Consider the following 56,209-nt stretch of genomic DNA (forward strand, 5'->3'; position numbering starts at 1 on the left):
CGATCAGATGGATATGCTGGAAGGTAAGTACCAAGATATCTGCGAATGGCAGGGATCGTGGGGTAGGAAGGAGAATGAGCAAAAGCTTATTGAGCTTCAGAATCTTGGAGTTAATTAAGACCGGCTTTTGAAGGCGACTCCGCTAAAGGAGTACGGCTCTATCTGCGCATGCCCAGCTGTGCTGCATGACCTGGCAAAGCCTATAAATAAACAGATCGGTTTGATTTAGTCATCACCCTTCCAACCATCAGGCCGATATTTTTACTGCATCCCCATTAAGGATGGCTGATGAGCACAATTTCTACGGATTTAATTGCACGGATCTACGCAGCCTCCGAATTGCCGTTGAGCAACGACGAGCTTTATCGCGAAGTGCAGCGTGAAACTGGCATGTCGGATGCCGAATTGCACGAACTGAAAGAGTTTGGGTCTGATAAAACCAGAACCAGCGGCGTCAAACACAAAGTACGCTGGTTTCAGCAGACTCTTCGGCAGGCCGGAGTCATCGAACGCGTTCCAGAAAAACGGGGCGTCTGGAGATACGCCTCTAAGACGAAAACAAACCTGCACGAGTCATGGGAAAAGCTCTGTGTTGTCGGTTTCTCAACTTCTCTTGGGGCATCGGTTTTTGGAAACGCCTATGCCTTCTTCAGCAATATCACAGAGCAAATTCATCTTTGCCTGACCTCGCCACCTTACCTCCTTCGAAATTCAAGAGACTACGGGCACGGCGGGGGGCGGGGCGAGCAGGCTTATATTGACTGGCTTCTGCGTATCCTCGAACCGATCGTGAAACAGCTTGTACCCGGCGCAAGTGTGGCACTGAATATCACTCAAGATAGCTTTAATAGGGGCAGGCCTTCACGTTCTCTGTATCTGGAGCGTCTGACACTGGCATTATGTGACAAGCTGGGGCTTGAGCTCATGGACAGGCTTCAGTGGGTGAATCGCAGTAAGCCCCCATCGCCAACGCACTGGGCATGTAAGCAACGGGTGCAGCTCTGCTCATCGTATGAGCCTGTGCTGTGGTTTACCAATGATGCGAGTAAGGTTCGTTCAAACAACTTACGTGTACTGCAACCGCATTCAGAGCAGCATCTAAAATTGCAGGCAGCAGGCGGTGAAAATCGCACGACCTTTTATGGTGATGGGGCGTACCAGCTTAAAAGCGGATCCTTTGGAAATAAAACAGAAGGAACGATCCCCAAGAATACTTTGTTTTACGGCAATAGCTGCGCTGATACGAGATTTTGCCATTCTATTGCCCGCGAGCTCGGTTTTCCGCTGCATGGTGCAACGTTTCCTACCAGGCTTGCAGCGTTTCTGATTGAGTTTTTGACAGAGCCGGGAGATCTTGTTGTAGATCCCTTCGCTGGCTTGCATAAAGTCCCCATCGCAGCCGAGCGACTTGGCAGACGTTGGCTGGCGACGGACAAAATCATGGAATGGCTGGCGATTTCCCGAAACCTTTTTACGGCCGCACCGGGATATAAGAGTAACCCCATTCTGGACGAGCTCGCCGAACTGTATCGGGCTTAATGCAAGTTAACGGTTTTGATAAAGTGGTTTGAAGCGACAAGCGGTTTATCCATTTTGCAGTGTTTCTACCATAAAATGACAATATTAACGGCTTAGCATACACCGCAGAGATAATCAGGTTTCCATTTATTTCCGGTTGTCTGTATTAACGATTGTATTCAATATTCATTTGTTTCTACGATATAGTCTCAACAAAACAAACTGATGGTTGTGACACAGATCGTGTTGAATTAACATCCGGTACATTAACTATATTGGTAATTTTGACGGTTTCTAAATTAAAGGTGGACAGATATGAAGTTAGATACAGAAATGGTTTCTCCTATCGAGTTGCACATTGGCGATCATGTCCAGCGGCATGATGCTTTATTTGAGGTCATGCATATTGTTGAATCCGAATGCGATATTCCCGGCGGCATCCGGGTAGCAGCATGCATTTCACGGGTTATCGGTGACGTTACGGGTAATATTCCTCGTGGTTGGCTGGAAACACCGCAGCGTATGGCTGAGCGAGGTGCTAAGTGGGCTACGAGTCTGCCTGAAGGGCTTTACTTTAACATCCAGGGTAACGCACATGCGAAAGTAAGCCGGGTTATTCGTAATGTGACTAACTGAAGCTTTTTCCTGGATTGCGGTGTAAAAGTTACTTTTCACCGCATCGTTTTCCGTCACTACTAATTCAGAGCTTCTCTGAAATAAGCAGAGTTAAAGCTAACGATTTATTCAGGCCATTTTATTCTAATAATTATCGTACACTTCAAAAATATTTAATATTTTTTCTTCTGACCTATTAGCCAGAAGTCTCGATTCGGTATCATTTACTTATGTTAATTCTTTTGAAAACGAGGTAAATGGCATGCATTCACAGGATCCTATCACGAAATTAACCCAGACGTTGCAACGCGACGATGGTTCTCAGGTTCGTATTGTAGCGCAGCGGGGATATGGTAGTGGGCTTACAGCCTCGCTTGATGTGTACGTTCTCCGTCGTGATTCCTCTGAAAGCAACTGGTCACTGTGCGGAAAAAATCCTCACCCAGAGTGGAGGAAGATGTCAGTTGATGAGTATCAGAAATTTGGACGCTCTGAAATGCTTCGCTATGCCACACCAGGTGAAATTCTCAGGGTGGCATCCGCTATTGGCCAGCCAATGAGCTTCCTCGATGGCAACCCTGCGTTTTAGCCCGAACCTGGCGACGCCTTTTAAACCGGCGTCATTCTTTTTACGAGCAACAGACGGAGAAAAAATGAATCTGAACGAACGAAGCACGAGCGCAGCAACGCCAGATTTGAGCCGACTTTATCTCATTTCCGGGCGCATTATGTTTGATGATGATGATCAGGCCTACCTGGTCGAAGCCGACTCCCCTGGTGATGCAGAGGAGGCTTTCCGGCATCATATTGCTGACAGTGCCGACGACTTAGAAAAGGTGATTATAGTTTCCTCTACAAGTTTCGCTTCAGCTCACAGCAGTCGCGTAATTTGTCGGCCTGCCGTGAAGTAATTTCAACTTCCAATGATATTTCCCTCTTTATAAAAGCCGCCGTCTGGCGGTTTTTATTTGCAAAAATGAATATTAATCCTGAATAATATTAATTTAAGATGAGGTAGTGTTCATATTCTTCTTCTTAATATTTTTTCTAAAAAAACGCCTTCAGGTTATTAGTTGGTATTAGTGTATTTGTTATGATCTTCTCATCAAATACATTAATTAAATAATCAAGGAGTCAACTGTGGCAGATAATTATACTCAGGCGTCGTTTATTATTCCCTGCACTCAGGAGCAGGCAAAAATGGCACAAGAAGCAATCACATTCGTTACCGAAGCAGAAATTGCAGAAGGTGAGCGTTTGCTTGATAAGCCACTGGCAGATTGTTCTCTGACTGAGAAGCTGATCCTCAGTATTATCGAGAGCCACCCTGAGTATGACCCTTCTGAGCCGAGCTTTGGGCAACCATCCTGCCCAGACTGCAATTATGAACTGTTGTTCGCAACAGAAGTTACCAGCAGTGGGCTGGCAGTTTTTCATGGAGAGACCATTGATCTTGACCATGCAATTTGCCTCACAACTGCCGTGCTGTCGGTATTCGACCTCCCGGAAATGGTAACAATTACTGCTGCATTTACATGCAGTAAAAGCCGGACAGATGAATTTGGGGGTATGACTATTCTGGTCACAAAGGATACCCACTATTACCAGGATGGCTGTCAGTTTTCTCGTCTCATGAATGAGGCTCACAAAGCCGGTATCCAGTATGCTCTGTGTAAAGTTACGCATTACCACGGTGAGAGCAGCTATGTGGCAAGCTATGTCCTGAGCTGCGACGTAGCGGATTCAGCCCAGGAGGTCGTTTACAGACGACTTAAGTCATGTGCCGGAAAAGAGCCAGAAGACGGAATCTATATTCTGAGTGAAGAAGACAACACCAGTCTTTCGGTCGATCTCGTTACAGAACTGTCTCCGCTCGATTACGACAAGCTGAGCAAGCTTCTCCCTTCCCTTGACACCCTTTGCGGCGCTTAAGCCTGCCTGTTAACCGTAGCCACCGGTTTCCCCGGTGGCCTGGAGCCTGCCATGACCAATAAATTCATAGTTTCTACCGTTGATTGTATCAATGAATTTGCAAGTGACGTTCCGCAAAGTGTTTCCTTACGGATAGATACAATGCTTGAACAGCGTATCCGCAAATTGGCGGCATACGTGAAAGAAAACGATCTTCATTTAACTGAGTTTTACTTCTATGACGCTAACTGGTCATTTTGTGGTGAAGATGAAATTCAAGAAATAACAGACATGGATGTATATAAGCATAGCGACAGTATAAAGCAGGAAGCGATGCTGCGGGAAGTAATGCTATCAGCACGTACGGAATGCCCGGTTATTAGGGTGATGAAAGATTCATTTCAGCTTTCAGCTCTACCACGCCATTGTAGTGATGACATGACTCTTAACACTCCTTCTATTGCGCTGTCTGAGTTGAAAACAAATAGTACCGCATTTATTACGCCGCCAACCTATAACTAATAGCTGTGCCGGGTGATTAAATTACAATGGATTGTTTTTATATATTTTGGCATTAAATTCGCGTAATTTTAATCTAATATAATTTCGCTAAATGGTTGCACTGTAGTTATTTTAAAGTTCTAATAATAATATCAGTGATGCAGCATATGCCGTGGTTCAGGAAAATATATGTTTATTGAAAAAAGTGACTCATTCCTTGAATTACCCTCAGAAGTTATTTTTCCTGAGGCTGCTAATGCTGCCATTTTGAAACATGATAAATGGGCGGATGTTTGGGAGACCCTGACAACCGATGCCGATCTGAACTATACCGACGAAAAGGAGACTGTGAGTCTTGCTTCTCTGGTCATGTCTGCCACATCTGCTATTTATCAGGCTATTACGGACGGCTGGACGATGTGCGTGGGATACAGTGGCGGCAAAGACTCCCATTCTCTCCTGCACCTGTTTCTGATGGCATTGATCAGGGCAGTACGTAACGGCACAAATATCAGCGAACATCATTTCATTCAGATGTCCGATACGCTGATCGAAAACCCTGAGATGCACTATCAGGCTTCACAGGTTCTCAACCAGCTCAGAATGTTCATTGCTGAACACCAGCTACCGGTCACAGTTCTTGTCGCCCGACCGTCTCTTACGCAGAGCTGGGTCGGCCGCATTCTGACTGGACGCGGACTTCCGACCTGGACTAATTCTTCTACCCGACAGTGCTCTACCGACTATAAAATCGCGCCCCTGCGCCAGGCCAAAGCTCGTTATCTTAAAAACGCCCCGGCATCCGTGCGAAGCAGGGTATGCCTGATGCTGGGATCCAGGGATGATGAAAGTGCCCGAAGGGCAGGAAATATCCTCAAAATGGGAGGGCAGGCAAGGAAAGTAACCCTGACTGAGCACGGTGGTGAACTCTATCCGGTTAAGGAGTGGCGTACTCAGGACATCTGGGCTTTTCTGATGGCCTGTGGTTCAGAATCCCGCTTCCCTTTACCAAGCTTTATGCCGGATAACTTCAGCCTGGCAACGCTTTATAAAGACGCCACCGGAGAGTGTATCTGGTCGCCGGAGAAACCCACCCGATCCTCAGCTTGTGGGGCTCGATATGGTTGCTCGCTTTGCACAGCCGTAGGGGTTGACCATTCAATGGAAACGCTCCTTCGAACTGACCCGGAGAAATACGGTTATCAGGCAGGCCTGAGTCGTCTTCAGCGATTTCTTTCTAAGATCCAGTACGACTGGAGCCTGCGGGATTATATTGGTCGTAAAGTGTTCGAAGGCGGGTATGTGCGTCTTCAACCCAATATCTTTTCTTCGTCCCTGACTGAACGTCTCTTTCATGTCTGTTGCAGTCTTGATTATGTTGAAGCCAGACGTGCGGCTGAGCATCGCAGAAAGTTACTTTCCGGCGTGGTGGACGATACGGCTCATAACCGTCGTATGGCTGAGCCACAATTTCGGCTTGTACAGGAAGCAAACGTTATCCACGTTGATTTCCTCTGGTCGTTGCATTGTTTCAACCCTCGCCCGTTTCGGGCAATTGAGATCTATCGCAGGGTCTGGGAAGAGGCCGACCTGGACCTTCTTGAGGATGAGCCTGACATGCAGCCTGTGCCCCGTACACCAATGCCAGCACCACTCTGGATGAAACTGCCCGGAGGCCGGTTCGGTACAGCTTATGATGGACTGACTGATACGTTGCCGCTGATGACCTATTTTGACGGGCAGGCTGACACCAGGGCTTCACGTAGCCTAAAGACCGGAGAGAGCAATTCTGTCGTCGTGGCATTCGAGGAAGAGGATGAGCTGACTGTTGAAGAAGATACGGCATCCTGGATTATCTGGCATGAATACGACGGGTTACGCCAGCGCATCGCTGACGGTGAGTTCACTCCAACGACTGCTGCTCAGTATCTTCTTCGTTATGGAGCGGTCCGAATCTCAAAAGGGAAGGGCGCTGTCTATCATCGCCTCGCACAACGGGGACAAACCTTTTCCCGCCTGGGGATAGGCGACAGAGTGTCGCTTCCAGAGTTGGTTGCCAGTCGGCGTTTTAAAATACTCAGCGATTCTGCATACCGTCAGCTTGTAGCCCGAAAATTGCGTGGACAGATAAAAAAGGTCAGATTCTGGGTATGCGTAGCTGCCTGTGTTCAGTTGCACGTACACAACAAGACGGCACTCGGAGAAAGAATTTCAACGTTACTCGAAGGTGAGTGGGAACAGCAACAAGGTGCGATCCAGGCGAAGCTGAAGGCGGGAATGATGGATGCAGTTCTAACTCTGTGTAACCAGCGACTCCGGGTTAAAGAAAATACTAACCAGCCCGAGGAGTTCCGCTATTACCGTGCCGTAAGAGCTCGTTTCATGCGTCATTTATCTGAATGCCTTAAGCCAGAAAATGGCGGCGTTATCCGTGACGTAATCTGGGAACTGAGGGTGCTGAGCAGTGCTCACAGTACGACCAAAACAGGTTTTTACTATGTCGATAGCAATCGCCCGGCAGCGAAAGGACTGTTAACCCGCCTGCTGATGAGGATGGTCAGGCAGGTCGTATAAGCGTCTGAAATGCGAAACACACGAAAATGGAGGGGTTATACCAAAAATACTTGGCATTGAATGTGATGTAATGTGGACATCACGTCCAAGCGTTGCTGCATCCAGAAAAGTAACTTTAATCCTGTTGATACAGCCCTTGCATTACCTGTTTACGCATAGCCTGGAAACGTTCTAATTAAACCAGACAAATATAAATTTAAATTAATTAACTCCCCCCCCGGAATCGGGGAACTAAACAAAAGGATCATCAATGCAAAATCAAAATACACCCGCTCAGGAAAAACACACCGTATACCTTTTTAATGCTGAACATGCTGACAAGACAGCCGCCGAGCAAGCCGGGAAACTCTTCACGCTGGACATTGAACACCCAATGACCCTCAACGATCTCTCGCTGCTGTGTGAGTCGGTCGCGGATGCTGTGGGAGCTCCTGGCGGAATTAAATATGCAATCACAACAGAGCCGAATGGGGTTCAGGAGGAATACTGAATCAATGTGGTGTGAGTCCATTTTAATTTGAGGTTTGATGAGTTTTATCGAGAGGCTGAAGTATGACTTTGAAAATGGGAAATTCCGGGACTTCCAAGCCTGAGGGGCCATTTGTATTAATCACTTTTGAGGGGGACGAATTTCTTTTTGATGACAGACATAATGTCGTCAAGATAAATGGCAGGCCAAAAAAAATGGATGTAAAGCGACATTATTTTGAGTCCGATCTGGGAGAAGGGAAAGCGAAATACTGGACTTTAAATATCGAAGAGGCTCATCGGTTCAATTCGATTGATGAAGCGACAGAACAGCTTTGTAAACTGAATCGCCCTCATCTGATCAAAATTCGCAAAGTTGAGGGGGGTATCTGAATGACCAAAGAGATGTTTTTACGGATTTTAAATGAGGCACAGGCTCGTGTGGATAACGATTCGCTTCCGCTTGATGTTCGTATCCGGTCACGCACCACGGTAAATGATTGCGTCATCCGGGCAGATAAAGAGGGGTGGCCTATTGAGTATAAACAGAAGGTCTGGGTAGATGCAGTCAGTGGCGGTTAACTTCAGCGGTTACTTAAGCCAGTTCCTGTGACCGTGAGATTAGTAAAGGCGGAAAATGATATGGTCAAGGTGATAAATATTAACGGGAATTTAGTTGAATTACCTGAGCCCTCAGCAAAGTTATCCAAAGCTGAATCACCTGATGGTAGGTTCTCAAAACCTAAAAATAAGATCTCTAAAATACAGCGAGCTGAGCTGCGAATGAAATTTGGGGGGCGTTGTGCCTATTGTGGTTGCAAGCTTCCTGAAAAAGGGTGGCATGCCGATCATGTTGAGCCTGTTCGACGCGACTTTGAACTGGTGAGAGCCCCGGTCGGCAGCGGCGTAACTCATGTTTCCCGAAGTACGGGTAAGGTTATGCACCCTGAACTGCATGCTATAGAAAACTTATTTCCGTCATGCGCTCCCTGCAACCTTTTTAAAGGAGCTTTTAGTGTTGAAGGAATGAGAAACGAAATTACCAAACAGGTTGAACGGGCTCGCGCATATAGCGTGAATTTCCGTACCGCAGAACGTTTTGGTTTGCTTCATATTGTAGAAAAACCGGTAGTCTTCTGGTTTGAGCAGTATGATGACCAGAAACAAAACGAATAATTTCTCAGAGACATAAAACAAGTTAATCAGCAGTGGTTAACCAATTAAAAAAGTCTATTAACTATTTTGATGCTGCTGAGGATCTGCCAGTTATATCCCTAAAAGGAGAAAATGATGTATCTGCATCTTGTGCCCCGTATTCTTCACCATATGAAAAACAAGTGTACTCTCGTGTCTGTGTCTGTCCCTGAATTGTCACTTGAGCTTAAAGCTGATTCGCTGGTGGCAATGAAACCCTATCCCAACAAGTCCTACCACGTTGTCATGTTGAAGGGGCGACGTGCATTAAATGGCTTTCTGGTAAAAAGCCCACGGACTTTAAATGAGTTCACAATGATAACAATCTGGGAAATAGAAGGCTTTGGAAAAATTAGTCATACCGTAAAAACGCTCGTTCAGGACAAAGACTATGACATGGTCTCCCATGATGTCCTTTTGGCACATGCATACCATCAAAGGGAGGAAGAATTGGGATACCGTGTACATCCATCCTATGACAGTTTAGCTCCCGTCGATTTTGAGCCAACAATGCAATCCCGGTACATAAAGGAATCCGACCTATCTCACGACGTATGGGAAACATATTCATGGGGGGAATTTCTGCGTTCTCGTGAAGAGACATTTCTGGCGATGACCATTTCTTCTTCTCGTTTAAACCACCCTGCATTTATCAGAGGAAACCGGCTTCCTCAAACTGACCAGGCCATCATTATTAGTTCCTAACTCTGCATGGAATAAAAGTCAGACGACGGGGAAGATTTCTAGCATCAAATTAAATAAATGCCCGGTAAGCCGGGCTTTGTTTATTCAGTAATCAGCTTCTAAAATATAGTGGCTTACCGAAATCCACTCCTCCAGCTTGTTAGCTAAAATGCTTACTTATGTATAATAAACTACGTCTGGTTATATATATTTTTTGACTCATTGAACACAACGTCTTAAGGATGCATAATGTATAAGTTTACTCCCGTCCAAATTATCGCTGATTATATACTGAGGTTTCTTAAAAGTAATGCGGATGCCAAGCTTTACGAGGCAATGCAGCGGCTTGAAACAAAAATCGGTCAGTTTATCTCTGATGGTGTTGATGAACATCAACTACGCTCTTCATTAAGCAAAGCCAGTCGATCTCGTTCCAGGGCGACTCTTATACAGGAGTGTGAGAAACTTATTTCCTAAAAAGAGCATCATCCGGGAAAGTTACTTTAACGATAAATGGCTCCCTCTTATCGGTTTAAGTTGACGGCCATCCCTACTATAGCCATTATAAAGCTTGACTAGCATTCGAGTGTGGCGCAACTGATTTTCATAGGGTCCTTATCCATTCTCCAGTTCTCTAACTATATAGGTTCTATTCATGCCCAATAGCTTCGATAAGCCGCAAACGCGCCCAGCACAGAACTCTGATGCCGAACCCTTTTTTCCGAAAAACCTTGGTTCGTTTATAGAGCAGGTGTCCGGAAGAGATCTGGCAATGCTCACAGAATCCGAAAAAGAACAGCTTGCGCACCTAATCAAAATTGGGCGGAGATATGGAGTTTCTGTAGCTATCGTTCCCGATACAGACTCTGCTGAGCTTCATGAATTACTGTCTAATGCCGATTCCATTGAAAGGCAGTTTTCCATCTATGAACGCATCCAGACGAAGATTGCGTTCACGCGGTGTCAGGAAGCATAAACAAAGTGAGAAATACAACTACGTGGTATGACGTAGAACATATTGAAATCACCACAGGCGAGCGAGGCGGCAGGATATGGGTGCTGAAGCTCTCCTGTGGCCATACAGTATTTCGCCGAATACCTCCTATTCGTCTTCATAACCTCACAGCTTTTTCTCTGCGGGAGCCCCCAGAAAAATGTCGGTGCTCTCTTTGCAATTCGAGTCCATAATAAAGCCTTTTTAAAGGCCACAAACTACATATCACTGGATAAATCATCCTCTACAGCGTTCAATCATAAACGCTAACTTTATATTTTATTCATTCTATTTTAAAGGCGATATAAAAGACGGGATCCGATTTAGTCTGTTTGATGCTTGAATCATCTTCAGTGCCCATTATCTTTTACCCAGCGACTGTAACATTAACCTGGGCAGAAAAGTTGTTTTCAAACTAAGTACGAAATTTTTCTGCTCAGGTTATTAGCCGGGTAAGCCACTTTGTTATATTTGTTTCACATTAACAGAGGAGGCGATATGCAAATTGAAAAGGTGATGGAATTACTCGAAGTTCTTTCAAGCTGGCTTGAAGATAACATCAATATGGATTCTGAAATTATCTTTGATAATGACGAAGATAATACCAACTCAGAAATTCTGTATCCTGCTGTAGAAAAGGCTAATGCCGTTTTGCGCAAAATGGCATCGTTATCTTCAGATTCTGTTCATGCAATTCGACAGCGCTTGCAGCTTGCCGTAGAAGGCAAAGCTGAATTGTCCCTCAAGGATGTGAGAGAGCTTCTGCTGGCAACAAAGTATCTGATGTTGTCCACTGAAGAGGGAGAGTAAGCCTGTGACCACTCTCGTATTTCAAATGGCGGATATCAATAAACTGATCGAAGAAATTCGCACCGCAAAAACGTTTTCGGTCACCGCAGATCAGATCTATGACCCGGCATGCTATCCGGGGGGAGCCCTCCTTAACGCTGAGGGACAGACTGAAGAAGAGGCGCGTAAAGCTGGTAGGGTTTTCTTTCCCTCATCCTCAAAAATTGCCAGCACACATCTGGTGCCAAAAGTGCTTCTCGCGCACAGTCATGGTGTATACCTGATCACTAATGCTGAGCTTGAGGGCTCTCCCGCATCCCGCGATACTGTGGCTTACGCCCGGGGGATGAATCCAAAACTGGATGAGGACTGGGATTACGCTTGTGATGCCGCTTTGGGCGGGTCTGATTGTAGCTATACCATTCCCGTTGAGTGGCTGGAGTTAGCGGTAGAGCAGGGTTTTCAGGAGTTTCGACTTCGAATGAGTGAAACCAAGATCAAACTTGTCACCAAATAGTATGTCCTTGCTGTTTCCATTCAAACATTGTCCGCCAGTCGAGCTGCTGGCGGATTGTTTTATATAAGGTCGGGAAGGTATGTCAGGTTTAAGCAGTTCCGCCCAGAAGCTTACAAGGGCGCAGATTTACGTGTTACGACGGATGGCATCCGGCACGATCTATGATATCTCTGGCAATTTCAGACGGGCCAGAGAACGGCGTACGTTTATGGGGAATCCTGATGATGTGACGTGCAGGAGCTCTCCGGTCCTGTTCCGGCTGGGCCTCGTGGAGTTATGCCAGCCAGCAAGGCATCTGGAGCCAGGTTTATACTATCGGCTCAAGTTGAGCTCTTCAGGGCATGAAGCTCTTAAGGCGAACGCACACCTCTAACATTTGAGATAGTTCGTTCGCAGCTAGGAAAGTAACTTTCACCTCAAGTGTGACCCTTACTATCTCATTTATGACTAAAACCCCCCTCTGATATGTCGAAAATGCTCATTTATACGAAAATACTTTCTCTTCAGGTGTGATGTAATTACTGAGAATTCTCCCTGAATGGAAGGCAACCGATGAAAATGTTTTTTACCCCTTATGTTCGTATCGTTTTCTATTTTTGCGCATTGATTTTTATTGTTTACAGTTTCAGTGATTTTTTCCAGGGCGTCCCTGACAGCACCTTCTTCAGTGCGGTCATCACGCTACTCGTTATCGGAACCATTGTTGCCCGGCAACTGGATCGCAAAAAATCTCTCAAAAATAGTACAAAGATTTAAGTTTTCCCTCAGGCCACTCTCGGGTGGCTTTCAAAATTTAATAAGGACCTGCTCATGCATAACCACGAAATTCAGACCATTGCTATTTTTAGTGCTCAGTATAAAAACATCGAAGATGCTGAAAATGCAGGTGCTTTATATTCTGTAGATATTGAATATCCGATGACACTAAATGATTTATCGCGGCTTTGCGATTCTATTGCCGAAGCAGTAGGTGTGCCTGGCGGCGTAAAATACCAGTTCGTGTCCCAGCCGGAAGCGCATGAAACTAGCTTCTGATAACCAGTAACCAAACTGCCTAAAAGCAGGTGCAAAACCATGAAACAAAAAAAGTCTTCTATGTCACGTATTGTGCAGCTGTACGACGGGAGCCGATACGTAAACTGCGAGCAGGCTGATAACGAAGGGGGGGCTCTATACGGTATTGATGAATAAGCCTTCGCAGATCGATGACATCCGTAAAATAGTTGACACAACCGCCGAAGTACTTGGCAAAGCTTTGCCAGTACTCCTCTTTTAAAGCTTACATCCGTGAAGGATATTAACGGTCTTACTACTTTCAGTTTTACATTCCAGTGCCGTCCATTTTAATTTATCGATTTTAGCGGTCGGCACCATTTCATCGTTTCTTTTCCGACTGTAATTCCTTATATATAGGAATATTTCAAAGAATTTATCTCAGGTTATTTGTCGCGTGCTGCCAGTTGTTATAATGATTCCACATAATCTGGAGAGTTAATCATGATCACATCACTAATGAATTTCCGCGATTTAACCGGAGAGGCAGTCATCCAGGCGCGGCAATGCGTTATTAATGCTGAGATCGAAGCGGCCCGGGAAAAGGTAATTCATGCTCGTTCGTTATTCAAAGCGGGTATACATAATGTTGTAAACGGTAGTTCTGGCATTAAGGCTGCGGCAGCACATTTTCTGGTGATAAAACGTTTACAGACTGACACTCGGTATCTGGACGCGGTTATCACTGATAACCTTTGCATGTTTTCTCCTGAGGGTTATCTGTACCTGTTTATGCAACAACGTTATTTCCGATAAAACAATGTGTTAGGGAAGTATCTTGCGATTAAAAACATTAAAAAGGTGACTTGATGAAACCATTTGGACTTGCCGGAAAACCCCGGCCCGAGCCTTGCGGCTGCTGCTGGTATACCCGTGAGGACTGCCCTTACGTCAGCGCAAAACAGATCTATCGCCGCAGGCAGCGCAAGGCAGAACGCCAGCGTCAGCGCAGCACCATTGTGATGGCCGTTTCTGAATTTCGCTGACTTCTTCTGGAAATATCATTTTTTCTCCAGAAGAATTTTAAAATAAAGGGAACTCTTTTTGCGGGTATCTGATATTTATTGTTTATGGTAAATTGCGCCACATAAATTGATTGTGGCGCAGTTCGTAATGGCTAAAGGATATAATATGAAAATCAGCCAGCTGGAATCCGGAATGCAGGTATGGTCCGTGACCCGTTCCAAAATGGGAAATACCGCCATTACAACGGTCATTGTGCACCCCGTTGTCATTTTAGAAATTCACGATAATCACGTTATTGCTCGGTGGAACGGCAATGCACCACGTCGTTTTGGAGAAAAGGCTATCAGGGGCTGGAGCAAGGAGAAGCCTCTGCTTGTCCGTGAACCTTTCGGAAATGCCCGCCTGGCCACCCGGGCTGAAAAAGCCGCTATGCAGGATAAACAGTAACCCCCCTTTTAGCATCCAGCGCCCACAATTTCACCGTCTATTTGCTTTTAGCCTTTCCTGTCATTAAGGGATTCCTTTCTGACTGGCCGGATCCCACGCATAACCTGAACTGTTGGCTAAGCGTCTTACAGCCAAATTCCCTCCTTTATCTGGCAGGAGTGCGTCCGTGAGCTCTGTATGATCTACGTGTTTGTTCAGTAGAGCACATAACAGGAGTGGGGTATGACTGAATTAAATAAAAGCCCGTCCGGTTTTTCCGGAGCTGATGTCAGTAAAGAACAGGCTGCTATAAGGGCACTTGTAGAAAGAGTAGTGATCAACTATCGCAGCCGGACAGCACCTGATCGGGTTCAAAAGGCTTCGGTAGCGTTTAATGGGGGATTAATCCTGACCCTGATGCTGGCCTTAACACTATTGGGCTATCTTATGGTGGAGTTACTCAGGGGATATGTAGCGGATAGCTCACCCTATGTGCCTGGTCTGAGTAATATGCAATTTGGGGGGCTGATGGTCGTTGAGCTGTTTCTATGTTTTTTTGGATGGTTTTTGGTTGTCACAGGGGACTATCCCCGACCGTGGATCTTTCAGGTAGTCCCGATGAAACAGTACTGGTTCTTCGACGAAGTGGATGACGACGACCTTGCCCGGCTTTCCTGTAACCCTTACGTCAAGCGCTGGCTACTTGATGAAATGTCCGGTATTCATCGACTGACCTACACGAGGCTGCATGATCGACTGGAGCGCATCTGTAATATTCCATCCCATCTCGAATACAGCCGTATTCAGGCACATAAGCTTTCCCTAATCAACGGAACCAGTGCCCCTTGAACCGACCCTTGCATCCGGAAACGGAACCGGCGGGAACTGCACTGTATTTACCGGTAACGCGGATGATCTACACTGCTGCCCGTTTCCACTTTCTTAAGTACAAAAAGACTGTCGCCGACATCCGGAAGTGACTCATGTCAAATAAATGATAAATCAGTAATTTATGCAGGTTGGGTGTTTGGCTGATCAGGACGGGGTGATATAATAACGCTGGTGCTGGAGGCTTTTGCCCCAGCCAGCGGTAACACTGTTTGACTGTGGTAAAAGCAGAAAGCCCCGAGTAATTTTTCAATTAACCCGAGGCCCCTGTATGCTAGACACATTCAGAGTAGCCTCTTGCCTGCTTAAATGCAAGGAGAAGAAGGCCATGAAAATGCCGAACCAACCCATTGTTTTGTGCATATTAATAGTTTGTTTAACGCTGTTGATATTCACCTGGCTCACACGAAACTCGCTTTGCGAGTTGCGGATGAAAGACGGAACAAGGGAGGTATCTGCTATCCTGGCCTACGAATCCGGTAAGTAGCTGACAAAGAGGGGGGCAACCCCCTCTTTTCAGGGTGTGGCTTAGTATGCCATCGGCACCTTTTGAAAGGGTTCCTCTAAAGCGGAGGAACCCTTTTTTCTTTTAGTGAAAAGATTGGGTTTAGTTACGTTAAGCAGGGAAAGCGTTCATATCAGCGGGCCACCAGCCATCTGTCATTCCCATCATCAAATTGCAGTTCATTGTGCCCACAAACACTCAGCTGGGCACCGTTCCGCTTCATGCAGGTCCGGTGCATCTTCATTATCAGACGCTAAGCTGATTGGGGTGCATCGTGGAGCAGTGATGCCAGAGGGAGAAATTGCAACCGTGAAATCAAAACTTATCATTCGGCTACCGGGTTGTGGTACTCACCTGGCAGAGCATGTATTTATATCCGGGCTTGGCTGATGCAGGCCTTCATACCTTCTGCTTCTCAAGGACACGGCGAAGTTTTTTTACCTGGGACGCAGTGGAAAGTGTGCCGGTTCTGGGATGGCATGCGCTTGCCTTTTCATCAGGTTTAAGCTCATAGGCTAATGCCAGATCGTTCAGAGCCGCCTCAGCTTTCAGCAGGGCCTCAATGGCCGTGTTCAGGTATACAGTTCGGCTCTCATGGTTCATCAGTATTGTCCTCACAAGGGTAAAATGACAGGCGATACCTACCTTTTACCCTTTGTCTCCGTTAAGAATGGCATCACGGCAGGCTTCCCAGATAACCTGGGCATTAGCATCACACTCCACGAACCCGCCGCACTGATCGTATATCACCTGGTATACCTCAGGGGGAATCTTCCCAGGCGCAACCGGAGTTGAGCGTTTGCCTTTATGAATCTCATCTGCGGTATCACAGACAGCGTCGAGATGCCGCGACATCCACTCAGATAATTTCAGACCCTCTCGATTTGCCTGTTTTACATAGCGAACCTTTCTGGAAACCGTAGATCGCATCTGAATCTGTGTCACAGCTGGCACATCTTCTTTCATGGCATTCTGTAATGCAGCTTTGGGCTTTTTCATGTTCATGGTTGCTTTAAATTATTCTGGAGTTCGTCTGATATAAATGCTGCCGTGATCTGTCAGCGTCGCTTAAATAGTTTATCGCCTTCCGCCAGTTCGCCGTTGAGCTGTTCAATCACGCTCCAGATGAGCCGATCATCCGGCGTTGAGCCTGCACACTCTTTCACGACCGCCACGGGTCTAAATTCTTCAGTGTCTGCCTGCCCGGAGGTGAAGAGCCTGCTCTCAATCCAGTGGGCCCCCTCTGTGCAGCAGTGGCAACTGGTTTCAGGTGGTTCATCCAGACCGTCCACTCCACAGGCTGAGCAGGTGAACAGTTTGCGAGACCCACCAGCCAGTGGCGTATCGCAAGCTGCTGGAAGTGCGCCAGCATTGCGCCAGTACAGCACATGATTTGAATCGTAGCAGTGTCCATGAAGCAGAAGCGAAACGCCGCAACTGCGAGTTTCAATGGCTTTGCCTGTGCCAAGGTATTGCCCGATCTCGTCCCATACGTCCACTAAGGTGTCAGGCAGCGGACGCGTAACAGGGAACTTAGCGCAGTCGTCCGGGGTGCCTTTAATGCAGCAGAGGGCCGAATACGCAAGCTCCTGCATTTCGTAGGAGTACTGACCACATACCACGCGTTCCAGTTTGTCGATTAGTTGTTCTTTATTCATCATACTCAGCCTTATTAAACAAATTCATTACGCCACTGGCACCATCTGGCCGGAGCAGACTGCGGCCCGGTAGTAGAGCCGCAGGGGGTGTCGCTGGACTAACAGGTGCTCAGTGAGTCCCGCACTTCCTCATGACTGGTCATTTTCAGAAGAAGCTTTCCAGGGCAGCGTGGTTCCGCCTGTGAACGGGTGACGTCTTCGTTGATTGCCTGGATATGAGCAGATTCAACGGTCCGACGCTGTACGACATGGTTGCTCAGGTTGAATTCGCACTGGAGCCTTCTGGCATCAGAATCCGCGTTCATTACAATGCGTTCATCAAAGCGGCGGTTCATTCGCAGAGCCTCTTCGTGAGCTGCATCAACAAGGGTGCGTCTGGTGACATAGTCGTTACCAGCAAAGAACGATAGCTGAGCGTGTTCCGAAGAGTAGTCGAAGCTTCCCTTACAACGGACAATCGCGGCTTCAGAGTGCAGGATTAATGAGCTCAACCGTGAACAGACGTCATTGATGGTGCCGGTTTTCAGACAGTCGTGGATAAGTGTCCAGCCGGAAATGCTCAGCGGGCGGCTGGTGGTCACATAGGGATTGTAATGATCAACCGTTACGATAGTACGCATTGAATGAAGCGATTCGGACTGCGTACGTAAGTCACGGCGAACAGTACATGCCACCGAGGCAACATCTTTACATTCTTTGTCGGACATCGAGTCCAGTACGCGGATCTCCACCTCTGCCGCCTTTGAGGCGATATGCGCACTAATCTCACCCTTAAGACGTTTGTAGTCAGCCTTGAAGCTTCCCACGCTGTCAATATCGATCCAGTAACCACAGCTGTAACCAGCATTACCAAACTCGTCATCTTTCTCATAGTTCGGACAGCCGTCATTGCTCCAGCCAGCTTTTTCCAGCAACTCGTCAATAGCGACCAGCTCAGCCATTGGTGCATGTTCGATAATGAAATAATGGACTCGGCCCCAGGCATATGCGCGTGAACGGCCATCTACAGAAGTATCAGAAGTCGTCTGACGGGAAAGTTTCATGAGGTACTCCAGTTCTGCCCGGTACCGCCGGGGCGGTGGTGCGAAAGCCGCACCATGAATGACACTATGATCCTCCTGGCTTCTATTGTCAATACAATTGAAGTGGCGTTGTATTTATTCATTATTTGGACCCGGCTCGTACGGAACGACCGTCGGGACTTACCGATCTTTCTGCGGTGAGCAGGGGAAGGGAACATCCCAACGCTTGTTTCCAGATGTACAGCCTGGGAGGGCGCAGAATGCCAGACAGAATCATCGTGCAGCGGTAGCGAAAGACCCGACAAACGGGAAAAGCATCCTTTTATTCCAAAGCCAACCTCAGCTTTTAATGTTGCCAGTACGTTTCCTAAACATGCCAAATCGGTCTCTTATACGGCCGGATGGGCCCGATGAAAACGATAAAATGAGAAACAGAACCCGACACATCGCTGCTCTCTGGGAAAGCCGGTCAGCAGATGGAGCGCCAGGAACTAAATCCGCTGGTTTTAATAATGATTGAGGAGAACAAGATGAAAGATAACAAGACACGTCCTGTAGACTCGTATGCTCATGCTGATTTCATGGAGTCCGTCTTCAGCAACCTCAGGGCTTTCTGTGATGCGGAATGCCAGCGGCTAACTGCCGGTTATCCCCCAACTGTCAAACCAGAACAGCAAAGCACTGACGGCCAGCTGTCGGCGGCATAAAGCATTACCTGCCAGTTCGTTCAAATTTCCGCTTCCTTAAGCCCGGGCCAAAAAAGCCCGGCTCAATCCAAGAACTGAACGAACCAGTTTACCTCTATATCTCCTCAATCCCCTGCGACTTACAAGAGACCCGCACCGGTTTAGCCATTCCTGTCCTGCCACTCTCTCATCACTGGCCCAGACAACCGGAAAAGTAACTTTTCTCTCTGACTCACCTTCTGAACCAGTTATTTTGCTTAAACGTAAAAACGGCCCACTGTTGTGAAGATTTAAAACGGACGGATCGAGTAGTATTGCCTCAGGAATTTTTTTTAAGAAAAGTTACTTTTTCTTCTGTGCAACCTATTAGAAAAAATGTCGAACCTGGTATTGTTGTGTTGTAGCGCAGTTAAACAACCAACCAAAAGAGAGAACAAAAATGTCCGCAATCGAAACTGAAGTAAAAAACAACAGCAACGAAATCAGCCTTCGTGGTTACCTGGAACGCACTGGTAACGGTGCCCGTAAAGGTAACGGCCTTATCATTGACCCTTCGGTTGTTGTAGAGCAGGAAGGCTTTAACACTCGCACGGCCGGTATGGGCGAGCTCTACTATTCAATGCCTCACGTTGTGGAACACCTGAACAGCCTGGCCGATGCCTACATGGAAGACCCGTTCAGCGTGACGCCTATCGTTGTTCAGATGGTTAATGGCGTACCTGTACTGCGTCAGGGGGCTTGCCGTATCCGTTCCATCGCTATTGCAAACCGCCAGCTGGAAGCAGAAGGGCGTGAACGCATTACTCGTATTCGCTGCGAAGAGTTTCGCGGTAGCGCTTCAAAAGCAGAACTCTTCACCCTGACCGGCAACTCCAATCTGGCGCTGTCTGTCGTAGCTGAAGCGCTTTCAATTAAGCGTCTGGTTGAAGATAAAGAAGAGCCTAAGACCTTTGCGGAACTGGCAAAAAAACGCGGTAAATCAGAGCAGCATCTTCGCCAGATGGTTCGCGTACTGGACCTGCCTTCTGAACTACAGACCATGCTTGTGAGCGATCAGGTGAGCATGTACGTTGCGCTGGACGAGTATATGTACAGCGGTGAGGATGCGGTAGACAACATCAACAAGGCGATCTCCATCTATGGTAAAGCGACGAAAAACACGCTGAAATTCGTCAAAGCTGCCAAGGTAGAAGAGCGCATGGCAGATCCGCAGACTCCGGAAAACTCCGGTGATGAGCAACCGGCAGGTAATGCTACCGTTAACACCCCGGTACCGGATCAACTGAATGATGAAAGCAATACAGAGACGCTGGTTACGCCACCGGAACAGGAACCAGCTCCGGCTCCAAAGGACAGCGCTCCTAAACAGAACCCGGCAGGTAAAGCACCATCCATGTCCAGCGTTCTGAACAAAAAGACCGTGACCGTCATTGCCGACACCGCGATCCCGATTTTTGAACGTATTGCTGAAGAAGCCAAGCTTAAAGAAGGTGAATCTGTCAGCACTGATACTTACACGCTTGTTCTGACCAATGATGAAATGAACGATATCATCAACGCTCATGCTGACCTGAAAGAGTACCTGCGTAAGCATGCTGAGAAGATGAACAAGGGACAGGCATGATTTTCTGACCGACCCCTCCATCCGGACGGGTCGGTAACTTTTTCAGGGCAAGGGGAAACTGGGTAATGAAGAAGGCTGTTAGCAACGTAGACAAGACTAACCCACTGCCAGTCCTGACGGATTCGGTGACACGGGTAAGTATTCAGTGCACGGCAAAAGATGAAAACGGGGCAGGGATCGAAGTGAACATCCTCGACCTGATTCAGGATCATGATACGGATGAAGTGAAAGTGCAGTTTGGGAGCTCGCCTGTTCAGGCTCTGGCGATGCTCCGCCGGGTTATGACAGCACTGGAAAAGCAGGCAAACGCAGAACTGAATACAAACCACTATTCACGCATGCAGTGATCTACTCTGGCAATTTCATCTATGCTGCCTCTGATCTGAATATCACGGGCGAAGCCTCAGGATGAATAACGCTGATGTTAGCAGCTGGTGGAACAAACAGATTTAAATGGAACATTGCAGTGAGTAAAACAATGCGTAACGTTGTTTCGGGTTATATTCAGCCGCTAAGCGGTCCCCGAACACTATGCTAAGCGTGGTCAGACAAAAGCTCAGCAGTATCGTCGACATGCAGGAGACCGTCAGACAGTCCTCACAAATGCTTGAGCCTGATGCAGCCATATTCCTTAAACGCGCTATAGCTGCGAGGATGCTTCAAAAAATAAAATATCAGGATAGTGAAGTTTTAAAAGACTGCCTTGGCGATTTTTTTATTTATGAACAACGTGAAAAATTGCGCCGACTTGGCGTGATTACTAACTGGGGAGTAAATAAAACAGCAGACGGGAAGAATAATAAGTTGTGATGACTCAGGAAATATTAATCTAAAAAGCGTCTTCAGAAACGGAAAAATGCAAATTATATTGCTTCGGGTTATTAGCCGCTGAGGCTGTTTACATATAATGCTTCTAAACAGGAGGTATTATGAAAAAACAACTGGCGTACGCTTCAAACTGTTCTGACAGTCTATATTCGTATATTTACCGCACTCTGCAAAAACGGGCTGGTGATGAGAATGAAAGCCTTTATCAGCAGGCCATTTCCAGCTGCCGTACAGCTAAACAAAAAAAGAAACTGGCCGGGTATTATGCCGGTCCATGGCAGCTGCTATTCAACGCGTGGTGTAACAATCGCGTCCCTAACACAGCGGTGCTGGCTCTTCTACTCCAGCAGTGCTTATCTCATTTCCAATGCGAAGAAGTGATCGCAGCCTGGCAGTAACCCTATCAAGCCCCTTCGTATAGCGGAGGGGCAGGAGATATCTCATGTACAGAAACGACAGAAACGTGGATTCCTTCAACCTGGTTAATGCTCTTCAGCCGGTCTTTCGTAACACCGGCTGTGGGATGTTTGAATATGATCGTAAAAAGCAGAATGAAACCGCTGATTCAATCTTACGAGCGTTGGCGTTAAATGCCGATTTCGCGAGGGCCTTAAAACAGTACGTCCGGATTAATTCTGTACGACGGGTTGTTCAGTTCGATGACGGCTCGGTTCGCTATGGTATTCATGCCGAATTTGAAGGGCATAATAAAATTAATTCCTTCCGTATTTTTAAAGATGAAGATACAGACGCATTTGACTCCTATTTTTATTCGGTTTGCGATAATAAAGCTGAGCTGGTGGATTTTAAAATGGACTCTCTCGATATTCAATTGCAGGCAGTTTTTGAAAAGGTGACAGGTATTTTTCTGTCACATTAAATATTCAAATTTTCAATCCTCGGGCTGATAGACAAAAAACGCACTTTAGAATATAGATGAGATGAATATGAAAAACGTAAATATTTTGGCTACCGATATTGCGGCCATTAATGCTCTTTCTGGCGTAGAACTGACTGACTTTCTCACTGCCGGGTATCAGGTAAACTGGTCAGGAGAAAGGGAGGTTTCGCTGGTGGGCTTTCCGTGTTTAGCAAGCAACAAGCAGCCGGTAGAAGTTGGTCCCGGCATTTTCATTAATCGCGTGTACAGCAGAGACAGCCAGTCTCTGAGCGGGAAATTGCGCTATGACCTGTCTAATGGTCTGGCAACCAGTGCATTTTCATTTTTCTCCCAGTCAGGCTGGTATGGGGGATTCCGTGTCGTATCTTTCCGTGACAACGGGCCAGCTGCGTTAATCAACATTGGTATTGTCCATGAGAATGTTCTGAATGCGTTTTGTGCTGACTTCCCCCGGGCCAATGTGAGCGTAACCCGTTTTCATTGTGGCATGACGCTTGAGCAGATCCGAATGTTCATTTCAGACACTGCTTACGATATGCCGCTTTATAACAACGAGTCTGACTTTCGCAGGCTCGCCAGTTAGCATGGAGGCTGACTTCAGTGCTTACGCCTAAAAGCCGATGAGCGAGGTGGCGGAACCGGTTGGCTTCGCCCAGTCTTACTTACTTCTCTCAAGGCACTGCGCTGCAAGCGTACGTAAAAAAGTAAGTAGCTAAATGGCGTGAGCGATTAGTTCTATACGGGAAGAAGTCATAGTATTCTGAAATGATAGTTATCTCATACGAACGATAGTAATGGAGTTTCTTAATGGGCGTTGATATCTGCTGGCGATTTCAAAGGGAAGAAAAGCCTGGTAAATGGATTAATTTATCAAGCAATTATAAAGGGGACCGATCATATCTCCACTTTGCCTGGCTCGGATTTGATGTAGATCGTGAAAGGGCGAGCACATCAGCAGTTTTTATCCACGCATTACGCGGATTACCTGATGATATACCGTCCGAAGATGATGATTTATTCGGTGAACATTCATACTCATGGCTGACTTCGGAAGAAATTTTGTCAGCTATACCACCCGATAACGCCGGAGAGGTGATCCAGGAATTTGTCGAAGAAGTAAAGCGTCTCCACGTGGAGAACGGCAGCGTCCGTTTCGTCTTTGGATTTGAAGGGTAACCCGTAAGAAAGTAGCTATCTTACCCGGCTAGGTCTCCAATCTCTCAGATGCTCAAAGAGGGCCGGGCATGGTGCCCACACATCCCCTACCATTCCGATTTGATATTCGTCTAATACACCCTTTAAAGAAAACAAGCAGACGGCAATGAGACGTCGGATTAGCGTCAGCAAATATGAGACGTCAGTAGTCGATGTTTGTCCTGCGGAACGTGAATCTGTTTACAGGGGGTAAAGCCGTACCATCCATGAGGGCTCAGAGAGCCGGGGTCTCCTCCAGATCACTGGAAGTTATTGACTCTGGCAGGCCTATCCCTATGACTTTTTCCCGGATGGCAAATTAAGATCGAACAGGGCCAAATTAGTACTCTTTCCTAAACGGAAATACTGAATCACCCTGATATAACTGGTCTCTCACCAGACAGGAGATCATCAATGGAACGTGTAATATTTTCAGTAATCTTTTTTATGATGCTGGGCGTCCCTTTTTACCTTCTTTATAAAATTGCCCGGGACATTTTTGGGACCGCCGGTGCTGGTGAGCCTGCACAATTGCCTCAGGGCAAGCAAAGACGCTCAGGAGGCGCTGGTTCGGGTTCAATCTGGCAAGGACACCATCTACAGGGGAGCAGCCATTTGAACCCCCTCGGAAGTGATTGTAATGGTGACAACAGCATAGCTGGTGGTTGTGATGGTGGCGGTGGAGGAGGTGACGGAGGTGGTGGTGGTGGTGACTGATAGCCTGCAATTTTACCTATTAAGATGAAACCCATGTCCAGCAACCGGAAAAAGAATTCATTTCAACCGCAAAGCCCTGCCTTAAAGTGAAGCGTATTAAACGTGAAGGATGCTGAATTAGAGGGTATCGGTTTTATACTGAAGCGTAACTGGAAGAAGGATCTGAAATTAACTATTGGGAAAGTAACTTTCTGACTCACCACGTACGCCCCTCGGTTATGCCATGCAGTTTGATACGAAAACAGATCATTAAGTAGATTGCTATACGCCGGAGAGAAGTCTATTTTTCATGCACCGAACCTGTTTGGCCTGCAATGGAAGCAGGTATAATAATCACATACAAAGGAGGGCATTATGAATACATTTTTATACGTGCTTTTGGCCTGGATTGTTGTGCTTTTTATCGCCAACAAACTGCTCGCAAGACGTAAGCCCAAGACGGTTAAAATCCTGGTACAGCGCAACGGGAAAGCCGCAGAGGTTGATGCTGTAGTGGTTCAGGGTTCAAAGAGAGCTAACAACAGTTCTGTTGCGGACAGCGATGCGGTAGATAGTTATTTTGAAATGAATCCTTACTCCCGCGAAAACCAGGCGAATGGTTGGGCTATGCTGGCCAGAGACGATGACCAGCTTAAATAATCAGTTGAGTGTGATGTGTAAAGCAGCTTAAAAGTCTAAATGGACGAACAGGGGAGGTGACAAAGATGACAACCAATACAACAACGACCACCTACCGCTCAGAAGAAATCGTGCCGTTCAGACGGCCCAAAGGGGATCTGGATAGTCGGTATATGCCTCAGGTGTATGGAATGGTGCGGAACTGGGCAAGTAACCCTGCTCAATATGGTGAGGGTGTACTGGCCTCCTACCGCCAACCGGCAGTAAACCTTGCCTACCAGGTAAAAGGAACTCGTGTTGTTTTAATTCTGGTACCAGTAGAGTGCGAGCCACCTGGAGTGATAATGACGGAAACAGTCCTGTGGCCGTCACTATCGCTTGTAGAAGTCTTGCAGACCTTGCAGGAGGCCTGGCAAAATATTCCGGCGTTAAACCCCTGACGACTTCTGTCAATATCACCGGCTAGTGATTTACCTCTCTGCTGGTGGTCAGCCCGCCTAAGTTCAAATTATCTCTTTCTAAAGTAGCCCGGATAAAAATCGGTCCCTCTAAAATAGCCTGCCCTGAGTAGGCTACGTCATACAAAGCGGTTGGCCAGTCACCAGCTGGCTGGTGGCCATAATGCTCCACAGGATAAACCGTATCAGAACTACGCAAAGAAAAAGCCCCAACGATTTAACGATGGGGCCTTTTGCAGACATTTTACAGCCTTACCAATGATAGAGCGCTAAGGCTTCGGCTTAGTGAACAGACTTGCCCACAGATAATGGATAAAGTTGAGCAGAATGTATGTTACTCGTTGCTCGAATTTCATCGGGGCTTTGTACTTTGTCGTTATGTTGTGAATATGAGTAAGGTCCGTATAGAGCCCTGGCGACTTCCTTGTTGACTTCAACACCGAACAGATGTGCTGAACAGACTCCGGTGTGAACAACCGTAGCCCTCGTCGTTGTTTGACTTTATTGATAAAATCGTCCATCCCCATACATAACCATTCCGGCTTGATGCCATCAAACTTACAACGTCCGTTTATGATGACGACATTGATACATTCCAGTTCTCTAGCCTTAAGAGCAGACTGAATAGCCCTGATGTGCCCCTGGTTTTGCTTAAACGGGTTCTGCAACTTGAGGGTTCGGGACTGAGTCCATTTCCGCCAGTGGCTTTCCTCCAGAGTACCGTAGAGCTTGCCTACGTAGTTTTTCTGCTCTATGACGTATATACCATGTGGGGCTACGAGAATGTGATCAACCTGCGTAGTGCTATAAGCCGACAACTGAAAGGTGAGATCACTAAGTAGCCCCTGAGCTTCTTCAGGAAGCCCAGATTCAATTGCCTTTGCAGTCCGCCGTTCCGCTATGGCAGAGGTCATAAAACCCAACAGACACAGCAACACGACGAAAATAAGGATAATGAAAGCTACCCCCGTAATGCTCCACAGCAGGTTGAAAGCATCCATGTTACCTCACTGAGGGGTAGCTGGTGGCATTAACAGATTCTACCAGGCGGGTAGTGGTACCGGTAAGGCTCTCAATATTTGAAGACAGGCTCATCAGCATGCCGAGTGCAGAACGGAGATTACGATGAGGCTCATTGTAGTTTTTGAACGTGTCAGTGGAGTACATTTTTGAAAGACGTGTACGGATCTCTACTGACGTAAGATCTCCATCCACCAGGCCGTACTTAACTGCCTGAGGTGTTGGCCATACACGGCCTGAATAGAGAGAAACAGCATCGGCATCATGACGCGAGAGAAGCTTTTTACCCCGTCCAAGTTCAACATCAGTTATAAATTTTTCATGCATCGTGTTCAGGATCTCATTCTGCATGAACTCCCTCGTTGAATCGGACAATGGGTGGAAGGGGTCAAGAGCATCTTTGAATTCACCGGCCGTAAGGGGCTCATTCTTGACGCCTACTGTGCTCATGATCTCTGACAGATTCCAGTGGTCCATACGCACACCGATAGAACCGATCAGGGCATTACTGTCGGCATAAATTGCATCAGCGGGCGATACCGCGTAATAGCATGCGGATGCGCATATGCCTTTCACACTAACGATGATTGGTTTATATGAGTCTGCGATATCAGAGAAAAAACGACCGGTACCGCTGGAGAGTACTTCGAGGGAGTTTTGCTTCGACCGTGCTTCATCGCCACGTTCTGTGCTCCCGGTTTTGTTATTCTTGTCAGCGGCTACAGATGAAAGAGAGCCACCGGCATCTGATACGCGTTCAATCTGTGGCTGGTGGTTTTTAAGCGCGTTTATCTGGCGGTAAATAATGATGGCGTCAGAGGGACCACCACCACCTGACTCTGCCTCGATAATAACTGCTTTGGCATGGGGATTATTGTAAGCTTTGGCAAGAGCTGTTGCGATCACTGTTCCATCGCCCGTTTCCGAGCCGGTACCCATCTCGCCAGAAATCCGTATTACAGCTATATGGTCTTTCTTCCCTTCAGCGTCCTGCCATTGTTCGTAAAGATTGTAGAAAGAAAACCCTACAGCGGTCATGGCAATTAGCGACATAGCAACTTTTGCCGTGGTATGAATGCGAAACATCTTATAAAAACGGTCAGCGTTATCATTGAGCGATTCTTTGATATTTGTAGGGGACTTCCTTTTTTTACTGCTTAACATCTGACCACCTTTACATGAGTTTTTGAAAGTTAGACCACAAGCGATTCAATGCAATTCCCAGTATCAGTAAAGCGACTGGTGGGAAAAGTTGAGCGATATTGTTAAATAGTGACATATTCGGCATGACCAGGTAGACCATCGTTAAAGCACTGATCACCCAAAATGCTCGAAACCAAATACGATAAAACTGAACTGTAACCTTACCAAATACGTACCTCTTCAATTTCCACTGGTACATTCCATCTGCTAGCATGGCAAATAGATAGGGCAGAAAAACGATCAGCCACCCCAGGATTAAGTTCCACCGGAAAATGGACTGATAAAGTAAGAGGGGTATGTTTTTGGCCATAGTGTAATTAATAGAGGTAAATTTTTCAGCAACAATGTTAATACCTCTGGCTGGTTTTTTGGTGTCAGGGATCAGAATAGTATTCAGATAGTCAATTAACTTATAGTCATGTACCAACCAATTTAAAGTCGCTTCACTATTTGCAATAACAGACTTCCAACGGTCATTTGATATGATGGACCGGCTTGCATTAACCTCCTGAGTAATCTGATATTTGAGCTCCTCAGTATTCTGGAAAGCCAAGCTGTAACCAAAATAAATGACCATGCCAAAAAAAAGCATTGTTCTGAGCACTGCTGCTCTGCTTGTATTATCCGCAGCCATTGCCTTCCCTCCATTCACGAAAAAGAGCTAGCCTCTGATCGTGATTGCAATAGTTGTTACGCCACATCGTCGGGATACCCAGGAGCCAGTGGTACTGTTTAGGTATGATTTGGTCGATGAGGCTTAACTCCGCCAGTTCTTTATGCTCTGCGCTTTTCCACTCGATCTGTCCCACATCAGGAACAAATACAGCGGTCCTTGCTTTTGCGGCCTGGCGGGAAAATTCTATAAAGTTGATGCCCCACGGCGTCCAGTATCTGTACTGCTCGTTTAAGCCGATGTTAAACACCGGCAGAGAAAGAGTTGAGTCGGCAAAAGCCGAAATCACATTTTTGCAGACTCTTGGACTATCTATTTTTTCCTGTTCGGTTTTGAGATGAGTCAGCAGTGCACGGTCAATAATGCTGTTAAAGGTGTTTGTATAAAGGCCATTAGGGTCAGGAAGCTGATCTATGGCAGTAATGATTTTAAATTTTAACCGAGAAAGAAAGGGAGAGTCCTCAATAGTAACTATATGACTATGTGTTGTTTCTGGATGAATCTGGGGTTTGATGCGCTGTACTTGTTTAAAAGAGACACTACCTGGCAAATTAATGAATGCGCCCACCGTGCGTGTCAAATCGACGAAATAAGGCAAAAGATAACAACCAAGCATACGGGCATTCTTTTTACAAGATCACACCGTTCGTCATTGTTATCGAAAGAAATACGGAAACTAACGAATTTACGTTCAGCACCTTCGCTGGTGGTCAGCGATTGAATCCATTCATGGCATGAACCTTGTGGTACCGACCAGTAGCTGGTTTCACGGTCCCCAAAGGGATCAGTCGTGATCAACTCTCCCTTTAAAAGGAAAAGCTCAGACAGGGTATTTGCCATGGAGAATAGGGAATCGATATCGTTGCTCTGACAAAATTTTCCCAAATGATGAAACGCGTTTTTTTCTATCTTAGTTAGCCGATCTCGAACTTCCTGAGAATCTGCGTACTTTAAACCCAAAGACTGAAAGCGCCTTTTTACGAGCGAGCGACATTTGCTGACTTTTAGTGCAGAGCTTAAAATTTGCTGGCGCGTCAGGACAATTTTTTCATCCATCAATGCAACTTCCTTAGAAATTTATTAAGATTTTTGATATCGAGATTTTGACGCAAAGTAACTTTTCCGGCCTTTTTGAAAAGCATTTCCGACAGAGTTGTGTTTGGCTTCATTTGTTTCTCAGCAACAGCAATAGGGATTTGGCCTACAACCTTCCTGCCATCTTGAAGCCTGGCAACTATGTGAAACATAGGGACCTGACCCAAGAGATCCTTTGGAATACTCTCTTCTAAGGTTGTCTGCTTTCTTTCTGAGATTGAACCTGAGAAGTTATTATGCGGCAAAGATGTTTCTGAACCGGTCGTATAAGTGACCATATTTGTGCTTATCGCACTCTTACCAAAGTTCTCTACAACAAGCGTCTGAGTAGGAGTATCGTTGACTCGCAAGCTTATATAATTGTTGCAGAGCCCCGTAATTCGATTGGCAGTTTCAACACTTGCCGCAGCAATAAAGTCGGAGATGGTTTGGGTGCAAATAAACAGTGCAATTTTCGCTGCACGACCCTGCGCCAGAAGGTTAATCATAGGGTTGTTAATGGCTGAATGTGCCTCATCAACAAATATACTAATCCTGGAATTAGCTGACATATCACCATCCTGAGCGTTGTAGCGACTACCGGCACAGGAGGTCAGATCTGACATTATTAATTGAGAAATAGCAGCTGCTGTATCGGGGTTTGAAAGGCCATCAAGCGAAATGTATAGCACCCCGCCAGTGCTGAACATCCCTTCGCTTGTTACAATTTCTCTTGATGATACTGAGTTCGGGTTAGGAGATAAAAGCTCATTTAAAGGTTTTTCAATGAGCATATCGAAAACAGGCATAATACCTGCGGTCATTTTAGCCATATGCTCTGGGTCGGACATTGAGTAATCAATAAGCTGGGAAACAGTATCTAACCAGTCTATTTGTTCGGACCCCTCGTAATTCATGAAATGAGCCGTAAACCATTCAGCGAGGCGCTTGAAACGTACCGGCAAGGTATCGTTAGCGACGTACTTAACTTTTTCGGTCCAGACATCGTAACCATAATATCTCGCGTAACATGACTCCATTACCTTAACTGTAAGATTCACAATAGACATGTGGCTTTTCATGTTCTTGTGAATCAGATAAATAGAAGGCTTTTTCTCTATGTAAGAAAGCCCGGAAATCACATTGGAAACGAGAGCCTTGGCATACTGAACGAATGGGTTAACCTCACCGGGAACTGTCACCAAGCTCAAAAGACGAGATGTTAGGTCAGAAACATTTGTATAAGTGTTGCAGACATCAATACAGACCGAAGAGGCTGGCTGGCCAGGATGAAATTTATAGAAGGGAAGACCCAGGGTCTTAGCCTCTTCCATTAGAGATTCTCGCCACTCTGCATCGTTCTTTGGATCTATGACAACAACAACATGACCAAGATGAAGCATGCTAATGCTTAGTAAACGCTGAAGCACCGTTTTCCCGGTACCGACGTTTCCGGTAATCAGAGTATGACCAAACCAATTGTCTTCAGTAACAAATATGGGTTCCCTACGTTCCACAGCAAAAATTGCATTGCTGCCGCCCATCTTACGAGCCATTGCGTCAAAATGTCTCTTAATTGGGTTGAAGACGAATGGCAACTCGATCTCACGTTTATCACTGGAGAGGTTAGCTATTTGATATGCCCGATCCGCATGTTCCGGGCCCCACTCAAACCCATCACAAAAATAGGACTTTCGCTCGGGTATATCCTTATTTTTATTTTGATAATCCTGAACCAGCTGACGATACTTTCGCTCATTGGAGAAAAAGTTACTTTTGTTAATTACACGCAGTGAATCAAGACTAACGAACATGAAATGTCGCTTGAATACACGCCAATGAGCCATCAAAAATGGCGCTGCTGTTTTGCAACGATAAAGGCACAGCAAAAAAAGCAATATTGAGGTGAACAGAACTATTGGGGCGATGTCCAGTCCGTCTGAAGAAAGCCCCATATAAAGCATAGACACCGAACAAATCAAAAGTATTGAGGCACTACGATACTCAAGAATAGGCCGATAAAAATTCTCTTGTGCATGGAGGTTAGTCCTCTTCGAATCTGACATTATAGGTTCCCAGCCTCTTTCAGGTTATTGATAATTCGTTCAATGTCCACTTTCGCCCGGTCTGATGCGGCCAGCAAAGTAGGCATGTTAAATGCATGGCATTTTGTATTGATCACAGCACCAGAATTAACGAGGTACTGAGGAAGTTTATTGAAAAGATCTTGAGCCTCTAACTGCGACCCAAATTTTTCCACGCAAGATTGGGTCAGATAGAGAGTATTAGGAGTACTTACCATAAATCTGTTTTTGCGCTTTCTTTTAAACGCCACCTCCATTTTGGACAGAATTTGATGCAGTACTAACGCAATTTCTACAAATTCAAGTTCTGTAACGTCACCTTCACTTATAAGCGAGAATTCACCATTTTGGTCTGATTCAGTAGATGCAAAGACTTTACTGTTCAAATTGTGACCAGAAACATGTGGTGCTGCTTTTTGTACTTCTGCTTTGTCCGATGATTTATTCCGGTTGCGCTTGGGATTTTGTTTTTCTACCGGTGCTGTTGGGGCGAACAGTCTGGCCAGTGCTGGCGAAAGATGATGCCCCTTAGCGTCTGTGGGCGCATGCTCTTCATTTGATTCTTCAAGTACAGGAGGTAAGGCGGGCTCTTCACTTGCCATCACACTGGTTGGGGCTGCTTCGGTCTGGGAATACACAACTTCAGCTGGTGGTGGGCAGTTACCCTCAGTATCTGGTTCTGAGTTTTCTTGTCCTACAGAAACATCCATAGAGCGTTCAATCGTGCCCTGGGGATCAGCGTTCTGTTCTCGGTTAAGTTCTGGTAATTCTGACGGCTCGGGGAGAAGCTTTTCATTATGGACCGAAGAGCTTGTTGCACAACTACCGACTTCTGGCCGAGAAACACTAAGCTGTGTGAAATCGGTATAATCAATGATCTCAAGCTCTTCATCTTCTTTCTCAAAAAGATGTTGATAATGTTCATATTCCACTGCCTCAGTTTTCAGCGGACCAGTCGCGGATGCACTATCGGTTCCATGATATTCCTCGTCGCCAGAATGTTCTTCGACTGCATTTACACGTGGGGGAGGCAGCTCAAGCGTTTGCTTTGGACGTGGGGCAGAGTTTTCAACAGAAGACTCATCATTAATCACTAATGCCTGATACATAGAAGTATTGAAAAGTGACTTTAAAGTTGTTGGCCTTCTTGGCTCATGATAGGTGAGCTGGAACCCGGCGCAGTTATCGCCGAGCTGGACTAAACGCAGATCGTCAATGTCCCTTACTATCCACATTCCATCGAGAGAGCCTTCTCTGAATGTCAGTTGGAAATAGGGCTCTTCACTGAATGCTTTTTCATCTAATCCCGGCAGCAATGCCATAGTGGCATCTATGTTGAGGTAGGGGACAGCATCAACACACACTATATAGTCATTGGAAAGTGGAGTGCTTAAAAGGAGTTCATGAAGTTGGTTGACCAGGACATGGGATTCCGTGTCCTTTGCCGATTCATCTTCACTTTCTTCTATATCAGGAATGACATGATCAGCTGCTTCCTCACCCTCAGATTTAACTATCTGCGTGTCATTATCAATTTCATTATCACTTTCAGCTTTCTTCTCAAAATCGTCGGATGAGCCTTCATTTTTCTTAGAATGTATATCACCATCAATAGAGGCAGAGGAGCGGCCTAAATCATTAACCTTAAGAACAGCCGTCTCAACAGTATCAGTAATTCTAGTTATAGCGTCCCGACCGGGCACTGGTCTTCTGTATTCAGTAACTGTTTTTTGCTCGTCAATGTAAATAAAGTCTTTATTGGCATTAACGCTAAAAAGACCCGGCACTGAGTCAGGGATTTTATAGGAATCAAAGATTAAACCAATCCACCTTAGCTTAAGAAGGTTATAGAATTCTAGTTTCCCTATCCCATTTCTGAAGATGTTCGATATTTCGTTTTCCGAATAGATACCCGGAATGAAGTAGTGAACGACACGCTCATCATCATAGGGTTCGACGTATCCACGTTGAACTAGGGATTCTACCAATACCGTCTTACCAGCCTCTCCCTGAGGGAAGTTATATTTATGTAATTCGAAATCATTGAGAACAAAATCAAGGAATGCGTTCTCGTTAAGGTATACCTCACCATTTACGATAATGATGTGCATAGGCTTAGCATTGTAATTGTTGATATTGATACTGGTAAAGTTGTGTTTGATGGTACTAATGGCCCTTGCTGCTGCATCATTAGAACGCAGACCCATGATAGGGTCACGTAAAACATTAAGGTCTGTACCAGTAGAATAGAAATCAGCGGTCCTCACGCATTTCGACAAAAAGTCATTCCCATCAGTATAAACGTTTAGGGCGGTGATCATTTTTGAATAAACACGTTCTTTAGTTACCCGATCCAAAAATGCAAGACATACCGGGTTTAGGATTCGTTCAAGGAAAACGCTGGACCAGATATTATGTTGATTATGAATACGCTTTCGCCAGTGAATCTCGTATTCAACCACGTCGTTTTCACGTGCCCAGTCAAGAAGACTTTGTGAGCTTGGCGTCCAAATGATCGAACTAGCTAAATTCAGGCTTACAATATCGAGATCGTAAACCTTTCCGGCATCATGGACTAAACCACAGATAAACGCAGCATAGAGATATACTTTTCTACGGACTACTTCTTCATCTTGATATCCGATTGGCCTCAGCTCTGAGTGATGCGCATTTTTTAAAGAGAGTATGGCCACTTCCAGGCTGTGAGAAAGTAACCCACCAATACCATTATGATGATGATTTTCGGAAGCTGGCAAAAGATGTATCCAGCGAACATATTCAACCAAGGGCTTTAATACTAAATTAGTAAATGTATATGCATCGTCCCTGATGTCGCTATCGCTGATAGCTAACATCATTGAAATTGAGTGCAGTTTTTCCCGATACAGAGACAGGATTGACTGTTCATTAAATGTCTGTATGCCCGTCGGACGAGTTGGATACTCGATGAATTTCAGGACTTCTGGATTTGGATGATCAGGAACAGTGTACTTCTGATCTCCTAGAATCTGCGCAAAAGGAGAGAGGCTTGATATATCCTCAATCATTACAGAGGTTGCATCATTCTCCTGAGATGAGAATATCCCCAAAATCCGTTTAATACATAAATACAGCGCCCTGAAATTCATCATCATACCTTATCGACGTTTGCCTGACAGTTCGGCTGCAATGTATGCCTGCACACTTTTATATTGCATTACTTTGGTGATGAACTCTGCTGGACTGTATGGCCCATCCTTACGGCGAGAAACATTCAGAGTCTTTTTCACATTCTCAACATATAAATTAATACTCTTTATAATGTTGTGAGACATAACCGGATAGTCGCTTACAGCCAGTAAACCCAATGAGTTGTACTCATACATTGTGTTCATGAGCTGGTTCATCTCGAAGATGTACTTGTAAAACCTCATGGTGTTGTGGTTATTGAAGTTGAGTTGTACTGGTTCAAAACTGAAAGGTACAAACTGAGTTGATGACATGAATGAGTCATTCTTGTCGAACTCAATTGACTTAATATAAGCAACAAGATTTTCTTTCATCTTATTGTTTTCTTCATGCAGCTCGTTGAACCAATCCTGAATAGCCTGAACAAGGTCAGGATGTTTAACTGCATCAACCGTTTTAAAGAGAGAGGAAATAGCGATACTCACATCATCAAAACCTCTGATGACTGCTCCATTTCTGGCAGTTAAAAACCGGTTAAAGTCGGGGGTGCCGGGGTTAATAATAACTTTGGCCATACCCTGGTGCTCTGGTCTGCGTTGAGTAGATGTTTGAGCGTTTACGCCTTGCTTTTTATTTGAACCTTTTACCATTACATCTTTTGGTTCAATGTTAATACGCTCATTGTCCGTGATAATTGCGTCGGTCATTGTGCCACCTTCGTTTTTGAGTATTGACGGATTTTTCGTCCAAGTTCGATATATGCTGAATGATAGAGCTCAAGCATTTCTCTGTAAGGCTCCAGCAATGCTTCCGTTTCAGAAATCATTTCGTATTCCCAGCTGGCATGGTTTACAAAACAGTTCTTAGAATATTTTCCACTTTTCATTGGTTGCACCCGTTTTGACATGTGGCTAGGCGCTCTTGTTTTATAAGGGCTGAACTGATGCCAAGTGATCGTTACTTTTCTGGCATTACCAATTAGCTCAACTTTTGGTGCGTAAGAACCCAGATACTCCCTCTTTGGAACTTTGCTATGTCGGGTAAGGTTAATCTCTTGGTGGTTTCGTTCCTTCCACTTGATCCAGTATTTTGTAATGAGATCTTCAGCCTCAACACGCAAACCTTCAATCTGAGCACGTAAATTTTTACGTGTTAGCTCTATAGAACTTATAAGATTCGAATTACTCATGACGCCTCCTGATGTGAAATTACTATACCGGAGGAAATTTCCGTTTTTTTTCACGAACAGAAGATTTTTGTATGCTCTTTGATGAGGGAATTGAACAGATGTAATGCACTCCCTGTTTCCCCCATTCGGTAGGGGCCTTCAGAAACAGTAACAGCGAGTTTAGCCTCACTCCCATCACTACCCCCTAAAGTTACTTTTGAGGGAATGACCATTGTGGATTATTGCTTTTGATAATGTGCATTGCTCTATTAAAGTTATACATATATCTAGTGCCACTTTTCCAAAAAAAATGACCCTATGAAACTTTGTCCATAGTGACACTTTTATAAAAAGTGACCCTATGACGACATTACATAGGGTCACTTTTCAAACATAAGTGACCCTATGTGAGGCATTCATAGGGTCACTTTTCTTTGTTTAGTGATCCTATGTAAGCATGAGGTTGATGAAAAGTAAAAATGTCAGTTTATGACGGTCAGTGAAAGACGTCGTTATTCTAATCCAACGTTGGGAGGGGCTGGGTTTAGGTTTTTTTTTAATCGCTTCACATTTCGTTAGCATGCGCAGGAATTTTTGATAAAATTCTGGTTAGTTTGGTTAAAAAGTGTTACAAGTAAGCGGTGTGGTTGAAGGGATAGATTTAAGGCTTATTCAAGCCTTAAGAAAATACTAAAAGTTACTTTTCACCCTACCGAACACCTAACAAAAAATCCATGTTGAAGATTTGAACAATTGTAATGGCGCAAGGACAATCAGCACATGTCAGAATCTGATAATTTAACTCGTAGCTTACTCGGTAAACTTTTCCGCACTGAGATTTCGCTTATTCGTAGTTACCGTGCATTTTTAATGTTATTGCCTGTGCATGGATCTTCTGCATATCAAACTGGGACTCCGCTTCTCCAGCGTCGCCTATTTGGGAAAGGATTTAGTACAGCCGCTGATTTAGCTTTTGAAGTGGAAACACGTCCAGGTAGTTTTTTGGTTCCGCGTACACTCGGAAAGGAAATTACATGGGAGAGGTTTTTTTCTGCGGTCTTGGACGGTGATTCCAATGTAATTCGTGAATATGATACAAATGATATTGACTATGGTATTTACGATGCCGGTGAAAAAGTGACTTTTCTGAATGGTACAGTGGATATCTATAATCCCAAGAAGATTCATGAGTTGCGTTCTAAATGTGTTGATATACAGAATGACTACTTTATGCAGGTGTTCTTTATTTCAATGCTCGCACCAGAGTTTGTAAGTATTTTCTTTGGTTTAAAACCAACTACAGCTGATGCTATTAAAGACATTGGTTATTCATCGTTAAAAACAATTAACGATGTCGTTCTTTTCCCACGTACAATTGCTTTCTCACAAGGGCATATTGAAGAGAGTGTTTCACTTAAAACGAAAGTTTTTGCCTGGGCTTATGAATTGTCTGCTGACATCCGGTTAGGAAAAGTTAGTGACGATTTGATGGAACTATTACGTTATGACACTATGTTCACCAGTCACCGTCAGGATGTGTTCAACACTTTAACAAATAAAGTTATGTTAAAGGATTATTGATATGGCAAAGGTCGATCAAACAAAAGCTAATGCTCTATTGCGAGCAGCAAGAACTATGTCGCTTGGGGCAAATAAAAATACAATACGAATTTTGTACGGTAATCATGTTGCTGAAAATATCGATTTTGAGCCTGGTGCAAAAACAAAACTCAAAAAGGGTATCCGGGGTTGGAGCAAACGCACAGATAACCGCCGAGCCTTTTCTGCTGTTATTGATGTCGCAGTTAACTATTTTGGTTTTGATCCAATAAATCCGGAAGCGAGTTTTCGGCAAATTGACTTCAACCGAATAATGAGTGTCCTTCATAATCTGGGATACTTTGTATGCGCACCGGAAGTTAATAAAATAATAGAAATCCTTACTTCTATGAAAGAAATTGAAGAACTAGGTGCCTGCGAAAAATGTAAACGCCCATACATTGTGCCAGTGACAAATGATGCTCATTGTCCACGTTGCAGATTATCTTCAACTGCTTCAGCCATAGAGAGGTATTCTCAAGAAGAATTAGATTAAATCTAAAAATGATATCGCGAAACTTGACTTGTCTGAATCTAAATATTGACTTAAGTCAAATTCTGTTGTTTGCTTACAATCAAATATTAGTTACAACTTAAATATCAACTCTTGACAATTAAAGATATAATTTGATTTATCTTTATACAGTCTGCCTTCGTTCCAAAAATGTGCACCTTTTTTTCTGTTGAAAACGTAAAACTACATAGGTTCTCTAAAACCTTCTATGCATGACGACTTCTTAATCGCTTTCAATTTATATATTTTATATTCTTGCCTAAGTTCGCTTCTTTGATCCTTAGCTGTTCCTTCTTTAAATATATAAACAGCATTACTGGTGATGATTTTTTTCAGCTCTAAATACACCTGTTTTCAAAGCAATATTTGCTTTTAGATATTCGATAAAACCATGTTTTTGTTACACCGGATTTTTCACAATGTGCAAGATGGATGATCTTGCCATCACTGAGACTATCTTCTTAGTCAGCTCTCCTTTTCCGTCCTTTTCAACATAAAAACGACCATGCTATACGAGCTCTAACCTTTTTTTTGTATGCCATCATAACCGCATCAGAAAAGGAGAACGGTCTATGACTCGTATTGCATTAGCGCCTTCAAAGATGGTTTTGCTTATGTCTTTGGTAATTACTGGTGCCCACGCCAGCCCTGAGCAACCCCTAATAAAAGATACACCCTTTGTATCAGGACAGGCTTATAAGAAGGGTTTCTTCTGGTATGACGATCCTGCTAAAAAAAGCGAAGCTGAAGAAGAAGAGGTTTTGCCACCAACCGGTGCTGCTAGCTCGCCTTCAAAAGAGGAAAAGGTAGATTTAAATTCAAAATGGCTAAAAGAGAATATGCCTCGACTGTTAACGCAGGCAATGGATAACCCTACCGCAGAAAATCTATCACGTTATTACACGGCGCAAAGGTTAATGCTGGATATCAGTACGCGTTTTTCTGACAAATCAAAAGATTATTTTCTTAAAAACCCGATGATGTCTGAAAAACGCAGGCAACCAGTGGAAAAGGTGGCACTGGATGCTCACCGCACTGTTGTTGAAAAAAATCAGCAAACGGTAATGAAAGATATCTTTACTAAGTCAGGTTTATTTTTCTTTTTCCAGAGTACTTGCCAGTTTTGCCACGAAGAGAGCCAAATACTTCAATTTATGCAGAACTATTATTCGGTAGATATTCTTCCAATCAGTATGGATGGAAGGCCATTGCATAATGGCCTTTTTCAGGATTTTAACATCCCCAATGCACAAATTATTGATCAATTTAAAATTCGAGAGGTACCTACAATTTTCCTGGTTTCAAAGGATGGGACATCAGCTCAGCGCATTAGTGAAGGCATGATCTCTGCTGATGAATTAAAGAACACTATTATACTTGCCGCGAAGGGCATGAATCTGATCGATGACGCTTCGTTCCAGTCAACTCTAGATATTAAAAGGCAATATACCATCGGTGATGATGGCGTTATTACCGTTAATAAATCTGAAATGGAATCAGACCCATTCTTACTTCAAAAAATAATGGACCAAAAACTCGAAGGCTATGACATGCCTACGGCCGATCCGGTCAATTATCTCAATGCTGGCGGCAGTTTTGGAGGCACTTATGCGCAGTAATGCCGTTTTCAACTTCAAAAAGTTACTTTTGTCTCTTTCTGTTTGTGCTGCAATTTTAGCCCCGACTGCAAATGCAGACAACGCAATGCGTAACATTTTCAATGGCATGATGACGTCTACCAGCCCGGCCACCTTTTCCACAGCAACCCGTACAGGCATAGTTGGCGGGTCAATGTCTTACCGAACAACAAACGTTAATACCAACCTTGTTTCCATGTCGTTTCCAAAAGCTTCTGTCGGTTGTAACGGTATTGACGTTTTTCTTGGGTCCTTCAGCATGATCAACGGGGACCAGCTTGTGCAGGTGGCCCGTGGTATTGCCCAGGGTGCGGCTATCTATGCTTTTAACGTTGCTGTTTCAGCTATTTGTGCTGACTGTGCTGCAACGATTAATGACATCCAAAACAAACTGCAAGCGCTAAATAAATTTGCGAAAGATTCATGCAATGCAACTTACTCTTTCCTTTCTGAAAACGTGGGTACGCCAAGCCAGTTCGCTAACTCAGTTAGCTCTGGACCAGCCTCAATTCTGGGATCGATTAATGGTCTCATTCCTGATTTCGGCTCATCGATGACAAAGTCACCTGAAGCTGTCACTTCTCAGGTTAAAGCAAAGGATCCCGAAGAGTTCGCTGAAAAATTCAGTGGTAACCTCTTCTATATGTCGTTCATGGATATTGATAAGGGAACGATGAACATCGGAGGGGTAACGGAGTTATCCGGTTATAAACTGGCAGAACAACTTATGTCTCTCGTGGGTACTGTCATTATCAACTGGGATAGCAAAGGCGAAAAAGCGGGAATGGAAGTCCGCCCGTCTACCATGACAGTCACGGATTACATAATGGGGCCACCAGCTGGCGGAACAATTAAAATGCTCAAGTGTTCTCCGGCACCAGATCCATCATCCCCACGAAAGGCTCAGTGCCTTGTCATGTCAGAAGTTAATGACGGTGGTTTTAAGGGATTGAAGGATACCATCTCTGATCTTCTTTTAAACGTACAGAAGAAAATCATCAACGACGTTCGTGTTTCAGATGATGAATTACGCATTATCTCCTATATCGGCATCCCGACCATTATCGACTCTTTGCAAACATTCGAAGCACCGGAAGGGTACGCATACATTCAGGACATCAGCACTATTGCTGCGACGAGCCTCGTAATCAACATGTTGCGCCAGGTTGAGGCCAAAATTTCAACCATGAGCATACCGAGTGAGTCACTGTCGGGTAAAAGGGATGATCTCAACCGATTAACAGACAATCTCTCAAAACAGGTTAAAGCCGCCTATGAGCTATCGCACAGCCAGGTCGGTACCAGCTCGGACGTCATTTCAACCTGGGATGACCGTCGCCTGCAACGGAAGGCTTTCACTGAAAGTATTCGTGGCACACGTAACTGAGGTCTGACATGGATTACAACATATATACCCTGGGTGATATTGATTTTGTCTGGTCGGCGTTTACCGGTATTGCCCTGATCTTTTCTCAATATACTGGTGTAAAAGAGTTCCTGACCACGGCCGCCGTTGTAGCAGGTGTGAGCCTATTCTATAAAACGTGGCTATGGCTTCAGGCACCGACCAAAAATGAATTACCCTTTTTCTCCTGGTTTTTGGGGTTGATCCTTTTCATGATGGCAATGGTTCGAGTGGATGTAACTATTGAATCTGTAAAGTCGGGAGAGGTCAGGAACGTCGACGGAATTCCAATTTTTATTGCTGCGATGGCCACCGTCACCACTAACTTAAGCCAGGGGTTGCTGAAGGATTATAAAACAGCGTTTGATCCGCTTTCTCCGGTGGACCTGTCTGCAACAACTCTGGACGATGACATCACCCTAGGTCCGATGATCCGATTCGTGAAGTTTTTGCAATGGGGCGGCGATAGCCAGGGCTACTGTTCCGCATTTCCGGAACCGGCCAGCGGGCTAGGGCCAATGAACGTATGTGCTACCGTTCAGTCTCTTGCATACAACTGCCTGAAGGCTACCCAAAACTCAAGCGCAAATATTGCCGGTAAAGAAACTATTTTTAACGATATTTTCTCAGCGAATCTGGCAGATAGCATGGACCGGATTAATCAGGCGATGAAAGGCGCTCTGAAGAATGCTTCTGCCAGTATTGTTGGCGCTAACGGTTCAAAATCTGGTACGTGTGATGAGGTCTGGTCAACTGTGAAACAGGTTACCAGTACAGCGGAAGCTCGCCAGACTATTTCCCTTATAGGACAGACAAACGGCATCCTTACTCCAGACGAAGCAAATGGTGCACCTACCGGCGCAAGCTTTACTGATGTTATGGCGTCAGCAAATGGTATGTACGGTAAGGCTATTGGTTCGTATGACGCCACCCTGAACCTGTTCATAATGAATGAGCTCAGAAATGGCGCAAGCAAATATAAGACCCCACTCGGTCTGGCTTCCGATATGCAGTTGTTTGAGGCTTCTCTGAAGCGAACCAACACAATGGCTTCACAGGGCCAGTTGTGGTTACAACTGTCGGGAGCAGCAATCGCATTCCTTGAGATGTTTGCTTATATGGTTGCTCCATTTGCTTTGCTTATGCTGCTAGCGTTAGGTGGTAATGGTGTTGCCGCTGCGGCGAAATATTTGCAACTTATCCTCTTCGTGAATATGTGGCCGCTTACGGCAGTAATGGTCAACGCGTATGTGAAGAAAGTCGCGACGGCCGACTTGGATACCTGGAGCACCCTCAACAGCCAGAATAATGCCGTCACGTGGATGGGGCTCCCAGGGCTTGCGGAAACATACAGTTCATACCTGTCTGTTGCTTCCGCCCTTTATGCTCTGATTCCGGTACTCACATTATTCCTGATGACACAGTCGATTCACCCGATGATGAATGCGGTTAAGGGAGTGACCCCCGATGCGCCGGTGGATACTGGTCATGTAACGCCCAAAGTATGGGATGGCCCTAACAGCGGTAAATCTTCATTTGGTGACGTGACACGAACCGCCTTAACCAGTACCGGTCAGGGGTACAGCGATGGCGGCGCAGTTGATTCAAGTAATTTCCGTCTTGGAATGTGGAATGCTGGTTCAAGTATCGCTAACAGCCAAGGGCAAGGATCAGCTGTAACCTCATCAGTTATGAGTGCGGCAAGTAATTCATTCCAGGCTGGTTACAGTCAGATGAGCGAAATTGGCAGGTCAGGACAGTCGAGCCAGCAGTTCTCAACCAACCTGCAAACAATGAAGCAGATCTCGGATAAGATTGGTGCCTCTGTAGCAGAAGGTATTGCAACGAAACATGGGGTGAGTGCGTCTCAGATGGCCAGCATTGCTTCAAATGTTATTCTCAACGCTGGGCTTAATGGAGGTGTTGGAACTGGCAATGGAGCCGGGCTGAAAGCGGCTGTAGCAGGGCAATTGAGTAGCGGTGCATCTAAGACCAATACAGGCAGTGACTCGCTTTCAAATGACCTTTCAAAAGCAATCACGAATCAGCTTAGCCAGGATTCTGCGTTAACTGACCAGTTCAGTAAAGCGGCGTCTCAGGTAAGCAGCGATCAGATATCCAATACTAATGCGTTTAAAGAAGCATCGTCGAAAATGAACCAGGCGACACAGACGATGGCGCAAAATATTTCCACATCGGTTTCGACTAACGCAAGCTCCAACAGTGGAATGAGCCTTGATTCTAAACAAAGCATTAACCTGGACAGGTTCTCCGATTCTATTCGCAACAAAAACTTCAGTGATGATGATGTAAGGAATTTTGCTCGTAAGAATGGGCTGGATGAGAATGCGTTTATGGAGAAATTCAACTCCTATAACGATACCTTCAAGGCCAGTAATCAGCTTGGATCGCAGCTTCAACGTACTGACGCGCTTGTGGCTGCAACACGAGATTTCAGTGAGCAAAAAATTGCGATTGATACCGCCCGGGGAGAGACGGCCGAAAGTAATAAACAGGATCTCCGTGAAACCTCCAGCTTGCTTAAAAGTCTGGTTTCCGACTTCGGTGGTAATGCACAGCAGCTGCTACCTATCACCAATCAGCTCGACAGAATTTCAGGCGACGGGTCAGGAATTAATACTATCACTCAGGCACAGGATAGAACTCCTGACAGCGTAAATACGTCTGGCGTGATGAGTGCGTCACGCGTAGGGGAACTGGGGGGAAGTGTAGATTCGCAGGCTAAACTTGGTCTTTCCTCCAACGCTCAGGACGCGACACAGCGTGTCCCTGGAAATAGTGAAGCTGGCTTTACTCCTTATAACCTTGATAACGCGGGCAAAGGCGATATTCAGGGAATACATAACAACAACGTGGGTCGCACTTATTCTGATGAAGAAAGGAATGTGCTTAATTCTCTCAAAACGAATGGACCTGTACTGAATAATCAGGGTGTAGAGAAAGTCGTCAATTCGGGTCAGGATGTCAGAAATGCAGAAGGCACATTTAACGATCTGGAAAAGGCTACCGGAGGTCGGGTGGTTGGTGATGGAATGGATCAACGAGCCACTGCTTTGAACAGTATGTATCAGAGCGGTCAAGTTCGTGGCTTATCTAATAACACTGATAACTACTTTAGTCGTGTTGCCAACAACCCGAACTTAAGCCGGGACGATAAGCGAGCTGAATTGGCACAGCAAGCTGTCTTTACCTATGGTGCCAGCACCATGGCTACCGGTGCCGAAAGAGAGCAGCTCAAAGCGGATACCCAGAAGATCCTTAATGAACTGGGTAACTATAACGTTAACTGGAGTATGAATGACGTTCAGAGCATCCATAGCAGTTTCAACACTCATAACAGAGCTGATGGTTCACTTGAGTCAGTCGTACGGGCAAACCTGGGAGAGGGTGGGTCGGGCGGTGGTCTCGTTGGTAACCGCACTCAGACCGTCACAGATCGCTTGGTTGGGGAAAAGATAGAGGCCAACACTGAGCGGGGCGCGATTTCTGGTGCGCTACTCGGGGGCCAGCAATTTGTTTCGGATACGCTAACCAGCGTTGGGGCGAAACCGGTAAATGAGATGCTTACGGGAGCGGGCATCCTTCAAACCCAGACATCGATAGCAAATGATGCTTCTAACCCTGCAAATATGCCTGATTCTCTCCAGGGTAAGGTCCTTAATCACATGCAGATGTCTGATGGCGTCGCAGCAGTAAGTGACCGGTATCAGAGTATTAGCAGCGACGGCGTTTCGACTTATGCGAATGCAGCGCAGAACTCTGAAAGGGCTATCCGGCAGCAATTGACGGATGACCCTCGCTTTGGGCCTCAGAAAGCAGATGAATTCATTCAGTACATGAAGTCAGAGCTGAGCAACACAAATGAGCCTTACCAGTCACGTGTCGATAGAGCGGATCAGTGGCTTAATGAAAATAAAAAATAAGGGAGGTTGAATATAACCTCCTGAAATGACTATCAATTGATTGTAAATTACTGCTAAACAATAAAGGCCGCAAAGTATGTGTTTGCGGCCTTTTTTTCAGAAGTACCGCTCTTGCGGAACATTCAACTGACAGTTTGAATCAGTGAAGACAAAAATCTATCAAACTCTGTATGAGATTCAATAACATAATCAGTAGATGCTTTGTCTCTTATCTGAAAGCAGTCGTCTGCAAAACTATAAGCGAAAAGTGACATGCCATCTTCTCCGATTAACACCTTATCAGTGAGATTTGGGTCAACGTAGATTTCATTGTCTCGTGCTTCAAAGTTGCGTATGTAAATATTTGACCACAATAGATTTTCGTTCTCTGTCTGAACAAGGTTATAAAACGTAAGTCCGTTGTACTCAAAACCATCCATAGCATTAAACACTTGGGCATAATCAAGCCTGGTTTTAATGAGTTTCTGTATATCTATATAGGCGCTCTTTTTGTGATCTGCCCACTCCACTGGAGGCGGATTGCAGATTAAGTCTTTCAAGACTTCCGGGGCTACCGGGCTGGCTAAAGGGTAGTCATCTGCAACCATCAAACTCTTTAGGCTGCTGAGTAGTTGAGTTAAATCTTTCATGAGCGCCTCTTACTTTCCTACCGGGTAGATAACACCGTTCGGCGATGGCCATAAAACTTTGGTGCTTGAATTATACGGTAGATCCTTCGTAATGATGGATTGTGCTTTCGACAGTGCTGAATGGTATGGTGAATTCTGAATAAGTACCAGGTTGTCTATAGCGTTTGTGCCACCATCATCAAGAGGGATCTTGTGGTGAACCTGCCACCCAGAGGGGACCTTGCCTGTTGCAAGTTTCATCAAATCGTTAGGTTCAAACGTAGCCAGGGCATCTGGGTGGTCTGAAAGTGATTTAAGAAAGTTAGGGCGTACAGTATTGTTGAATTGTCCACGGAGAGCTAAATATTCAGCTCTGTCTCGGCGTATGTAGTTCAATTCGCTAACATTCATATCATCGAGCAAAACATGTGCTTTCTTGTACTTGCCGAGATAACTTTTCAATTCATCCGCAGACCTTGGATTTCGGATAACCAGAAGTGAAGCCGCTGCAACCAGCATACCTGAAGTTGTTTCGTTCAATACCTGGTCATAGCCTTCAACAGCTTCGCCGCCAAGTTGTTCAGCCGTATGTCGAAATCCCTCCACATTTCCATTATAAAGCCCGCCAGCTGCGAGAAGACGACCAGCCGCTTTGGAATTAATGGTTTTTGTTGATTGGGCGTGCTGTGCTGGTGTCGTTGATCGAACATAGTACCCCGGGCGTTTCAATTGACGAGAGATGATATCGCGCAGACGGGTAAAGAGGTACAGGGGCAGGTCATTGCGTAGGTTGCCATTTGATATTACCCCCGGCCCGGTATTGCCGGTTATGTCTTTTCTAAGCAGAACGATCTTACCGTATCTGATGTCGTCAAGCGTATCGCGGTAAGCGAGCCAGGGGCATTGATGGTGGAACTGGTGATACCGGCTGACAAACTGTTTATATCCCTGCGGTAAATTCCATTCCTGAATAATCCGGTTTGGCAGGGCGGTATCTTCGAGGTCATGTACCGCCGTGGCCGGATGTATGATGTGGGGAATATCCTCAAGGTATATGTCATCCAGTGACTTAGCCTGACAGTGATGCAGCATAATGTCCCTTTCTTGTCGAATTCATATGAGACATTATTGCGCATGGTATAAAACAATCAATCCTAAAGTGGATGGGCGTACGAGTTCAGCAGTGACAGGGTAAAAGGAAAGTTACTTTGTTCATCAGCGTCCCATGAGCTGATGGTACCTTGCGTTAAGAGCTGCAAGGTCAGATTCGGTGAGGCCCGTGTAATAATCGGTTTTGTGCAAATGCGGATAACCAGCCGGAAATAATGATTCGTCGTCATCAAGGCAGATAAATGCTTTAACTCGATGTGAAAAGACAAAGTCCTCACACTCGGCAGCCCGCACACCAGTCTGTCCGTGTTTTAAATATACCGAACCGGTTGCACCTATGATTTTGTCTCTATAAGGCATCCGGAAAAGAGATTTCAGATAACTTGTATTAGCGCACTCACGCCATGAGCTGGAGATAACAATCACCATGGCAGGGCAGTTATCCAGCAATTTCTCTAACAGTGGCATTCGCTCAAAGGTTTCATTTTTACACCTGTGGCAAACCCCATCGAAATCTAAAAAAAGCACGACATGCGAATCAGGGAGAGGGGCCCATAAACCAGCTGTTGTTTCTTTATGAACACATACTTCTTCATGATGAGGTTTTTTCTGGATCAAGAAAGAAGAGAGAATCTTAAATAAATTTCTTGCAGAAAAAGACAATATATTACTCCTGAGTCAGTGCGAAATAGTTGTGGTGGTTTACCCAAGCCACTCGATGATCTTCTGTAATATCGGGTTGAATTTATTTAACAACAGGAGTCGGGTTTTGCTCCGGGACATTTTTTGCTATATGGCCATTGTATCGAGGAGGTTGCTGGGTCCATTGATAAAGCTCACCCATCCCGTTACGCTGCTGGATCCGGCGATTGTACTTTACCATGAAGTTAAATATGTACTTTGCACGTACCTTTGGGGTTTTGCTGTTGTAATCTGCAATCCCTTCAAACACATTGCCCTTGCGATCAACAATTTTTCTATAGAGCCACCATGTTCCAACCCAGAAACTTGCGCAAGCATCGTAAGCCAGAACCCGCCACGTTACCGTCGGGAAATGCTTTTTTATTTCAGGCAGATTGGATGAGTTGATCTGCATTGGGCCAATATCATAAGTGCCGTTTGTATTCCTGCTGAAAGTACCAACCTTACCGCCTTCATTGTCAAACAACGTAAAAACCAGTTCAGCATCAATTCCGAAGTAGCGGGCGGCATCCGTAATGCACTGAGTGTAAATCTCATCAGGAACGGGAATAGGTTTCACATCATCTGCTGGTGGTGTAAACACAACGATTTCTCCACTGAATCTACGTTTTATCTATTCTCCCATATATCTATCGACTTTCTTTCGGCTTTACCCGTTGATTTAAGCGTTTAAGCAAAATTATGGAATTTTGGGGCGTGATAATATTAGTGCTCGATTTAAGGAGCAGAAATGAAAAAAATTATTAAGGCATCGGTATTACTTCTTTCATTAAGTACCGCCTTCACGATGAATGCCGAGCCGGTTAATACAATGATACTGCCAGATGCAGCCCGGGATAAGCTCAAAGCCATTGGGCTTTCAATCGAGCACGTCGAACCCTCGCCAGTAAAAGATATTTTTACGGTGATTTCCAGGGAGGGGGTAAGTTACGTGAGCAAAGACGGAGATTACATTTTTACCGGGAGCTTATTCCACGTGAAAGGTAAAGATGTGGTAAACACCACTGAGCAGGCCATTTTAATGGGCGTCCGGGAATTCGCATCCAAAACTAAATCCATCGACTACAAATCACCAAACGAAAAATACCGGCTTGCTATCTTTACCGATATAACCTGTGGATACTGCCAAAAACTGCATCATGATCTGAAGTCTTATCTTGATGCCGGTATTTCGATTAAGTTTCTTGCATTCCCACGTGCAGGACTGAACTCGGTAGTAGCCGGGAACATGGCCAAAATCTGGTGTTCAGCAAAGCCAAACGAAGCTCTGGATGCAGCGATGAATCCGGTTTCAACTATCCCGGAAGGACGTCCTGATGAGGCTTGCTTAAACATTATCAAATCGCATTTCCAGGTGGCCTCAACAATCCCGCTGCAAGGTACTCCTACCATGGTGACACTAAGCGGCAAACCGCAGTTATTTACGGGGTGGCTGAGCCCGGAAAACCTGGTGACCCAAATGGGCGCTGCGCAAAAGTAACTTTTCCGACTGTAAGAGGTGTGTATGAAATCTACTTTACTGAGTACGTTAATGCTGGTTGCTGTAGGTGTACAGCCCGTTTTCGCTGCACAATGTCAGTACGGAGCCTGTGGAACGGAAAACGATCCCGGAATCGAATTTCTGATGTCATCGGTACAAATGGATCAAGGTGAACAACTAAAGGAACTCTCTGGTGTTGCGACCACAGGTGACACCATCTCTAAAAAGATGGAAAGCTACCTGGGAAATAAAAAGCTCAAGGTAAACACCGACAGTACCCGCAAGGGGCCGGGTAATACCACCATCAGGCCTACAGATGAGCTCGCCCCAACGAGGCAACTAAAAGTTATCCGGCCCGAACTGGTAAAAAATCCCGATTCGCAGCTCGTGATAGCTTTCAATGAGCGCCTGGCCTGATTTATTGACTGAGAGCGTCCAGAAGGAAAAAAGATGTCGATACTCAGTAACTTCGTCATCAGAGCAACGGGGATACCTGACAAAAAGTATCTCCGGGATCCCGTAATAAAACGTTGTTATGAACGTCTGAGTCGTAGGGTGCCTGCTCTAATGACGGGGTGGCTTCTGTGCATTCTGGGTTCAGGGTATGTCAGTATGGCACTGGAACAGCCTGATAGCACTGTGTTACTCAGTCTGCTGCTGTTGTATGTTATGTCAGGCATTTTACTGATGCAGTTCCAGTATATGTATTCAGAGCGAAGCATAGGCTACAGGTTCTACCTGGAAGTGCTTATGAATGCAGCTACCAGTACTCAACATAAAGAACAGTTACAGTATCTATTCATTAATAAGCCCAATTCCATCACGATGGGCGATCTTTACCGACTTTATGATTTTAATGGGGGAGGGCGATAGCCACGTTAATGTGCGTGTCCAAAAGTCACTTTTGAACATTCTCTTCCCGCCGTCTGCTTTCAGTTCCAGGGGATCACTGCAACATAATTTCCGGAACGCAGCGGCGCATCAAATTTATCAGTAAAGGCGTCGATCATTGCTGAATAAGCAATGCTGTCTGACGGCACAGGTGCATTGCTTTGCATACTTACTTTCAGAACCTGCTTTGCTCCTTTCGCTGACGGGTATACCTCGACATCCAGCTGTCGCATATAGTGCATCTGCGACATCGTCTCAGTGCCTATTACCCCATCGACTGGCTTGTAGTCGTAGTCAGTATGCGATTCGCCATGCTTGTCAGTTCTCGTTGTCTTTTTATCTACAACGTAGCCTGTCACCCCAGTAAGAAGCTGCTCGCTATACTGCATGTTCTCCTGTGAGCTGCTGATTCGGAACCTGAGCACATAATCTGGCTGGTGAGTGGAAATAATGACTCCTTTTTTTGCTATTCCATCAGCAAAACGGCTTGAAAACATTCTGGACTGAATACCTTCGTCCGGAGGGACTATCTGAAACTTTTTATTTGTAACAGGACGAGGCATTAGATCGTACGCATCTACCTGGTTTGCGAAATGATATCCGCAACCACTCAAAAGCATTGCTGTTGTGAGTATAAAGCCCTGCCTAATCATCCTTTAATCTCCAAAAAGCATTGTTTCACGAATAATTCCGATTTACCGGGCCAGTATAATCCATCGCAGGTTAATAACTAACAGGCTGAAAAGCATAAAGGTAGCTATGTCTAAAGAATTTTATTTAAAACCGATGGCCACGATTTTAATTTCTGCGGTGATTGCTACCGCTGCCTCGGCGTTAATCACGGCAACTTATTTTAAACCGAAGGTGCTCAGTGAGGAAGAAATTGGCAAAATTGCCGCTACTTACCTGGTAAAAAATCCCCATTATTTAGTGGAAGCAGGTAAGGCGCTGGAAAATCAGAACGTGAGTGCCTCAGTGGAACGAATAATTCCATATGCGCCAGCTCTGCTGGATACCAAGGAGACGCCAAACATCGGCCCGGATGACGCCGACGTCGCGGTAATCGAGTTCTTCGACTATCAGTGTATTTACTGCATGCGGGTTACACCTGTTGTTGAATCGGTAATGAATCAGAGCAAAGATGTAAAATTCTTCTTTAAAGAATTCCCGATTTTTGCCGGTTCAAAACCTGTATCTGCCATGGGGGCCGCTACGGGTCTGCACGTCTATCAGAATTTCGGTGCTGAAGCCTATCGTAAGTACCACAACAACCTGATGGCTGTGGCTCATACCTTCATGACCTCTCAACGCAAATTCGAACTCACTGACTTTAATACTGTGGTGGAAAAGTCAGGGTTTAACAGCACGTTTTCTGACAGGGAAAAAAACCGGTATGAAAACGTGATCTCCGGCAACATGCAGCTGGGCGAAGCGCTCGGGATCACCGGCACACCCGGTTTCATCATTATGAATATGAAAAAGCCGAATGCGGCGACTACCACATTTATCCCCGGGGCTATGGACGCAGCAACTTTGCAGGGCGCAATCGAAAAAGCTCGCGGGGCCTAAAGTTACTTTCACTTTTGATGAGTACGGCCATGCCGGTCATGGCCGCTACGCTTTTACAACGAGTAATTCATCCCAGCGGGTCGTATATCTCGGTGATAGCATGGCCTGCTTCATACGAAAATCCTGTTGAATGCCTTCCCCCAGCAAAAACAGAGCTCCGCGCTTTTCTTTATTGAACCGGTCCATAACTTTCATCAGGGCCTGACTGCCAGGCCTGGCCGGGCGCTCATCAAACAGGCTGAGTTGCTCTGTACCGTCAGTCATAGCGGAGAGCATTACCCCTGCTTTCGCATACGCTATCCCGGGTCTGTAAATGCGTTTCAGGATGGTCATGGCTGCATCAACCAGATCGCGGGTGTCCTGTGTAGCGGTAAGCGGCTCGATACCACAATTGCTGTAGCGGTTTTCACCTTGCGCATAATTGCTGCTCTGAATGAAGACTGTGATTTGACGGGTCCACGAGCCATCCTTGCGCAGCTGCTCTGCCGCCCGGGCGGTAAAAAATGAAACTGCCTCATGTAGCTTGCCTATCTCATTAAGGCGCTGACCAAAACTTCTGGAAACGATAATCTGTTGCCTGACTGGAGGGGACTCGTGCAGCCGGAAACATGGTTCGCCATGCAGTTCCCGCCAGGTTCGCTCGATTTCAACGCCAAAGCTTTTACGTAAAAAGCGAACGTCGCTATTATAAAAATCACCGGCAGTGATGATCCCGAAAGCCGACAGGCGTTCACTGATCTTTCGACCAATACCCCATATTTCTCTGGTACTGATAAGGCTCAGGAGCTTCCTGATCCTGGCCTGATCAGTCAAAACTACAACCCCGCCTGTAGCTGCCCATCGTTTGCTCGCATAGGTGCATAATTTAGCCAGGGTTTTGGTGCTTGAACAACCCACACCACAGGTAAGGGACAGATTATGAAGAAGTGTACTTCTGATCAACCGGCCGTAATCTTCATAATCTATTATCTTGTTCATGTTTTTCAATAACATGAAATTTTCATCTATGCTATATCGACTCGATTGAGGCGCGAAGCTTTCCAGCGTTTCATGGAAGCGATTTGAGTAGTCTTCATACAAAGTAAAGTTAGAGCTCCGGACTTCGATCCGGTGTTGCTGAATCAAATCCCTGCACTTAAAAATTGGGGTCCCACGCTTAATACCAACGCTTTTAGCCAGTTTATTCATTGCAATGACGGACGAATCGTTATTGCTGGCTATGATGAGCGGCTTTTTGGACAGCTTGGGATCCATCGCACACTCAAATGCCGCATAGGCTCCGTTAATATCAACGTGCATGTACATGGCTGAACTGATTCAGTGCAAAGGTGACGACGCCCCATATCTCAAGGGATTCGGGATTTACACGTATCGGCTTATAGGCTGGATTAGAAGGCATCAAAAGCAGCTCAGGATACGTGTGTAAGATCTTTACCGTAAACTCTCCATCCACCAGCGCAACGACGATAGAGCCGTGTCGTGCTGTTAAAGACCGATCCACAACCAGTATTGCTCCATCATTGATACCGGCATTGATCATACTGAGGCCCGCCGCCCTGACAAAGAAGGTTGAGGGGCGGTTGCGGACTACATATTCATGCAAATTTAATTCATTATCTTCATGCCCGGCGCACGGACTCATCACTCCACAGCTTAGTAAATCACTGAAAAAAGGTGCCATTTCGTAAGGCTTGTTGCTAATGTGCTCAAGGATAACAGACATAGCTACACTCGAATTCTTGTACTGTATGTATAAACAGTATTGCGAGTTGAAGAGAAAAGATCAAATCTCTCCGGTAACGCTATCAAGCCTGACGAAAAATTAAGCTTTATCATAAACACCAAAAACCATCTTTTACCGATAATGGCGAGCTGGCCTACGAAGAAGGTATACAAGCTAGGATGAAAGGATTCTGATGCCCCTCCCACCAAATTTTTTATCTCCTGAAGACCAGGCTGAGTACGATGCTTATATGTCAAGATTCAGCGAGATAAATCACTATTATGATTATCGCACTGTCCCCGTGATTGACTGGTTCTTTAAACAAGCAACCGAGGCGTTGCATCACGAACTATGGATACCGGCCTGTACGAGCTTCCTGAACGGGATTGAAACATCACTCATGGTTACGTTGAAGTCGCTGATGCTGAAACCAACAGTTAACGATCAGCATCCAGCTCCTGAGCTGGTGGACTTGGAGGGTATCTCCGTAATGAGTAATGCCTTACTGAGAAAGGCCAAGCAGGAAGGGGTTCCGGTAGAATTACTTTCATTTCCAGCCGAGCAGGATATGTTGGTTAAGGTAGCAGCCGGGAGAACACCTGAAGCAGAAATTGTCAGGCTGAGAAACAACCTATGCCATGGCAACATTCTGGAGTTTATCATGTCTGTTGATATCGGTACTTCAGGACCCATACGTATTTTTACGCCTGAATGCTGTCGTGAACTGGCGCATGAACTTTCGTCCATTTCCAGGACTTGGGTGGTAGGTTTGCACAAGTACTGGGTCGACAACAATCTGATTTCCCCCTGAAGCTCCTTGAACCTTGCTTTCAGAAGCCAGGTGTATGAAACCCTATTTGGATAATATTTAAAGCCAAAATATGGGGATCTCGTATTCGGTGACAGGCATGGTATAAATGATGTGTCTGAGCAACCATCATTGATAATCATGGAGTGAGTCATGAAATTAAAATACCTTCTGTTATGTGCAACTCTGTCTGTCGCCTTTACCTCCTCTGCGGTCCTTGCATCTGAAAACGGGAAAAAACCGATCCCGGGCAAATCAGATGTGATGGTTGCCGATATTTGTTTAAAACCTGAAATCCAAAGTGAAACCGATTATAAAAAAAAACGAAAGAACTGGTAAGGGCTGAGTTTGAAGAAAACTTGCCTGTTGGATCTAAAATCAAAGAAAAAGACTTGAATGCCGTAATTGAAGCCTTTGCTACTCGTAAAAGGGACACGCCGGAGCGAGCGGACCATTGCCAAGAAAACGTACGTGAAAGATACTGGGAAATGAACCCGGTGAAAGATAAATAAAGCTCATTCACTTTGTATAATATAGAGGCTTCAATTCTGAAGCCTTTTTTATTTTCAGATTATCTTGATTCTGACAATAATGAAATAAAATTGAGCATTATCGCTTAACACTGGATAAGAAAAAGAGCCATCTTTCTATATTGGACAGGTTTGAATTTAAGGAATTTTGAATTCACAGTTTTCTGCGTTATTAGACGGCAAGGGCAATCTGGTATGATTCACCTAACACACGAATCTGGAAGGAAAGGTATATGGGTGACCTGGTCAGCAAAAATAACATTGACCGTTTAGAGCGATTTCATTCTTTGCTGGCGGGTCAGTACTGGACGTCCACTGACAGCATCCCTGAAGAGGGTATTGTGGCAGGGGATACACTGCTCATTACGTCTTTGCGTTACGTTGAAGATAAGCTGCACACAGTAATCCTACGCGCTCATCCCCGCGTTTACGGTCAGACTGTTGCTATTGTCACTGAAGACAGCAGCGGCAACCGTAGGGAACGTGGCAAAGAAATGCGAGAGCATCGCTTCCTGGTTAAGGATTTTCTGTCCAGTTTTGTATTTGAACCCGACCATAAGGTAATCCGGGATGCAGAACTCAGACAAGCTCAGGAGGAAGTGAATAGCCTACAGGCATCGCTTACAGCCCTCGTGAGCGATGCTCAGGGGCTCCGTGACCTTGCGATTGAGCAATTAGGTACAGATGACCGTGAAAACCCTGTGACGGGCCTTAGCGTTGCGTTAGTGCCCCCTCAAGAGCAGCAGGCGGTAACCTCCCTGGCAATTGGGTCAGTTCAGAATGCTCTGTCCTCTGGTATTTCAGATACCCGCATTGAACAAATCAGAGAAGCGGCCTTAAAAGAAGGGCAGATCAGCACAGCCATCAGCAAAATCATCACACAACGAACGCAGGCAATCGCTAATGCCAGCAAAAGAATGCTGCCCTATTTCGAGGAAGTTGCAGCGGCAAGTCTGGCCACTACAGAAGAAGCCATGGAATATGTGAAGAAAATCCACGATGGCGTTGGCAGTCTGGAACTGTATACCGGCAAAGACGTTGAGGTAGTGAATATCGTGAAGGGTGAATCCGCTCCATCACACCTCCCGCTCCAGGTCGTTCAGGCAAAGCTGATGGTGGATGAAGAGCTGGCCGTATGGTGCGATCTCGATAGCTGGTTCGACTTCTCTGATATGGAAAAATTTCATGAAACTTTACGAACCAGCCCCGGGCTGGTGGAGCAGATTTTTCCGTCCGAACGTTCCATCGTATGTATGGCCACAACACGACGTTATATCGATTACCGCGATCCCTGGGAAAATCATGTCCGCAATGACAGGAACCGGGTTGTATTCCTTCTGATCCGGGACGGTCAAAATATTCATCAGGTTTACTCTTCGGTTGAAAGCCATCTTGGGGCTTCGCAGCTATTCCCTTCCGCCAGCGAACAGGAAGCACATTTCCAGGGGATTGATGGCAGCACCATAAAGTTTGAGGACGTCAGTTATACCGACCGACTGAAGCAACATGATCTTATGGCCCTTCACTACCGTCGTTTCCTGATCCTTATCTGCGGCCTCGATCACCGGCTCAAACTATTTGGTGATTTCTATGATACCAATACCCCTTACAGTTTTCTGAACCTTGAGTTCCAGGAACGGTACTTCCAGTTTCTGCACGACAAAGACGGTTCTGGCCTTTTGGGTATGGCTGAGACACGGCCGTCCCTGCAAAGTTATCTTGAACAGGCAAACTCATGCCTTCAGTCCGGATCCCGGGTAATGTGCAACTGGGATTCGCTGATGAACCCAACGACTGCACCTGGTGCTCTTCAGGAAGACAGTAACTACTCCGGATACAAATGGCTTGGGCGGACATATAAAAACTACGAACCAGTTATTGCGTTCCGACAGGGTGAGGATGTATGTGTCAACGTAACCGTCAAACGATACTCAACGGATCGAGACTTCAATTGTAAGGTGAATTTATCTCTGTTTCGGCAGTCCACCCG

Annotated in this window: 66 protein-coding genes and 1 pseudogene (1 of these 67 cut by a window edge); 47 read left to right on the forward strand and 20 right to left on the reverse strand. The window is 45.5% G+C overall.

Features of this window, described 5'->3' with window-relative positions:
* Window positions 1-288 precede the first annotated feature (288 nt).
* From OVA10_RS23870 to OVA10_RS23985, 24 genes and pseudogenes are all read left to right on the forward strand, one after another.
* On the forward strand, window positions 289-1,539 hold the full coding sequence (locus OVA10_RS23870; protein ID WP_268197057.1) for a site-specific DNA-methyltransferase: 1,251 nt from the start codon (window positions 289-291) through the stop codon (window positions 1,537-1,539).
* A 294-nt stretch (window positions 1,540-1,833) separates the two neighbouring features.
* Complete coding sequence (locus tag OVA10_RS23875; RefSeq protein ID WP_268197058.1) at window positions 1,834-2,154, forward strand: hypothetical protein; 321 nt, start codon at window positions 1,834-1,836, stop codon at window positions 2,152-2,154.
* Between the two features lie 241 nt (window positions 2,155-2,395).
* On the forward strand, window positions 2,396-2,722 hold the full coding sequence (locus OVA10_RS23880) for a hypothetical protein (protein WP_050863441.1): 327 nt from the start codon (window positions 2,396-2,398) through the stop codon (window positions 2,720-2,722).
* On the forward strand, window positions 2,703-3,044 hold the full coding sequence (locus OVA10_RS23885) for a hypothetical protein (RefSeq protein WP_268197059.1): 342 nt from the start codon (window positions 2,703-2,705) through the stop codon (window positions 3,042-3,044). Before OVA10_RS23880 ends, OVA10_RS23885 begins: the two co-directional genes overlap by 20 nt.
* 229 nt (window positions 3,045-3,273) lie before the next feature.
* Window positions 3,274-4,065, forward strand: coding sequence for a hypothetical protein (locus OVA10_RS23890; RefSeq protein ID WP_112823542.1), 792 nt, complete (start codon window positions 3,274-3,276; stop codon window positions 4,063-4,065).
* Between the two features lie 51 nt (window positions 4,066-4,116).
* On the forward strand, window positions 4,117-4,566 hold the full coding sequence (locus OVA10_RS23895; RefSeq protein WP_268197060.1) for a hypothetical protein: 450 nt from the start codon (window positions 4,117-4,119) through the stop codon (window positions 4,564-4,566).
* A 168-nt stretch (window positions 4,567-4,734) separates the two neighbouring features.
* Window positions 4,735-7,119 carry a phosphoadenosine phosphosulfate reductase domain-containing protein gene (locus tag OVA10_RS23900; protein ID WP_268197061.1) on the forward strand — a complete coding sequence of 795 codons (2,385 nt, stop codon included), beginning with the start codon at window positions 4,735-4,737 and terminating at the stop codon, window positions 7,117-7,119.
* A gap of 250 nt (window positions 7,120-7,369) precedes the next feature.
* Entirely contained in the window at window positions 7,370-7,609 is a 240-nt protein-coding gene (locus OVA10_RS23905; RefSeq protein ID WP_053266403.1) for a hypothetical protein, read from the forward strand.
* A gap of 62 nt (window positions 7,610-7,671) precedes the next feature.
* Entirely contained in the window at window positions 7,672-7,980 is a 309-nt protein-coding gene (locus OVA10_RS23910) for a hypothetical protein (protein WP_268197062.1), read from the forward strand.
* The gene (locus OVA10_RS23915) at window positions 7,981-8,169 is read left to right on the forward strand and encodes a hypothetical protein (RefSeq protein WP_268197063.1); all 189 of its coding nucleotides are present in this window, start codon (window positions 7,981-7,983) and stop codon (window positions 8,167-8,169) included. It begins immediately after the preceding gene.
* A 60-nt stretch (window positions 8,170-8,229) separates the two neighbouring features.
* Window positions 8,230-8,763 (forward strand): HNH endonuclease, encoded by a 534-nt coding sequence (locus tag OVA10_RS23920; protein WP_268197065.1) that lies wholly within the window; start codon window positions 8,230-8,232, stop codon window positions 8,761-8,763.
* Between the two features lie 111 nt (window positions 8,764-8,874).
* Window positions 8,875-9,486, forward strand: coding sequence for a DUF6012 family protein (locus OVA10_RS23925; RefSeq protein ID WP_239910475.1), 612 nt, complete (start codon window positions 8,875-8,877; stop codon window positions 9,484-9,486).
* A gap of 228 nt (window positions 9,487-9,714) precedes the next feature.
* Window positions 9,715-9,942, forward strand: a complete 228-nt coding sequence (locus OVA10_RS23930) for a hypothetical protein (RefSeq protein ID WP_201484783.1) — start codon at window positions 9,715-9,717, stop codon at window positions 9,940-9,942.
* Window positions 9,943-10,120: 178 nt separating this feature from the next.
* Window positions 10,121-10,441 carry a hypothetical protein gene (locus OVA10_RS23935; RefSeq protein WP_268197066.1) on the forward strand — a complete coding sequence of 107 codons (321 nt, stop codon included), beginning with the start codon at window positions 10,121-10,123 and terminating at the stop codon, window positions 10,439-10,441.
* Window positions 10,442-10,957: 516 nt separating this feature from the next.
* Window positions 10,958-11,269, forward strand: a complete 312-nt coding sequence (locus OVA10_RS23940; RefSeq protein WP_001165365.1) for a DUF957 domain-containing protein — start codon at window positions 10,958-10,960, stop codon at window positions 11,267-11,269.
* Window positions 11,270-11,273: 4 nt separating this feature from the next.
* Window positions 11,274-11,765: a DUF3085 domain-containing protein gene (locus OVA10_RS23945; RefSeq protein WP_001439478.1), complete on the forward strand. Its 492-nt coding sequence runs from the start codon at window positions 11,274-11,276 to the stop codon at window positions 11,763-11,765.
* A gap of 552 nt (window positions 11,766-12,317) precedes the next feature.
* Window positions 12,318-12,521: a hypothetical protein gene (locus tag OVA10_RS23950; RefSeq protein WP_112823528.1), complete on the forward strand. Its 204-nt coding sequence runs from the start codon at window positions 12,318-12,320 to the stop codon at window positions 12,519-12,521.
* A 54-nt stretch (window positions 12,522-12,575) separates the two neighbouring features.
* A complete protein-coding gene (locus tag OVA10_RS23955) occupies window positions 12,576-12,800 on the forward strand; it encodes a hypothetical protein (protein WP_000551490.1) in 225 nt (74 codons plus the stop codon).
* A gap of 462 nt (window positions 12,801-13,262) precedes the next feature.
* Window positions 13,263-13,574 carry a hypothetical protein gene (locus OVA10_RS23960; RefSeq protein ID WP_020833757.1) on the forward strand — a complete coding sequence of 104 codons (312 nt, stop codon included), beginning with the start codon at window positions 13,263-13,265 and terminating at the stop codon, window positions 13,572-13,574.
* A 53-nt stretch (window positions 13,575-13,627) separates the two neighbouring features.
* Complete coding sequence (locus OVA10_RS23965) at window positions 13,628-13,804, forward strand: hypothetical protein (RefSeq protein ID WP_000802040.1); 177 nt, start codon at window positions 13,628-13,630, stop codon at window positions 13,802-13,804.
* 145 nt (window positions 13,805-13,949) lie between these two features.
* A complete protein-coding gene (locus tag OVA10_RS23970) occupies window positions 13,950-14,231 on the forward strand; it encodes a hypothetical protein (RefSeq protein WP_112823526.1) in 282 nt (93 codons plus the stop codon).
* Window positions 14,232-14,453: 222 nt separating this feature from the next.
* The gene (locus OVA10_RS23975; protein ID WP_112823525.1) at window positions 14,454-15,059 is read left to right on the forward strand and encodes a hypothetical protein; all 606 of its coding nucleotides are present in this window, start codon (window positions 14,454-14,456) and stop codon (window positions 15,057-15,059) included.
* A gap of 348 nt (window positions 15,060-15,407) precedes the next feature.
* Window positions 15,408-15,518 (forward strand): annotated as a pseudogene (locus OVA10_RS23980) (DUF5431 family protein); the annotation flags it as partial.
* Entirely contained in the window at window positions 15,466-15,585 is a 120-nt protein-coding gene (locus OVA10_RS23985; protein ID WP_223152483.1) for a type I toxin-antitoxin system Hok family toxin, read from the forward strand. The pseudogene OVA10_RS23980 and the gene OVA10_RS23985, both read left to right, overlap by 53 nt.
* A 417-nt stretch (window positions 15,586-16,002) precedes the next feature.
* Here the strand turns inward: OVA10_RS23985 and OVA10_RS23990 are convergent, their stop codons facing one another.
* The 4 genes from OVA10_RS23990 to OVA10_RS24005 form a co-directional block, all read right to left on the reverse strand.
* Window positions 16,003-16,206 (reverse strand): hypothetical protein, encoded by a 204-nt coding sequence (locus OVA10_RS23990; protein ID WP_001015182.1) that lies wholly within the window; start codon window positions 16,204-16,206, stop codon window positions 16,003-16,005.
* 45 nt (window positions 16,207-16,251) lie between these two features.
* Window positions 16,252-16,602 (reverse strand): hypothetical protein, encoded by a 351-nt coding sequence (locus tag OVA10_RS23995; RefSeq protein ID WP_000743059.1) that lies wholly within the window; start codon window positions 16,600-16,602, stop codon window positions 16,252-16,254.
* A 59-nt stretch (window positions 16,603-16,661) separates the two neighbouring features.
* Window positions 16,662-17,264, reverse strand: a complete 603-nt coding sequence (locus OVA10_RS24000; RefSeq protein ID WP_249941129.1) for a hypothetical protein — start codon at window positions 17,262-17,264, stop codon at window positions 16,662-16,664.
* A 95-nt stretch (window positions 17,265-17,359) separates the two neighbouring features.
* On the reverse strand, window positions 17,360-18,304 hold the full coding sequence (locus OVA10_RS24005) for a DUF5417 domain-containing protein (RefSeq protein WP_268197067.1): 945 nt from the start codon (window positions 18,302-18,304) through the stop codon (window positions 17,360-17,362).
* Between the two features lie 509 nt (window positions 18,305-18,813).
* Between OVA10_RS24005 and OVA10_RS24010 the strand changes: the two genes are divergently transcribed.
* The 11 genes from OVA10_RS24010 to OVA10_RS24060 all read left to right on the forward strand — a co-directional run bounded on the left by OVA10_RS24010 (window position 18,814) and on the right by OVA10_RS24060 (window position 25,291).
* Complete coding sequence (locus OVA10_RS24010; RefSeq protein WP_001371930.1) at window positions 18,814-18,990, forward strand: hypothetical protein; 177 nt, start codon at window positions 18,814-18,816, stop codon at window positions 18,988-18,990.
* A 418-nt stretch (window positions 18,991-19,408) separates the two neighbouring features.
* Entirely contained in the window at window positions 19,409-20,593 is a 1,185-nt protein-coding gene (locus OVA10_RS24015) for a DNA-binding protein (RefSeq protein ID WP_144839095.1), read from the forward strand.
* A gap of 65 nt (window positions 20,594-20,658) precedes the next feature.
* A complete protein-coding gene (locus OVA10_RS24020; RefSeq protein ID WP_042896222.1) occupies window positions 20,659-20,940 on the forward strand; it encodes a hypothetical protein in 282 nt (93 codons plus the stop codon).
* Window positions 20,941-21,166: 226 nt separating this feature from the next.
* A complete protein-coding gene (locus OVA10_RS24025) occupies window positions 21,167-21,403 on the forward strand; it encodes a hypothetical protein (protein ID WP_250318988.1) in 237 nt (78 codons plus the stop codon).
* A 119-nt stretch (window positions 21,404-21,522) separates the two neighbouring features.
* Entirely contained in the window at window positions 21,523-21,819 is a 297-nt protein-coding gene (locus OVA10_RS24030) for a hypothetical protein (protein ID WP_050862371.1), read from the forward strand.
* A 44-nt stretch (window positions 21,820-21,863) separates the two neighbouring features.
* A complete protein-coding gene (locus tag OVA10_RS24035; protein WP_000286108.1) occupies window positions 21,864-22,301 on the forward strand; it encodes a hypothetical protein in 438 nt (145 codons plus the stop codon).
* A 67-nt stretch (window positions 22,302-22,368) separates the two neighbouring features.
* A complete protein-coding gene (locus OVA10_RS24040; RefSeq protein WP_268197068.1) occupies window positions 22,369-22,905 on the forward strand; it encodes a hypothetical protein in 537 nt (178 codons plus the stop codon).
* Window positions 22,906-23,129: 224 nt separating this feature from the next.
* Window positions 23,130-23,498: a hypothetical protein gene (locus OVA10_RS24045; protein WP_000537761.1), complete on the forward strand. Its 369-nt coding sequence runs from the start codon at window positions 23,130-23,132 to the stop codon at window positions 23,496-23,498.
* A 432-nt stretch (window positions 23,499-23,930) separates the two neighbouring features.
* Window positions 23,931-24,233: a hypothetical protein gene (locus OVA10_RS24050; RefSeq protein ID WP_268197069.1), complete on the forward strand. Its 303-nt coding sequence runs from the start codon at window positions 23,931-23,933 to the stop codon at window positions 24,231-24,233.
* A gap of 354 nt (window positions 24,234-24,587) precedes the next feature.
* Window positions 24,588-24,872, forward strand: a complete 285-nt coding sequence (locus OVA10_RS24055) for a hypothetical protein (protein WP_042896207.1) — start codon at window positions 24,588-24,590, stop codon at window positions 24,870-24,872.
* A gap of 65 nt (window positions 24,873-24,937) precedes the next feature.
* On the forward strand, window positions 24,938-25,291 hold the full coding sequence (locus OVA10_RS24060) for a hypothetical protein (RefSeq protein ID WP_268197070.1): 354 nt from the start codon (window positions 24,938-24,940) through the stop codon (window positions 25,289-25,291).
* A 287-nt stretch (window positions 25,292-25,578) separates the two neighbouring features.
* Here the strand turns inward: OVA10_RS24060 and OVA10_RS24065 are convergent, their stop codons facing one another.
* From OVA10_RS24065 to mobI, 9 genes are read right to left on the reverse strand one after another with little or no spacing between them, the layout of a single operon-like run.
* The gene (locus OVA10_RS24065; RefSeq protein ID WP_268197071.1) at window positions 25,579-26,310 is read right to left on the reverse strand and encodes a nuclease-related domain-containing protein; all 732 of its coding nucleotides are present in this window, start codon (window positions 26,308-26,310) and stop codon (window positions 25,579-25,581) included.
* A 1-nt stretch (window position 26,311) separates the two neighbouring features.
* Entirely contained in the window at window positions 26,312-27,493 is a 1,182-nt protein-coding gene (locus tag OVA10_RS24070) for a S49 family peptidase (RefSeq protein ID WP_268197072.1), read from the reverse strand.
* Between the two features lie 10 nt (window positions 27,494-27,503).
* Entirely contained in the window at window positions 27,504-28,166 is a 663-nt protein-coding gene (locus OVA10_RS24075; protein WP_000718549.1) for a DUF4400 domain-containing protein, read from the reverse strand.
* Window positions 28,153-28,821: a hypothetical protein gene (locus OVA10_RS24080; RefSeq protein WP_268197073.1), complete on the reverse strand. Its 669-nt coding sequence runs from the start codon at window positions 28,819-28,821 to the stop codon at window positions 28,153-28,155. The genes OVA10_RS24075 and OVA10_RS24080 overlap by 14 nt, the downstream gene beginning before the upstream one ends.
* Window positions 28,782-29,261: a hypothetical protein gene (locus OVA10_RS24085; protein ID WP_268197074.1), complete on the reverse strand. Its 480-nt coding sequence runs from the start codon at window positions 29,259-29,261 to the stop codon at window positions 28,782-28,784. The genes OVA10_RS24080 and OVA10_RS24085 overlap by 40 nt, the downstream gene beginning before the upstream one ends.
* Window positions 29,261-31,345 (reverse strand): conjugative transfer system coupling protein TraD, encoded by a 2,085-nt coding sequence (traD, locus tag OVA10_RS24090; protein ID WP_001284073.1) that lies wholly within the window; start codon window positions 31,343-31,345, stop codon window positions 29,261-29,263. Before traD ends, OVA10_RS24085 begins: the two co-directional genes overlap by 1 nt.
* Window positions 31,345-34,491 (reverse strand): MobH family relaxase, encoded by a 3,147-nt coding sequence (gene mobH, locus OVA10_RS24095; RefSeq protein ID WP_326493412.1) that lies wholly within the window; start codon window positions 34,489-34,491, stop codon window positions 31,345-31,347. Before mobH ends, traD begins: the two co-directional genes overlap by 1 nt.
* A gap of 9 nt (window positions 34,492-34,500) precedes the next feature.
* The gene (locus OVA10_RS24100; protein WP_000128631.1) at window positions 34,501-35,238 is read right to left on the reverse strand and encodes a hypothetical protein; all 738 of its coding nucleotides are present in this window, start codon (window positions 35,236-35,238) and stop codon (window positions 34,501-34,503) included.
* Window positions 35,235-35,720, reverse strand: a complete 486-nt coding sequence (mobI, locus tag OVA10_RS24105) for a conjugative transfer protein MobI(A/C) (protein WP_000071885.1) — start codon at window positions 35,718-35,720, stop codon at window positions 35,235-35,237. Before mobI ends, OVA10_RS24100 begins: the two co-directional genes overlap by 4 nt.
* A 759-nt stretch (window positions 35,721-36,479) precedes the next feature.
* Here mobI and OVA10_RS24110 point away from each other — a divergent pair.
* The 5 genes from OVA10_RS24110 (at window position 36,480) to OVA10_RS24130 (ending at window position 44,798) form a co-directional block, all read left to right on the forward strand.
* Window positions 36,480-37,280 carry a hypothetical protein gene (locus OVA10_RS24110; protein ID WP_000004208.1) on the forward strand — a complete coding sequence of 267 codons (801 nt, stop codon included), beginning with the start codon at window positions 36,480-36,482 and terminating at the stop codon, window positions 37,278-37,280.
* Window position 37,281: 1 nt separating this feature from the next.
* Window positions 37,282-37,794: a hypothetical protein gene (locus OVA10_RS24115; RefSeq protein WP_001140952.1), complete on the forward strand. Its 513-nt coding sequence runs from the start codon at window positions 37,282-37,284 to the stop codon at window positions 37,792-37,794.
* A 590-nt stretch (window positions 37,795-38,384) separates the two neighbouring features.
* The gene (locus OVA10_RS24120; protein ID WP_000196726.1) at window positions 38,385-39,431 is read left to right on the forward strand and encodes a thioredoxin family protein; all 1,047 of its coding nucleotides are present in this window, start codon (window positions 38,385-38,387) and stop codon (window positions 39,429-39,431) included.
* Window positions 39,421-40,836: an IncHI-type conjugal transfer protein TrhH gene (gene trhH, locus OVA10_RS24125; protein WP_268197076.1), complete on the forward strand. Its 1,416-nt coding sequence runs from the start codon at window positions 39,421-39,423 to the stop codon at window positions 40,834-40,836. The genes OVA10_RS24120 and trhH overlap by 11 nt, the downstream gene beginning before the upstream one ends.
* 8 nt (window positions 40,837-40,844) lie before the next feature.
* Window positions 40,845-44,798, forward strand: coding sequence for a conjugal transfer protein TraG N-terminal domain-containing protein (locus tag OVA10_RS24130; RefSeq protein WP_268197077.1), 3,954 nt, complete (start codon window positions 40,845-40,847; stop codon window positions 44,796-44,798).
* A 122-nt stretch (window positions 44,799-44,920) separates the two neighbouring features.
* Here the strand turns inward: OVA10_RS24130 and OVA10_RS24135 are convergent, their stop codons facing one another.
* From OVA10_RS24135 to OVA10_RS24150, 4 genes are all read right to left on the reverse strand, one after another.
* Entirely contained in the window at window positions 44,921-45,427 is a 507-nt protein-coding gene (locus tag OVA10_RS24135; RefSeq protein ID WP_268197078.1) for a YrhA family protein, read from the reverse strand.
* Window positions 45,428-45,436: 9 nt separating this feature from the next.
* Complete coding sequence (locus OVA10_RS24140) at window positions 45,437-46,498, reverse strand: HNH endonuclease signature motif containing protein (RefSeq protein WP_268197079.1); 1,062 nt, start codon at window positions 46,496-46,498, stop codon at window positions 45,437-45,439.
* Window positions 46,499-46,621: 123 nt separating this feature from the next.
* Entirely contained in the window at window positions 46,622-47,179 is a 558-nt protein-coding gene (locus tag OVA10_RS24145) for an HAD domain-containing protein (RefSeq protein ID WP_268197080.1), read from the reverse strand.
* Between the two features lie 82 nt (window positions 47,180-47,261).
* Complete coding sequence (locus tag OVA10_RS24150; protein WP_000494968.1) at window positions 47,262-47,801, reverse strand: lytic transglycosylase domain-containing protein; 540 nt, start codon at window positions 47,799-47,801, stop codon at window positions 47,262-47,264.
* A gap of 147 nt (window positions 47,802-47,948) precedes the next feature.
* Between OVA10_RS24150 and OVA10_RS24155 the strand changes: the two genes are divergently transcribed.
* The 3 genes from OVA10_RS24155 to OVA10_RS24165 all read left to right on the forward strand — a co-directional run bounded on the left by OVA10_RS24155 (window position 47,949) and on the right by OVA10_RS24165 (window position 49,571).
* Window positions 47,949-48,698: a thioredoxin fold domain-containing protein gene (locus tag OVA10_RS24155; RefSeq protein WP_047744981.1), complete on the forward strand. Its 750-nt coding sequence runs from the start codon at window positions 47,949-47,951 to the stop codon at window positions 48,696-48,698.
* A gap of 24 nt (window positions 48,699-48,722) precedes the next feature.
* Window positions 48,723-49,115 carry a hypothetical protein gene (locus OVA10_RS24160; RefSeq protein WP_268197081.1) on the forward strand — a complete coding sequence of 131 codons (393 nt, stop codon included), beginning with the start codon at window positions 48,723-48,725 and terminating at the stop codon, window positions 49,113-49,115.
* A 195-nt stretch (window positions 49,116-49,310) separates the two neighbouring features.
* Window positions 49,311-49,571, forward strand: a complete 261-nt coding sequence (locus OVA10_RS24165; RefSeq protein ID WP_268197082.1) for a hypothetical protein — start codon at window positions 49,311-49,313, stop codon at window positions 49,569-49,571.
* Between the two features lie 59 nt (window positions 49,572-49,630).
* On the opposite strand, the gene OVA10_RS24170 is transcribed toward OVA10_RS24165, so the two are convergent.
* Window positions 49,631-50,242, reverse strand: a complete 612-nt coding sequence (locus OVA10_RS24170; protein WP_268197083.1) for a hypothetical protein — start codon at window positions 50,240-50,242, stop codon at window positions 49,631-49,633.
* 106 nt (window positions 50,243-50,348) lie between these two features.
* On the opposite strand from OVA10_RS24170, the gene OVA10_RS24175 reads away from it, so the two are divergent.
* Window positions 50,349-51,158 carry a DsbA family protein gene (locus OVA10_RS24175; RefSeq protein WP_000031378.1) on the forward strand — a complete coding sequence of 270 codons (810 nt, stop codon included), beginning with the start codon at window positions 50,349-50,351 and terminating at the stop codon, window positions 51,156-51,158.
* A gap of 45 nt (window positions 51,159-51,203) precedes the next feature.
* Here OVA10_RS24175 and umuC read toward each other — a convergent pair whose 3' ends face one another.
* Complete coding sequence (umuC, locus tag OVA10_RS24180; protein WP_250318990.1) at window positions 51,204-52,457, reverse strand: translesion error-prone DNA polymerase V subunit UmuC; 1,254 nt, start codon at window positions 52,455-52,457, stop codon at window positions 51,204-51,206.
* On the reverse strand, window positions 52,447-52,881 hold the full coding sequence (umuD, locus tag OVA10_RS24185) for a translesion error-prone DNA polymerase V autoproteolytic subunit (protein ID WP_000111290.1): 435 nt from the start codon (window positions 52,879-52,881) through the stop codon (window positions 52,447-52,449). The genes umuC and umuD overlap by 11 nt, the downstream gene beginning before the upstream one ends.
* A 193-nt stretch (window positions 52,882-53,074) precedes the next feature.
* Between umuD and OVA10_RS24190 the strand changes: the two genes are divergently transcribed.
* The 3 genes from OVA10_RS24190 to OVA10_RS24200 form a co-directional block, all read left to right on the forward strand.
* Window positions 53,075-53,692, forward strand: coding sequence for a hypothetical protein (locus tag OVA10_RS24190; protein ID WP_268197084.1), 618 nt, complete (start codon window positions 53,075-53,077; stop codon window positions 53,690-53,692).
* A 150-nt stretch (window positions 53,693-53,842) separates the two neighbouring features.
* On the forward strand, window positions 53,843-54,028 hold the full coding sequence (locus OVA10_RS24195) for a hypothetical protein (RefSeq protein ID WP_268197085.1): 186 nt from the start codon (window positions 53,843-53,845) through the stop codon (window positions 54,026-54,028).
* A 424-nt stretch (window positions 54,029-54,452) separates the two neighbouring features.
* A protein-coding gene (locus OVA10_RS24200) for a hypothetical protein (RefSeq protein WP_268197086.1) crosses the window boundary here: on the forward strand, window positions 54,453-56,209 show its 5' portion. Its footprint extends 1,579 nt past the window's final position; 1,757 of the gene's 3,336 nt are visible here — the first part of the coding sequence; it begins with the start codon at window positions 54,453-54,455; its stop codon lies beyond the right edge, outside the window.

This window comes from Lelliottia sp. SL45, from assembly GCF_026672535.1.
In the GTDB taxonomy this organism is placed as follows: domain Bacteria; phylum Pseudomonadota; class Gammaproteobacteria; order Enterobacterales; family Enterobacteriaceae; genus Enterobacter; species Enterobacter nimipressuralis.

Bases quoted from the DNA above. Each gene is read 5' to 3' on its own strand.
- OVA10_RS23870 (WP_268197057.1), top strand. From the start codon at position 289: ATGAGCACAATTTCTACGGATTTAATTGCACGGATCTACGCAGCCTCC.
- OVA10_RS23875 (WP_268197058.1), top strand. From the start codon at position 1,834: ATGAAGTTAGATACAGAAATGGTTTCTCCTATCGAGTTGCACATTGGC.
- OVA10_RS23880 (WP_050863441.1), top strand. From the start codon at position 2,396: ATGCATTCACAGGATCCTATCACGAAATTAACCCAGACGTTGCAACGC.
- OVA10_RS23885 (WP_268197059.1), top strand. From the start codon at position 2,703: ATGGCAACCCTGCGTTTTAGCCCGAACCTGGCGACGCCTTTTAAACCG.
- OVA10_RS23895 (WP_268197060.1), top strand. From the start codon at position 4,117: ATGACCAATAAATTCATAGTTTCTACCGTTGATTGTATCAATGAATTT.
- OVA10_RS23900 (WP_268197061.1), top strand. From the start codon at position 4,735: ATGTTTATTGAAAAAAGTGACTCATTCCTTGAATTACCCTCAGAAGTT.
- OVA10_RS23905 (WP_053266403.1), top strand. From the start codon at position 7,370: ATGCAAAATCAAAATACACCCGCTCAGGAAAAACACACCGTATACCTT.
- OVA10_RS23910 (WP_268197062.1), top strand. From the start codon at position 7,672: ATGACTTTGAAAATGGGAAATTCCGGGACTTCCAAGCCTGAGGGGCCA.
- OVA10_RS23915 (WP_268197063.1), top strand. From the start codon at position 7,981: ATGACCAAAGAGATGTTTTTACGGATTTTAAATGAGGCACAGGCTCGT.
- OVA10_RS23920 (WP_268197065.1), top strand. From the start codon at position 8,230: ATGGTCAAGGTGATAAATATTAACGGGAATTTAGTTGAATTACCTGAG.
- OVA10_RS23925 (WP_239910475.1), top strand. From the start codon at position 8,875: ATGATGTATCTGCATCTTGTGCCCCGTATTCTTCACCATATGAAAAAC.
- OVA10_RS23930 (WP_201484783.1), top strand. From the start codon at position 9,715: ATGTATAAGTTTACTCCCGTCCAAATTATCGCTGATTATATACTGAGG.
- OVA10_RS23935 (WP_268197066.1), top strand. From the start codon at position 10,121: ATGCCCAATAGCTTCGATAAGCCGCAAACGCGCCCAGCACAGAACTCT.
- OVA10_RS23940 (WP_001165365.1), top strand. From the start codon at position 10,958: ATGCAAATTGAAAAGGTGATGGAATTACTCGAAGTTCTTTCAAGCTGG.
- OVA10_RS23950 (WP_112823528.1), top strand. From the start codon at position 12,318: ATGAAAATGTTTTTTACCCCTTATGTTCGTATCGTTTTCTATTTTTGC.
- OVA10_RS23955 (WP_000551490.1), top strand. From the start codon at position 12,576: ATGCATAACCACGAAATTCAGACCATTGCTATTTTTAGTGCTCAGTAT.
- OVA10_RS23960 (WP_020833757.1), top strand. From the start codon at position 13,263: ATGATCACATCACTAATGAATTTCCGCGATTTAACCGGAGAGGCAGTC.
- OVA10_RS23965 (WP_000802040.1), top strand. From the start codon at position 13,628: ATGAAACCATTTGGACTTGCCGGAAAACCCCGGCCCGAGCCTTGCGGC.
- OVA10_RS23970 (WP_112823526.1), top strand. From the start codon at position 13,950: ATGAAAATCAGCCAGCTGGAATCCGGAATGCAGGTATGGTCCGTGACC.
- OVA10_RS23975 (WP_112823525.1), top strand. From the start codon at position 14,454: ATGACTGAATTAAATAAAAGCCCGTCCGGTTTTTCCGGAGCTGATGTC.
- OVA10_RS23990 (WP_001015182.1), bottom strand. From the start codon at position 16,206: ATGAACCATGAGAGCCGAACTGTATACCTGAACACGGCCATTGAGGCC.
- OVA10_RS23995 (WP_000743059.1), bottom strand. From the start codon at position 16,602: ATGAAAAAGCCCAAAGCTGCATTACAGAATGCCATGAAAGAAGATGTG.
- OVA10_RS24000 (WP_249941129.1), bottom strand. From the start codon at position 17,264: ATGATGAATAAAGAACAACTAATCGACAAACTGGAACGCGTGGTATGT.
- OVA10_RS24005 (WP_268197067.1), bottom strand. From the start codon at position 18,304: ATGAAACTTTCCCGTCAGACGACTTCTGATACTTCTGTAGATGGCCGT.
- OVA10_RS24010 (WP_001371930.1), top strand. From the start codon at position 18,814: ATGAAAGATAACAAGACACGTCCTGTAGACTCGTATGCTCATGCTGAT.
- OVA10_RS24015 (WP_144839095.1), top strand. From the start codon at position 19,409: ATGTCCGCAATCGAAACTGAAGTAAAAAACAACAGCAACGAAATCAGC.
- OVA10_RS24020 (WP_042896222.1), top strand. From the start codon at position 20,659: ATGAAGAAGGCTGTTAGCAACGTAGACAAGACTAACCCACTGCCAGTC.
- OVA10_RS24025 (WP_250318988.1), top strand. From the start codon at position 21,167: ATGCAGGAGACCGTCAGACAGTCCTCACAAATGCTTGAGCCTGATGCA.
- OVA10_RS24030 (WP_050862371.1), top strand. From the start codon at position 21,523: ATGAAAAAACAACTGGCGTACGCTTCAAACTGTTCTGACAGTCTATAT.
- OVA10_RS24035 (WP_000286108.1), top strand. From the start codon at position 21,864: ATGTACAGAAACGACAGAAACGTGGATTCCTTCAACCTGGTTAATGCT.
- OVA10_RS24040 (WP_268197068.1), top strand. From the start codon at position 22,369: ATGAAAAACGTAAATATTTTGGCTACCGATATTGCGGCCATTAATGCT.
- OVA10_RS24045 (WP_000537761.1), top strand. From the start codon at position 23,130: ATGGGCGTTGATATCTGCTGGCGATTTCAAAGGGAAGAAAAGCCTGGT.
- OVA10_RS24050 (WP_268197069.1), top strand. From the start codon at position 23,931: ATGGAACGTGTAATATTTTCAGTAATCTTTTTTATGATGCTGGGCGTC.
- OVA10_RS24055 (WP_042896207.1), top strand. From the start codon at position 24,588: ATGAATACATTTTTATACGTGCTTTTGGCCTGGATTGTTGTGCTTTTT.
- OVA10_RS24060 (WP_268197070.1), top strand. From the start codon at position 24,938: ATGACAACCAATACAACAACGACCACCTACCGCTCAGAAGAAATCGTG.
- OVA10_RS24065 (WP_268197071.1), bottom strand. From the start codon at position 26,310: ATGGATGCTTTCAACCTGCTGTGGAGCATTACGGGGGTAGCTTTCATT.
- OVA10_RS24070 (WP_268197072.1), bottom strand. From the start codon at position 27,493: ATGTTAAGCAGTAAAAAAAGGAAGTCCCCTACAAATATCAAAGAATCG.
- OVA10_RS24075 (WP_000718549.1), bottom strand. From the start codon at position 28,166: ATGGCTGCGGATAATACAAGCAGAGCAGCAGTGCTCAGAACAATGCTT.
- OVA10_RS24080 (WP_268197073.1), bottom strand. From the start codon at position 28,821: ATGCTTGGTTGTTATCTTTTGCCTTATTTCGTCGATTTGACACGCACG.
- OVA10_RS24085 (WP_268197074.1), bottom strand. From the start codon at position 29,261: ATGGATGAAAAAATTGTCCTGACGCGCCAGCAAATTTTAAGCTCTGCA.
- traD (WP_001284073.1), bottom strand. From the start codon at position 31,345: ATGTCAGATTCGAAGAGGACTAACCTCCATGCACAAGAGAATTTTTAT.
- mobH (WP_326493412.1), bottom strand. From the start codon at position 34,491: ATGAATTTCAGGGCGCTGTATTTATGTATTAAACGGATTTTGGGGATA.
- OVA10_RS24100 (WP_000128631.1), bottom strand. From the start codon at position 35,238: ATGACCGACGCAATTATCACGGACAATGAGCGTATTAACATTGAACCA.
- mobI (WP_000071885.1), bottom strand. From the start codon at position 35,720: ATGAGTAATTCGAATCTTATAAGTTCTATAGAGCTAACACGTAAAAAT.
- OVA10_RS24110 (WP_000004208.1), top strand. From the start codon at position 36,480: ATGTCAGAATCTGATAATTTAACTCGTAGCTTACTCGGTAAACTTTTC.
- OVA10_RS24115 (WP_001140952.1), top strand. From the start codon at position 37,282: ATGGCAAAGGTCGATCAAACAAAAGCTAATGCTCTATTGCGAGCAGCA.
- OVA10_RS24120 (WP_000196726.1), top strand. From the start codon at position 38,385: ATGACTCGTATTGCATTAGCGCCTTCAAAGATGGTTTTGCTTATGTCT.
- trhH (WP_268197076.1), top strand. From the start codon at position 39,421: ATGCGCAGTAATGCCGTTTTCAACTTCAAAAAGTTACTTTTGTCTCTT.
- OVA10_RS24130 (WP_268197077.1), top strand. From the start codon at position 40,845: ATGGATTACAACATATATACCCTGGGTGATATTGATTTTGTCTGGTCG.
- OVA10_RS24135 (WP_268197078.1), bottom strand. From the start codon at position 45,427: ATGAAAGATTTAACTCAACTACTCAGCAGCCTAAAGAGTTTGATGGTT.
- OVA10_RS24140 (WP_268197079.1), bottom strand. From the start codon at position 46,498: ATGCTGCATCACTGTCAGGCTAAGTCACTGGATGACATATACCTTGAG.
- OVA10_RS24155 (WP_047744981.1), top strand. From the start codon at position 47,949: ATGAAAAAAATTATTAAGGCATCGGTATTACTTCTTTCATTAAGTACC.
- OVA10_RS24160 (WP_268197081.1), top strand. From the start codon at position 48,723: ATGAAATCTACTTTACTGAGTACGTTAATGCTGGTTGCTGTAGGTGTA.
- OVA10_RS24165 (WP_268197082.1), top strand. From the start codon at position 49,311: ATGGCACTGGAACAGCCTGATAGCACTGTGTTACTCAGTCTGCTGCTG.
- OVA10_RS24170 (WP_268197083.1), bottom strand. From the start codon at position 50,242: ATGATTAGGCAGGGCTTTATACTCACAACAGCAATGCTTTTGAGTGGT.
- OVA10_RS24175 (WP_000031378.1), top strand. From the start codon at position 50,349: ATGTCTAAAGAATTTTATTTAAAACCGATGGCCACGATTTTAATTTCT.
- umuC (WP_250318990.1), bottom strand. From the start codon at position 52,457: ATGCACGTTGATATTAACGGAGCCTATGCGGCATTTGAGTGTGCGATG.
- umuD (WP_000111290.1), bottom strand. From the start codon at position 52,881: ATGTCTGTTATCCTTGAGCACATTAGCAACAAGCCTTACGAAATGGCA.
- OVA10_RS24190 (WP_268197084.1), top strand. From the start codon at position 53,075: ATGCCCCTCCCACCAAATTTTTTATCTCCTGAAGACCAGGCTGAGTAC.
- OVA10_RS24195 (WP_268197085.1), top strand. From the start codon at position 53,843: ATGAAATTAAAATACCTTCTGTTATGTGCAACTCTGTCTGTCGCCTTT.